The sequence below is a fragment of the Xenorhabdus yunnanensis genome, assembly GCF_028598805.1.
Classification (GTDB): Bacteria; Pseudomonadota; Gammaproteobacteria; order Enterobacterales; family Enterobacteriaceae; genus Xenorhabdus; species Xenorhabdus yunnanensis.
The window spans coordinates 1-57,671 of the sequence record NZ_JAQRFI010000020.1; the positions used below are offsets into that span (position 1 = coordinate 1).

Below are 57,671 nucleotides of genomic sequence, written 5' to 3' on the forward strand. Positions count from 1 at the left end.
TAATCGCCCTCGTAAAACACGAGATTACAAAACACCGAATGAGTTATTTAAAGGAGTACCCACTCATTTACTTCGTTCATTACGGTGTTGCGCTTAATATGTGAATCCAAGTAATTAATTTAATAAATACAACACAGAGAGGGGTAATTAGTTATCCCTGTTAATGGTCGTGTGTTGGTTATCCATATTAATTTAAATAATTCTATTCTACCTTTTGGAGAATCGGGAATGGCTGTTTTTGCAAAGAAAAAAATTGTATTAGGTATTATTGCTGCTATATCGTCCAGCACTGTTTTGGCTGCTAATAATAGTGAAGATAAAATTATTGTCACTACAGCGGCGGGGTTCCAGCAAAAGATTGAAGATGCGCCTGCTTCAATTTCAGTTGTCAGCCGTGAGCAACTGGAAACTAAAGCCTACCGTGATGTAACGGATGCATTGAAAGATGTGCCGGGCGTGGTTGTTACTGGTGGTGGTAGTAGTAGTGATATTAGTATTCGTGGTATGGCTTCAAAATATACCATGATCCTAGTTGATGGTAAGCGTGTTGATACGCGTAACACTCGTCCGAATAGTGATGGTTCGGGAATTGAACAAGGATGGTTACCACCGCTGACTGCAATTGAGCGTATTGAAGTAGTGAGAGGACCTATGTCTTCTCTATATGGTTCTGATGCTATGGGCGGTGTGATTAATGTTATTACGCGTAAGGCTCAGAAAGAATGGCATTTAAGCTTGAGAGCAGATGCTACCCTAACTGAAAGTAAAGATTCTGGTAACAGCTACCAAAATAGTATTTATGCAGCAGGACCAGTCATTGATGGGTTGTTGGGATTGAGGGTGAATGGCTCATATTCGCATCGTAATGAAGATAAGTTTTTAGGAGGATTTAGAGAGCAAGAAATGCGCAACGGCGCAATAGCTTTCTCCTTAACTCCAGATGAGCAAAATGCTTTTACTTTTGAAGCTGGCCGCTATGAACAAGATCGCGATTCAACGATCGGTAAGACTCGTGATTGTCAGCCAAAATCTTGTGACAATGATATAAGTCGTTATAAACGTAATAATTACTCTATTACTCATCATGGTATTTATGATTTTGGCACGACGACCTCTTATATTCAAAGAGATGAGGCTCGTAATCCTGAACGTGATATGACAAATAATGATACGGTATTTAATAATCATACGACGCTTGTATTTGACGACCACACAGTAAGTATTGGCGGCCAATATCGTTATGAGGATTTGCGAGACAATAGCAATAAACTACCTACAGCTAAAGGTGTTAATAAGTTAACTCGCTGGAGTTGGGCGTTAGTCCTAGAAGACGAATGGCAAATGGTTAATGATTTTGCTCTGACTAGCGGAGTTCGGTTAGATAAAGATCAAAATTTCGGAATGCATTGGACACCTCGCCTATATGGAGTATGGCACGCTGATGAGCAATGGACGATTAAGGGAGGGGTTTCTACAGGTTATCGTTCTCCTGATATAAGACAAGTTGCTCCTAACTGGGGACAGACAACAGGTGGGCGGTTTAGCACAGGAATGATCTTAGGGAATTCAGATCTCAAGCCAGAGAAAAGTATCAATGAAGAAATTAGTATTATCTGGAATAATCAAGAAAACTTTAATGTTGGTGTAACTATCTTTAATACTAATTTTAAAGATAAAATCACAGAAATTGGATATTGCGACAAAGGTTGTAAACTGGGTAGTGACGATTATGATTTTATTAACAAACGTATAAATGTTGATAAGGCTAATATTCGAGGTATTGAAACTACCCTGAATTGGGATATTGTTGAAAATTTGTCATTGGCAGCAAACTATACTTATACCAATTCTGAGCAAAAAAGCGGTAAGTTCAAAGGTCAACCATTAAATAAAATGCCAACACATATGGCGAATGCAACCTTGAACTGGCAGCCGTTATCCGAGTTGGATACGTGGACTCGTATTAATTTCCGCAGTAAAACAAAAAATTATCAGTATCGCTCTAGTATGAGAGATGGAACCCCTTCTTATACTTTTGTTGATCTAGGAGTGACTTATAATTTGGCTAAAAACCTACGCTTGTTAGGTGGGGTCTATAACGTTTTTGACAAACGAGTAACTGAAGAAAGCCATGATGCAGTCCTAGATGGTCGCCGTTACAATATCGGCATTAATTATGACTTTTAACTAATATTTCACTTTTTTATTAATATTAGTTGTTATGCATAACATTTAGACATCATATAAAATCATCCCGTCATCAATTTTGTGGTGATGGGATGATTTTTTTGCTATCAAGATACTCATAACTAAATGGCAAATAGTTCTCCTCTGTGCTAAAAAACAACCAAAGGCCAATCAACGGATATGAAGGTGTCAGGCTTGGACACAAACTCAGTAAGAGCTTATTTTATAAGGCTTTATAGTGTTGTAAAAAATAATAAATTTTTAGTGTCGTGGCGCTTGCTATTTCTGGACTTGAAGGGCAAAATGCGTGCACTAAAAATAACTGGTGCGTAAATATGCACCAGTTATTTTTTTTGCTTTGAGTTATTTTTTACAACACCAAGAGGCCGGATTCTGTTCTGGATCGATACTGACCATAAGCAACCATAATTGAAGCTGGGTTGCTGTACTGAGGAATGCAAATATGAAGCAATTATTCTCTTTTGCACTTGTGCCAATTGGCGCTCGTTGCTGCAACGATGACTACGGGGCATGGCCCTCTGTCAGTTCACCATCCTCTGATTCTTCTTTCTTTTCTGTTTATAGACAGATGCGAAGTCTACCCAGTAACTATCGATTAAGTAGTTGTATCAGTACCCAGATCGAAGTTATGGGAGGTTTCGCTCATGTCGCATAATTCAATCTCTCTTGGCACCAGCCAAGCCAGTGCCAGCAACCGCGTTCAATTGAGAAGAACATTGACTCTGTTTCAAGTAGTCATGATGGGTCTTGCGTACATGCAGCCAATGACTATTTTTGATACTTTTGGCATAGTTTCCAAATTGACGGATGGACATGTTGCGACATCTTATGCTATCGCACTGACCGCAATTTTATTTACAGCTTTAAGTTATGGAAAATTAGTAAAACGTTTCCCATCAGCAGGTTCCGCCTACACATACGTACAAAAATCAATGAATCCCCATCTTGGGTTTATGGTAGGTTGGTCGTCTTTACTGGATTATCTGCTTATGCCGATGATCAATATCTTGCTGGCAAAAATTTATCTTCAAGCCATTTTCCCAGACATTGATCCTTGGATCTTTGTGGTTGGTTTGGCAGTATTGATGACAGTGTTCAATCTGAGTGGCATTAATGTTGTAGCAAACCTTAATGGCCTGATTGTGGTTGTGCAAATTGCTGTCATAGTGGCATTTGTCGGTTTCTTAATGTACGGCGTACATAGCGGAGAAGGTGCTGGCACTTTGTTCAGTATGCGACCGTTTACGTCGGAAGAAGCAAAATTGATTCCAATGATAACCGGAGCGACGATACTTTGTTTCTCTTTCCTCGGGTTTGATGGTATTAGTTCTTTATCTGAAGAAACACCTAATGCAGAAAAGGTTATTCCTAAAGCGATTTTCCTGACTGCATTAATTGGTGGTGTTATCTTCATTGCTGTATCTTATTTCTTACAGCTCTATTTCCCTGATATTTCTCGGTTTAAAAACCCTGATGAATCTCAGCCAGAAATTATGCTGTACGTTGCAGGGGCACTATTTCAATCGATTATTTTGGTTTTTTCCTGTGTAACTGTAATGGCTTCTGGTATGGCTGCTCACGCAGGTGTATCCCGTCTGCTCTATGTAATGGGGCGTGATGGTGTATTACCTGAAAAAGTATTTGCTTATGTTCACCCTAAATGGCGTACTCCATCAATCAACGTGATATTAGTTGGCATTATTGCTTTATCCGCAGGTTGGTTGAATCTGGTGACGGCAACGGCTCTGATTAACTTTGGTGCATTGGTTGCATTTACGTTTGTGAACTTATCGGTGATTTCTCAATTCTATATTCGTGAACGTCGCAATAATACATTGAAAGACACCTTGAATTTCTTGATATTACCACTTCTTGGTGCTGCAACAGTGGGTGTCTTGTGGATGAATTTGGAAGTAAACTCTATGGAATTAGGTTTGATTTGGGGAAGCATTGGTCTTCTTTACATGTTTTTCCTGACTCGTAGCTTCCGTCAGCCAATGCCACAGTTTACTGAATCATAGTTAAAAAGTGGTTCAGATTATTGCTAAAAATCAGCAAGTTGAAATTGAAAATGTGGTTTTAAAACAGCACCTTCGGGTGCTGTTTTATTTTTAGTTTTTGCACATCCGTTTGGGGCACAATCAATACTGCCTTCTATGAAGGTGGGTTTTTACTTGAAATGAAAAAAGAGTATAAATCATACAGATATTATCAAAAGACATCATATAATAAACGGTAAATTAGCCATGCCTGATTTCATTAAGAGCTGGTCTGTCTGGCTCTAGTAAGGTAAGAGAATTATTATGAATGATGCTAAAAATCCTCAGAATCAGCGATTAATCACCACTCTCACGAATATTGTTAGTTCTTCTCATATCCTCATTGAACCTAGAAAAACGGAACGTTACCGAAAAGGTTTTCGTTCCGGACAAGGAAATGCCCTTGCGGTTGTATTTCCGGGTTCATTATTGGAACAGTGGAAAGTATTCAAAGCCTGTGTTGAGGCTGACAAAATCATTTTGATGCAGGCAGCCAATACTGGGTTAACGGAGGGATCGACACCGAGTGGCAATGATTATGACCGTGATATCATCATTATCAGTACATTACGAATGGATAAAATTCAGATTATTCAATCAACGAATCAAGTTATTGCATTCCCTGGCAGTACATTGTGGCATTTAGAGAAGGTATTGAAACCATTGGGACGTGAACCACATTCAGTTATTGGTTCGTCCTGTATTGGTGCATCCGTTATTGGTGGGATTTGCAATAACTCAGGGGGTTCTTTGGTTCAGCGGGGACCCGCTTATACTGAAATGGCGCTCTATGGCCGAGTCAATGAAAAAGGAGAAGCTGAACTGATTAACCACTTGGGAATATCGTTGGGTGATCAGCCCGAAGATATTTTGGTTTGTCTGGAAGGGCAACGTTACCGAACTGAAGATATTCAGCATGGTGACAGAAATGCTTCTGATCATGAATATTCACAGCGTGTCCGGGATATAGATGCAAATACGCCATCAAGATTTAATGCTGATGAACGCAGGCTATTTGAAGCCTCGGGTTGTGCGGGGAAATTGGTTGTTTTTGCGGTCCGTCTTGATACTTTTCCAGCAGAGACATCTTCGCAGGTTTTTTATATCGGCACCAACCAACCGAAAGTATTGACAGAATTGCGGCGTCATATTCTATCGAATTTCCAGCACTTACCAGTTGCTGGGGAATACATGCATCGGGATATATTTGATATAGCAGAAATATATGGGAAAGACACCTTCATTATGATTGATAAACTGGGCACAGATAAAATGCCAATGTTTTTCAACCTGAAAGGACGAGTCGATGCCACATTAGGCAAAGTGCCATTTTTGCCATTACATCTGACAGATCGTGTCATGCAGGGGTTGAGCTGTTTATTACCTTCTCATTTACCTACTCGCCTGAAAGAATATCGAAATCGCTTTGAGCATCACTTGATGCTGAAAATGTCAGGTAAAGGTATAAAAGAGGCGAGTGAATGGCTGGAAAGTTATTTCAAGCAAGCTGATGGAGAGTATTTTGTTTGTTCCCCAGAAGAGGGGGCGAAAGCATTCTTACATCGTTTTGCCGCCGCAGGGGCAGCCATTCGTTATCAAGCTGTTCACAATAATGAAGTAGAAGATATTTTGGCATTGGATATCGCTTTGCGCCGTAATGATCGTGAATGGTTTGAAACTTTGCCCGCCGAAATCAATGAAGCGTTAGTTTATCGGCTATATTATGGACATTTTATGTGTCATGTATTCCATCAGGACTATATTGTTAAAAAAGGTACAAATGTCCATGCGTTAAAAACAAAAATGCTGGAGATTTTGAATCAACGAGGTGCGGAATATCCTGCCGAGCATAACGTTGGTCACTTGTATAAAGCTAAACCACAGCTTAAGCGCTTCTATCAACTGACTGATCCAACTAATACTTTAAATCCGGGAATTGGTAAAACTTCCAAGCTGAAAAACTGGAGAGGAGAATATGGTTGCCAAGTTACTGAACATCAAAATGATTAGCTTGCGTTCATGATGGAGCAAAAGAAGAAAAAGACAAAACATCAATGTTGGTCTTTTTTTTCTTTAAACAAATATTCTTTTTATCGTTCAGGTTGCAACTTGAAATCTATTGGGTATATACCCTTCGTCTTTCAAGTTGCCTCTTTGTTGGCTGCGTTCACTCACCCCGGTCACATAGTTATCTATGCTCCCGGGGATTCGCTCCTTTGCCGCCGCGACGCATCTTGAAATCCATTGGGTATAGAACTTATATAGAATTTATCCAGCTATTTGAATTGCATAATCAACCAGTGTTTTTAACTGGCGGCATTTTTCTTCATCAGACTGATATTCAACAAAAAGCCCTTTAATAGCTGCAAGATATTGGCTGATATTTTCCTGTGTTAACGTATCTTGGCGATGACGTAGCCAGCGTTGTTGTTCGTCATGATCCAGTGTTGCTGGATAATTTCTTGCACGATAGCGGAATAATAGTGGCTTAATGCGCGCATCCTGGAACGTTAGATCCAAGGCTGGCAAGTTTTGGGGGGAGGTTTTTCTGATAATTTCCATAGCAGTTTTGTCAGCATCACTGAAAAATCCGCTGTATAGTTTGGTGTCGATATTATCAGATTCCGGAAATTCTTCTGGATGAGAAAACAGTTCAACGACCTTTTCTCTAATTTGTGGGTGGTTGCGCAAAATAGCCAAATTTCGCTCACACTGGTTGCGATCCAGTCCAACTCGCTCTGCATCTTTTGGACGCAAGGTATTTTCAGGCGCAATGATTGGACATTTATTAATATGCACTAGTTTAATTGGCACCGGACTTTGGTCTGGCTGTAATTCATCCCGTCGAGTATACAGGCGCTCACGTAATTCCTCTGCGCTAAGCTCCAGAAGTGGAGAAACATCACCTGCCAGATCGCACATGATAACTGCATTGCGGTTACTTGGATGCCATGCCAAAGGGGCAATCAGACTAATATTGCTGCGTAGAGCTCCGAACATGCCCGATACATGAACCAGAGGTTTCATTTGTGGGATATCAATTTGATTGCTGACTTTCTGTTTATTTCTCAATTGGAAAAAATAATCGAACAGTTTAGGTTGAGCTTTTTTCACCAATTTTGCCATTGCAATAGTGGCATAAACATCGGACATAGCATCATGAGCATGAGTATGCTCAACTCCGTTGGCTTTTGTCAGATGTTCCAGTTTGAAGCTAGGCAATCCATCCTCATTTTCAGGCCAGACAATGCCTTCCGGACGCAGGGCATAGCAGGCACGTAATACATCGAGCAAATCCCAGCGGGAGTTGCCTTTTTGCCAGCTATAGGCATAAGGATCGTAAAAATTACGATAGAAGATATTACGGCTGACCTCGTCATCAAAACGAATATTGTTATAGCCAAGAATACATGTATTGGGTTTGCTGAATGCTTCATGAATTTTCCGGGCAAATTCAGCTTCGTCGACACCTTTTTTCAATGCCAATTGAGGTGTAATTCCTGTGATCATGACAGCTTCAGGATCGGGAAGATAATCGTCAGCGGGAGCACAATACACCACTAAAGGCTCTTCAATGATATTGAAATCACTGTCGGTGCGAACTCCCGCAAATTGTGCAGGACGATCTAGGGCCGGATGCTTACCAAAAGTTTCATAGTCATGAAAGTAGAAACTTTGGTTTTCTTTACTGGTATTCAAGATTGTGTACTCTCCGTTATTGCTAATTTTTATGATTACTAATCAAAGGATTATGCTTCCACCAGTGTCACATTTATCCAATTCTATCGCTAGGTATATCACATGTTATACATGGTAAACTATATTATGACGAATCTGAATTATTGGAAAAGCACTTCCGACACTACAAGAATATGTCGTGTTTCGTGAGTGATCCGGACTATCTGAAAAATTCCTTGAAGTTGTGGGGAAAGGTTTACCAAATTCATTATTTTCAATTTGCCTGCATGCCCAAGATATGAAACCTGAATTCTATGAAAAATTAGGATATCAATTAACAGTATCAAACGCTCAAGGATGTATCATCGTTTCTAAATCTATGCGAAGCAATTCGCATGGCTGCCAAGATTCAAACTTACCATGGCAGTAGTAGCTATTGGATTCCAGATGTGGAGGACAAGATATTTGATTAAGGAATATACCTGGAAAGTAGTTTGTATCAATAAATTGTTGAAACTGACTTGTCTATGTATTGCTTGAAATTGTATTGTGTAGTTAGCACAAGAAATTATCGGTCTGATTAAAAAGGTATGAAAAATGGATAACACAAATAAACCAACATTCCACAATGTACTGGAGTTTGTGCGTATATTTCGTCGCAAAAACAAATTACAGCGCGAAATTGTAGACAATGAGAAAAAGGTTCGAGATAACCAAAAACGTGTACTCCTGCTCGATAATCTGAGCGATTACATAAAGCCGGGAATGTCGGTTGAAGATATTCAAGGAATTATTGCTCACATGCGCAGTGATTATGAAGAGCGTGTTGATGAATATATCATCAAAAATGCTGAGCTATCTAAAGAACGCCGTGAGTTATCTAAAAAACTCAAAGCGATGGATGGTGGAGTCAAATAAGTTTTAGTTATTTAAAATGTCACTGTTCAAAAAGGCGCTTCTTAAAAAATAGTAATTTTAATTTGAACTGGTACTTAACCACGCCATTAGGCGTGGTTGCCTTTTGGTATCAGTAAAACTTAACTCCGGTGAGGCTTGAGTTCTGGATCAACTAAGGCATAAATCTGATAGTAAGTTTGTTCATCTTCAGACAGTTGCGCCAATTGCTTTGCTACATCCTCTCGGCTCACCATGCCATGAATTTCTTCTTGATAAAGTTTGCAATGCCCAGTCCCGGATTGATCCGTAAGGCCACCGGGACGGACAATTGTAAAATCCAGTGTGCTGGTTTGCAGATAACTTTCGGCCAGTGATTTGTGTCTGACAGATTGTCCGAATAATGATTTGGCTCGTGCGGATAATGTCTTCCAACTTTCGCCACATCCAATAGATGTCACTAATAACAAACGTGAAATTTGCGCTTGTTCCAATGCGTCTATTATTGCAATGTTCCCATAGTGATCAGCATCTCCTCCACCAATAGTTGAGAAAACAACAGGATTTTCTCCCGCTTGTGCAATCGTTTTTTCTATGCTTATTCTGTCACAAGCATCGCCGTGTATCACGTTAACTCCTATTGCACTTAATTCCACAGCTTGTTGTGCATTGCGAATTAAAGCGATGACAGGACGGTTTTGTTTTAGTGCAATAGTGACCAAATGGCGTCCAACGCCTTTCCCAGCACCAAAAATTAGCCAAGGTTTCATCGACGGAAAGTTCTCCATAAAATTAACTATTTTAAATGATAATGATAACTATCCAAGTTTATTGGAATCGATGATTGAAAGAAATGAAACTAATTAGTTTTTTACCGTGGGTAGGGTAAAAAAATGGCTCCCTGTGTTGGGAGCCATTTGGTTTTACAATCAATTAAAATATCTAATTATTCGAATAACCGCGGTTTGGACATGGCAGATGCTGCGATATTTGTTGCTGAATGTCCACCTGCACCGCCTTTGCCTGTGAATGGATAAGCCGGACGTTGCCATTCAGTGATAATAACAGGTTTGGTCACCATATCTGGTGCCGGTGCCTTCGTCATTGGGGAATAAGCGTGATGATTTTTTTCCACGATAATCGAAGACTCAACAGCTTTTGCCTCTTCCGTTTTAACTTCCTCTGCCTTGCATATTTCCGTTGTGACAGCTGGTTGTTCTTCATGATGTTCCTGTTCGACTATAGACGTCACAATGATGGAATCTGCCGTGTGACGTATTTCTTCAGAATCATGTGGTACTAGGATATGTGGTTCTGCATCGCCTAAAAATTCTGACTGATATTTTTCATCATGGTTGATGACAGGCTCCACGTTTTTTGGTTCCGAAACTTTAGGTCTTTCTAATTCCGGCTCTACTGGCGTTACGATGGCAGCATCATTAATAGTAGATTTAGTATTGTCATGATCAGTGCCTTCTTGTTGCACTGCAACTTTCTGCTCTGTTACTTCAATCTGTGGCACTACTGCAGTTGATGCTGATTCTGTTATTGAAGGCATCAGAATAACTTTTTCCTGCTGTACAGGAGTGATTTTTTCTTCAACCGTTTCGATAACTACATCAACAGAAGCTGGAATTCCAGATTCAGCAGTGGTCACAGGTGCAACAGGATAACGAACCCACACTTTACCTGATGCCAATTCTGGAGATACTACAGCCATTTTCAATGGTACTGGTGATTGAGTCAGATTACGTTCATCACGATAGCGGCGGCGACGTTGACCACTGACACGTAAGTGGCGTGGGGAACGACGGGAACGACGCGGCATTGTGTTGTCTTGTTGATCATTGTTTTGTGGCGCAACGGCTTGTGATGCTGAGTTTTGTGAATCTGCATCTTGTGCAACCGTATTTTGTGACATTTCAGGTTGGTTAGCGGCTTCAGCATTTGAGTCAATAACGGTTGGCCCAGGCGCTTTTGTCTCTTTGTTGCTGTTTGCTGATACAGCTTCCGGTATCACTACTGGTAAGGCAGCAACATTAGTTTCTTGTTTCACTTCGTCAGTGATACGTACTTTTTGCTCAAGCTGACGGCGTTGACGGCGAGGCATAACTGGTTGACGCTCTTCAACTTCTTCTTCGACGATGTCGGATTGATTTGTTGTCTGCTGAGCTTTCTCTTCCAATTGTTGCTGACGTTTTTCTTCCTGGCGACGACGCTGACGTTCAGCTCGTTGTTCACGGCGTTGTTGCTGCTGTGCTTCACGAGCTTCATTATCTACCACTGTGCTATCTTGAACATTATTTTTCTGCTGGGCATTACGGCCCTTGCGTTGCTCATCACGCTCACGGTTATTGCGCACATCATTTTCGTTACGTTCGCGACGTTGATTCTGACGGCGTGGGTTGCGACGTTCTGATGAACGGCGATTATCATTACCAGAAGATTTTTTGCTATTTTCTTGGGTCTGTTTTTCTTCTTCACCACTGAACATCTTTTTCAGGGCACTTAAGAATCGACTGAACAAGCCGGGTTTTTCAGTTTGTTTCTGATTATTGACTACCGCTTTTTTCTCTTTTGTTTTTGCTTTTTCTACTGCCGATGATGCAGTTGTCTCTACGGGCAGATCAAAAGTTGAAATAGCAGGTTGCTCTGGACGTTTGCGTTCATGCTGACCATCATCCTGAACATTTGTCATTTCAGCTTCATGCAGTTGTGGAAGCAAATAGCTCAAAGTTGAAATTTCTTCGCCTTTACGTACACGTAAAACAGAGAAATGCGGGGTTTGCATTTGATCGTTTGGAACAATGATAACGCCAACACCGCCTTGACGATGTTCAATGGCACTGACTGCCTTACGTTTTTCATTCAGTAAGTAGGAAGCAATTTGCACAGGAACAATTGCGTGAACCTGATGCGTATTTTCTTTCAGCGCTTCTTCTTCAATTAAGCGAAGAATAGAGAGAGACAGTGATTCGTTATCTCGAATAGTTCCGGTACCGCTACAACGAGGGCAGACATGGTGGCTGGATTCACCAAGAGATGGACTTAAGCGTTGGCGTGACATCTCCAATAATCCAAAGCGGGAAATTCGGCCGATTTGAATGCGGGCGCGATCTTGGCGTACAGAATCACGCAGTCGGTTTTCAACCTCACGTTGATGGCGCACCGGGGTCATGTCAATGAAATCGATAACAATAAGGCCACCGAGGTCACGCAGACGTAATTGACGTGCAATTTCATCAGCGGCTTCCAAGTTGGTATTAAATGCTGTTTCTTCGATATCACCACCGCGGGTTGAACGGGATGAGTTGATATCGATAGATATCAAGGCTTCAGTAGTATCGATGACTACAGAACCGCCGGAAGGCAGCCGAACTTCACGCTGGAAGGCAGATTCGATTTGCGATTCGATTTGATAATGACTGAACAGTGGGACTTCACCACTGTACAGTTTAATTTTACTGGCAAAATCAGGACGTCCCAATGCTGTGATGTGCTGGCGTGCTAAGTCAAGAATTTTAGGGTTGTCAATCAAGATTTCCCCAATGTCTGGACGCAGATAATCACGGAATGCGCGCACGATAACATTACTTTCCTGATGGATCAGGAATGGAGCAGGATGGTTGTCTGCGGCTTTTTTGATTGCTTCCCAATGTTTCAGACGGAAGTTCAAGTCCCCCTGTAAAGCTTCGGCAGATTTGCCTACACCTGCGGTACGAACAATAAGCCCCATGCCTTCTGGAACTTCAAGAGAAGAAAGCGCTTCTTTTAATTCGATGCGATCATCTCCCTCAATGCGGCGAGAAATTCCGCCCGCTCTTGGGTTATTCGGCATCAGAACTAGATAGCTACCGGCCAAACTGATAAAGGTTGTTAAAGCGGCGCCTTTATTACCTCGTTCTTCTTTATCAACTTGGACGATGACTTCCTGACCTTCTTTGAGGAGATCCTTAATGTTAGGGCGACCATGGGAATGATAATTACTTGGGAAATATTCGCGAGCAATTTCTTTTATGGGCAGGAAACCATGACGTTCCGCACCGTAATCAACAAAAGCGGCTTCCAGGCTAGGTTCAATTCGAGTAATTTTACCTTTATATATATTTGCCTTTTTCTGCTCGTGTCCTGGGCTTTCAATATCTAAATCATAAAGACGTTGCCCGTCAACAAGGGCAACGCGCAACTCTTCCTGCTGGGTTGCGTTGATTAACATTCTTTTCATTCTAACTTACTCATTATTTTACATTAATATAGAGCTGCGGATAAAAGAAGGAGAACTACTGGTTACCGATGACCTCGTGTCTTTTACAAATCCGCCAGCCTCACGGCTATCGTTTGTATAGAGGCGCCTATTTGTCGATGAGTCTGAATTTCATTTAAACACAGTACTCTATTGGGATGCTGCAATAGCATAGGTACAAATTTTTCCCAATCCAGTAAGCTGCCACCCACAGCCCATAAATTGCTTGATCAAACATTACGTCTTATGCATTTGCTGCGTTTTTGTTCGATCAAACAGATAACAAACAATTTTAATCCTGTCATTCATAGTTTAGTAAACTATGGCGAGAAAGCATTATTCCATTGCTATTGGGGTGATAGCAAGGTGACTTTGTCGCTTTGCGGGTTTTTTATTAGGAAATAGTGATAACTTGTTAATCTTTAGTCTTTATCCTAAGACACTTGAAATAATGAAGTAGAAAAAATGGATATTATTTAGGCATATTTAAAAATGAGTGGCGCTCTGTTTGTTGGATTATTAGAATCTTGTCCATGAAAACAAATAATCAAATTGTACAATTTGTCACGATTGATGACGATGAGGCTGGTCAGCGAGTTGATAACTTTTTGCTGGCCCGTTTAAAAGGTGTACCTAAGAGCATGATCTATCGGATCTTGCGTAAAGGTGAAGTTCGAGTCAACAAAGGAAGAATCAAGCCTGAATATAAATTGACAGCAGGTGATGTCATCAGGATCCCACCGGTTAGAGTAGCAGAAAGGCAAGAACCCCCTGTATCTGCCAAGCTGGATAAGGTTGCAGCTCTGGCAGAGTGTATCTTGTATGAAGATGACCATATTTTAGTCTTAAACAAACCATCGGGGACAGCAGTGCATGGGGGGAGCGGCCTGAGTTTTGGCGTGATAGAAGGGTTACGGGCTCTGCGTCCTGAAGCGCGTTTCCTTGAACTGGTACATCGGTTAGATCGCGATACATCGGGCATTCTGTTGATTGCGAAGAAGCGTTCTGCATTGCGGGCATTGCATGAGCAATTACGCTTGAAGCAGATGCAGAAAGACTATCTGGCGCTAGTGTGTGGGCAATGGCAGTCCCATTGTAAATTAGTAGAAGCACCTTTGTTGAAAAATATCCTGCAAAGCGGGGAAAGGGTGGTTAAAGTCAGTAAAGAAGGCAAACCGTCTGAAACACGTTTCAAAGTTGAAGAACGATATGAGTTTGCAACATTGGTACGAGCGAGTCCAGTAACGGGACGAACCCATCAGATCCGCGTACACACTTTACATGCCGGTCATCCCATTGCGTTTGATGATCGTTATGGTGATAGAGCATTTGATGCACAGCTTACAGAAACCGGACTTAACCGATTGTTCTTGCATGCCAGCTCATTAAAATTCACCCATCCATCCACGGGAGAAACGCTGCGTTTCGAAGCACCAATGGATGATAGGTTGCGGAAGTGTTTAAGAATACTGCGACACAATAATCACTGAGAACATGCCGTCAGTGGGTTTATCCCCTGACGGATAAGCATTTCTGTTAAAGTTATTAGTGGTAAACCTATAAGTGTATTCGGATCTTTACCATCAAGTTTATCAAATAACGTAATTCCTAAACCTTCACTTTTGAAACTACCAGCACAATTGAAGGGACTTTCTTTGTTTAAATAATGGATAATTTCTGTTTCTGTAAGCTCTCTGAAATAGACATGGAATAGCTCACAACGAGTATCAATACTCCCTGTTTTGCTATTGAATAATGTTATGCCGGTATAAAAAGTGACACATTTTCCACTGGCTTTTTTCAGCTGTAAGAAAGCATTCTCAAAATTATGTGGCTTGCCTGTAATTTTATCATCCAAAACACAAACTTGATCTGACGCTATAATCAGATGGCTAGAATATTCCCACTGCAATGCACTGGCTTTTGCATGTGACAGCCGCATTACCAATTGTTTTGGGCTTTCATTTTCCATTGGGCTTTCATCAATATTGGGGGAAGCACAAGTAAAAGGTAACCCCAATTTTTTCAATAATAGGCGTCGATATACAGAAGTTGACGATAAAACAATCGGAAGCATCATTTTTCCATAAAATACGTAGAGAAATATTCGTAGGCATTTTAAACTATACGCCGCTTAATAAGCGAATATTTAACGGAAAGGCGCAGATGTGTGGCCTTTTTCTTTGACTATGTCTCATTACAAAGATAATATGCGCGCCTTATGCAAAAGGTAAAATTACCCCTGACCATCGATGCGCTTCGAACAGCCCAGAAGAGATTGGACTACCATGGTAGTTATTCTGCTGGGCAAGTATCTCGTATTGCGGGATCCGTGGTCAGTGTGGATAGTGATGTAGATAACTCATTATCATTTGAAATTGATAATCAGCGTCTGGCAGTTGTAAAAGGGCATTCCGATGTGGATGTTACGCTTGCCTGTCAGCGTTGTGGCAGTAATTTCAGTCATCATGTTCACACAACGTATTGTTTTAGCCCGATCGTCAATGATGAGCAGGCTGAGGCATTACCGGAAGAATATGAGCCAATATGCGTTAACGAATTTGGCGAAATAGATTTGCTGGCAATGATTGAAGATGAAATAATTCTATCTCTGCCGGTAGTTCCGGTACATGATTCTGAACACTGTGAAGTGTCCGACGCGGATATGGTGTTTGGTGAACTTCCTCCTGAAGCGGAAAAGCCAAACCCATTTGCCGTATTAGCCAGTTTAAAGAAAAGTACTTAAGGAGTAAGGTCAATGGCCGTACAACAGAATAAACCAACTCGTTCTAAACGTGGTATGCGTCGTTCTCATGACGCACTGACTGCAACACATGTCTCTGTAGACAAAACTTCTGGTGAAACTCACCTGCGCCATCACGTGACTGCTGATGGCTATTACCGTGGCCGCAAGGTAATCAACAAGTAATTCAGCTAATTATTAGCAAGTTGATATCTTGGCTAATCTAACCTTAGCGTTAGATGCTATGGGCGGGGACTTTGGTCCTCGTGTTACGGTGCCTGCTGCATTGCAGGCACTGGCATCTAATCCACAACTGAAGCTATTGTTGGTCGGTAATCCCGAAACCATCTCTCCTTTGCTTGCAAATCAAAATGCTGAGCAGCTCAGCCGCTTGCAAATTGTCCCTGCGGAACATGTCGTTTCCAACGATGCAAGGCCATCTCAGGCTATTCGTTCCAGTCATGGTACTTCAATGCGTATAGCATTAAATTTAGTCAAGTCGGGAGAAGCACAGGCTTGTGTCAGTGCAGGGAATACAGGCGCCTTGATGGGATTGGCCAAATTGATGCTGAAATCCATTGAAGGAATTGAGCGGCCTGCATTGATGACAGTGATTCCTAACCTAAAACAGCAGAAGACTGTTGTATTGGATTTAGGCGCTAATATTAATTGTAATAGCAGTATGTTAGTTCAGTTTGCGATTATGGGCGTCGTAATGGCAGAGCATGTTGCTGGTGTGGATAATCCACGCGTTGCATTACTCAATATTGGGGAAGAGGAATCCAAAGGGCTGGATAATATCCGCGAAGCCGCTATAACCTTGCGCAATGCCCCTGCAATTAATTACATTGGGTATGTGGAAGGAAATGAGTTACTGACGGGAAAAACGGATGTGCTTGTATGTGACGGCTTCGCAGGTAATGTTACGCTGAAGACGATGGAAGGTGCGATCAGAATAATTCTATCTCTGATAAAGTCACCGGATGGTCAGCAGAAAAAATCATCTTGGTTGATGAAACAATTCAAGATGAAGATTTTTAAAAAATGGTTGCTAAGACAAGTAACTAAACGGTTTGGCCATCTAAACCCTGACCAGTATAACGGAGCAACGTTACTAGGCTTGCGTGGCATCGTCATCAAAAGTCACGGAGCTGCCAATGAACGTGCTTTTAAGGCTGCTATTGATCAAGCTATTCAAGCTATAGAGAAGCAGGTTCCTGACAGAATCGCTGCCCGGCTGGATGCAGTATTACCCAAGAGTGAATAAGCATAAATGTATACAAAGATCTTAGGTACGGGCAGTTATTTGCCTGCTCAGGTGCGTACTAACGCAGATTTAGAAAAAATGGTAGATACGTCTGACGAGTGGATTGTGTCTCGGACAGGCATTCGTGAACGCCGTATTGCAGCTGAAGATGAAAATGTTGCAATTTTAGGGTTCAAAGCCGCTGAAAAGGCCATTGAAATGGCTGGCATCGATAAGGCACAAATTGACTTAATCGTTGTCGCAACAACAAGCTCAACGCACGCCTTCCCAAGTGCGGCTTGCCAAATTCAACAGTTGCTGGGAATTCAAGGAATTGCGGCTTTTGATGTTGCAGCAGCATGTGCTGGCTTTACTTACGCGCTGAGCGTCGTAGATAAATTTATTAAAACTGGTGCTGCTAAACATGCATTGGTAATTGGTTCTGACATTATTTCAAGACTTGTAGATCCTAAAGATCGCAGTACGGTTATTCTTTTCGGAGATGCGGCAGGAGCAATGGTAGTAGGAGCTTCAGAGGAACCAGGCATCTTATCCACTCATCTTCATGCTGATGGTCGTTATGGTGATTTGCTGTCATTGCCTCATCAAAGTCGAGTAGAGCGTGATACACCAAAATACGTGACTATGGCTGGTAATGAAGTCTTTAAAGTTGCCGTTCGCGAATTAGCTAATATTGTTGATGAAACATTAGAAGCCAACAATTTGGCTCACTCCCAGCTTGATTGGCTGGTACCTCATCAGGCGAATTTGCGTATCATTTCGGCAACGGCCAAGAAATTAGATATGACAATGGATAAAGTGGTCGTGACTCTGGATCGATATGGCAATACCTCGGCAGCATCTGTTCCGACAGCATTCGATGAAGCGGTACGTGATGGAAGAATCCAGCGCGGCCAACTTGTTTTACTTGAAGCATTCGGCGGTGGCTTTACCTGGGGCTCAGCGCTAGTACGTTTTTAATTCAACAGGAAAATAAACATGTCTGATTTTGCAATGGTGTTTCCCGGTCAAGGTTCTCAATCTCTGGGTATGTTGGCAGATTTATCTTCAGAGTTTCCACTGGTTGAACAGACGTTCGCAGAGGCTTCTGCGGTTTTGGGATATGATTTATGGACATTAGTTCAGCAAGGGCCTGCAGAAGAACTGAACAAAACTTGGAAAACTCAACCTGCGTTGCTGGCCGCTTCAGTGGCGATTTGGCGAGTATGGCAGGAGAAAGGTGGTAAGTTGCCTTCCATGATGGCAGGTCATAGTCTTGGCGAATATTCTGCGCTGGTCTGTGCTGGTGTGATTGAATTCCAGCAAGCAATTAAACTCGTTGAATTGCGTGGGAAGCTGATGCAGGAAGCCGTGCCAGAAGGGCAAGGGGCAATGTATGCCATTATCGGTTTAGATAATGAGTCTATTGCAAAGGCATGTGAAGAATCAGCACAAGGTCAGGTTGTTTCACCTGTTAATTTCAATTCACCTGGGCAGGTTGTTATCGCAGGTGAAAAAGATGCTGTAGAACGTGCGGGAGCAGCATGTAAGGCTGTGGGTGCAAAACGCGCGTTGCCGTTATCTGTTAGTGTGCCTTCGCATTGTGCACTTATGAAATCCGCAGCCGAGCAACTGGCAGCTGCACTGCAAGAAGTTGTGTTTAACCAGCCACAATTCCCTGTCGTGAATAACGTCGATGTAAAAGTAGAAAAAACTGCTGATGCTATTCGAGACGCCTTGGTTCGTCAGTTGTATAATCCTGTACGTTGGGCAGAATCAGTTGAATATATTGCTGAGCAAGGCGTTGAACAATTGTTGGAAATCGGGCCAGGTAAGGTACTTACTGGGTTAACGAAACGTATTGTTGATACTTTAAGTGCTATAGCAGTAAATGATGTATCATCACTCACAGTTGCTCTGAACAAATGACTGAGGAAAACATGAGCTTTGATGGAAAAATTGCACTGGTCACTGGCGCTAGCCGTGGTATAGGTCGCGCGATTGCAGAATTATTGGTTGAGCGTGGTGCATGCGTTGTTGGCACTGCAACCAGTGAGAAGGGAGCGGAAGCAATCAGTGCTTTCCTTGGTGATAAAGGCAAAGGTTTTGTACTGAATGTCACAGATTCTGAATCCATTGAGAATGCACTATCGAATATTCGTGCGGAATTTGGTGAAATAGACATTTTAATTAATAATGCAGGCATCACTCGTGATAACTTGTTGATGCGCATGAAAGATGATGAGTGGCAAGATATTATTGACACTAATCTTTCTTCGATTTTTCGTCTGTCAAAAGCAGTAATGCGCTCCATGATGAAAAAACGTTATGGACGTATTATTTCCATTGGCTCTGTTGTTGGAACAATGGGAAATGCAGGGCAGGCGAATTACACGGCAGCGAAAGCAGGAGTTATTGGTTTTAGTAAATCACTGGCTCGTGAAGTCGCTTCTCGTGGCATCACTGTAAACGTTGTTGCACCTGGTTTTATTGAAACTGATATGACCAGAGCGTTGACAGATGAGCAACGTGCAGGTATTTCTGCTGGAATTCCTGCTAATCGTCTCGGTGATGCAAAGGAAATTGCCAGTGCTGTAGCGTTTCTTGCTTCTGACGAGGCCGCTTACATCACAGGTGAGACATTACATGTCAATGGTGGCATGTATATGATCTAAAAAATGAGCGAACCCTCTGTTTTTGATGTATTTTTTGTACAGAAAACACAGATTGTGGTTCGACCAGCCGGGATTTGGTTGCATCTTTTCCTGTATTTTATAAACTACGAAAACCATCGCAGAAGCGAGTTTTGATAGGAAATTTAATAGTATGAGCACTATCGACGAACGCGTTAAGAAAATCATCGTTGAACAACTGGGTGTTAAAGAGGAAGAAGTTGTGAACACAGCTTCATTTGTTGATGACTTGGGCGCTGATTCTCTTGACACAGTTGAACTGGTAATGGCTCTGGAAGAAGAGTTCGATATCGAGATCCCAGACGAAGAAGCTGAAAAAATCACTACAGTTCAGGCTGCTATTGACTACGTTGAAAACGCAGGTTAACAAGCACACATACCTAGGCGGTCGTTCGACCGCCTATGTTTTTCGTCCTAAATTTTTTCCCTCCCTGGAGGATAACTGTGTCTAAGCGTCGAGTAGTCGTGACCGGACTAGGCATGTTATCTCCTGTCGGCAATACAGTAGAGTCTTCTTGGAACGCTGTTTGTGCAGGACAGAGTGGTATCGGCCTTATCGAACATTTTGACACCGCTAACCATGCAACTAAGTTTGCAGGTGTGGTGAAGAATTTTAATCATGAAGATTTTAATATTTCGCGCAAAGAAGCACGGAAGATGGATCTCTTCATTCAGTATGGTATTGCTGCGGGCAAACAAGCTTTTGAAGATGCAGGAATCGAAGTAACAGAAGCCAATGCTAGTCGCTTTGGTGCGGCTATTGGTTCTGGTATTGGTGGTTTGGGTCTGATTGAAGAAAATCACGGTACATTGTTATCGGCAGGGCCTCGCAAGGTCAGCCCATTCTTTGTACCTTCAACCATCATCAATATGGTGGCAGGCCATTTGAGTATCCTGTATGGTCTTCGTGGTCCGAGTATTTCCATTGCAACTGCTTGCACTTCTGGCGTACATAATATTGGTCATGCGGCTCGTATCATTGCTTACAATGATGCTGACATTATGCTGGCAGGTGGCGCAGAAAAAGCTAGCACAGAATTTGGTGTTGCCGGATTTGGTGCGGCACGTGCATTGTCAACCCGTAATGATGATCCTCAAGGCGCAAGCCGTCCTTGGGATAAAGATCGTGATGGTTTTGTTCTGGGCGATGGCGCAGGTGTTGTCGTTCTTGAAGAATATGAACATGCGAAAAAACGTGGTGCAAAAATCTATGCTGAAGTTGTTGGCTTTGGCATGAGCAGCGATGCTTACCACATGACATCACCTCCTGAAGATGGAGCGGGTGCTGCTTTAGCAATGCAAAACGCTCTGAAAGATGCGGGAGTTTCACCAGAGCAGGTGGGTTACATCAATGCTCATGGTACTTCAACATCAGTTGGTGATATTGCAGAAGCGCGTGCAGTGGAGTCTGTTTTTGGTGAAGGCACTAAGGTATTGGTGAGTTCAACTAAATCAATGACAGGCCACTTATTGGGTGCTGCAGGCGCTGTTGAATCTATTTTTACTATTCTTGCTCTGCGTGATCAGATTGTTCCTCCAACCATTAACTTGGAGAATCAGGATGAGAACTGTCACTTGGATTTAGTTCCAGATGAAGCGCGTAAAGTTGAAGGAATGGAATACGCATTGTGTAACTCTTTTGGTTTCGGTGGCACCAATGGGTCATTGATTTTCCGCAAGATCTAAAATCACTTTGTGTTTATAAAAAGCCTCAACGTTTGTTGAGGTTTTTTTATATCTGTTTTCTATAGTTGTTTTTTATGATGGTTTTTGTGAATTATCTTTATGAACTGTTTTTATGAAATGTCTTTGTATGGTTTTTTGCACTGTAGAGACACCTATACTATTATAACGCCCCTTACTAGATGAGGTTATCACGCTTTTTATCAAAAATAAGAAATTAAAATGACGTATTGGATTAATGGTAATCAGTGCGATCACTTACCTGTTAATGATCGTGCGGTACAATTTGGTGATGGCTGTTTTACCACAATAAGAGTTGAGCAAGGATTACCAGCCTTGTTACCTTTGCACATAAAACGGTTGCAGAAAGGCGTTGAAAAACTATTTATGCCAGCACTGGATTGGTTTCAGCTTGAGACCCATATTAAACAGGTTGTAAAAGGGTGTGAATCAGGTGTTTTGAAAGTCATTCTTTCCAGAGGTATGGGAGGTCGTGGCTACAGTTTTAATGACACGATTGAGCCTACACAGATCCTGTCTTTGAGTTCATATCCTGAACGATATATTGCTCAGCGCCAAAAAGGTGCTTCATTAGTTCTTAGTCCTATTCCAATGGGAATTAATCCTTATCTGGCTGGCATTAAACACTTAAATCGTTTGGAACAGGTTTTAATCAAGCAGTTCATTGAACAATCCAAAGCAGATGAAGCTTTGGTACTTGATAGTGATGGCTTATTGGTTGAATGCTGTACTGCCAATATTTTCTGGCGAAAAGGAAAAAATGTTTATACTCCTAATATTAGCCAGTGTGGTGTGGAGGGCGTCATGAGGCAAAAGATAATCGAATTGTTGGCAGAAAGTGATTATAACTTATTATGTGTCATGCGTTATCCTGAAGCTTTGGCTCATGCGGATGAGGTGCTTATCTGTAATTCCTTAATGCCGGTGGTTCCAGTAGACCGAATTCAAGCGCATAAAAATCAACCTGCGTGGAAATATCAATCAAGAGAGTTGCATGAGTATTTATTACCTGAGTGCTTAAGACCTTAGCTATTTAGTACTCATAATTTTAGTACTCATCATTGAAGCACAGATAAAAGTGATTACCGAATGAAACTAAAAAAGCGCATTTTCATTCTGCCCGGATTGATTTTTGCGATCGCTGTGATCGTATTCTTTTCTTTCATGAAGAAAATACAAAACTTTGCTGCTCAGGATATTAATCTCAGTCAAGAGATGATATTTACTGTGCCAGCGGGAACTGGGCGCACTGGCATGGAAGCTTTATTGACCCAGCATAATCTTATTGAAGATAATCATTTACTGCCATGGTTATTTCGATTTAAGCCGGAGCTGGCGAAGTTTAAGGCCGGAACTTACCGCTTGCAAAAAGGTATGTCCTTAAGAGATGTTTTGCAACTGTTTGTCAGTGGTAAAGAAACGCAATTTTCCATTCGTTTTGTTGAAGGCAGTCGTCTTTCTGACTGGTCAAAAATATTGCAGAATGCACCATACTTAAAGCATGAAATAGAAAGTAAAACACCGCAAGAACTGCTTGATGCTTTGGGTATAAAAGGGGGGGAATCACTGGAAGGCTGGTTTTATCCTGATACCTATATGTATACAGCAGGCACGAGTGATGTGGAATTACTCAAACGAGCCTATAACAAAATGAAAATGGTAGTAGGGCAGGAATGGGAAAACAGAGAAAAGAATCTGCCATATAAAAGCGCTTATGAAATGCTGATCATGGCCTCTATCATTGAAAAAGAGACTGCAATTGAATCTGAGCGCACCAAAGTTGCTTCTGTATTCGTGAATCGTCTACGGTTAAAGATGAGATTACAAACTGATCCGACGGTGATTTATGGATTGGGAGATAAATATACGGGTACAATTTTTCGCAGTAATATCAATACCTTGACGCCGTACAATACTTATATGATTGATGGATTACCACCAACTCCCATCGCCATGCCAGGTCTGGCTTCAATTAAGGCAGCGGCACATCCTGCTGTCACGGAATACTTATATTTTGTTGCGAATGGCGATGGTGGCCACACATTCACCACCAATCTAATAGAACATAATAAGGCAGTAGGTCTTTATCGCCAAAGGTTAAAGCAGGATAAATGAACAGTAAATTTATTGTAATTGAAGGACTCGAAGGTGCGGGGAAAACAACCGCAATCCAAACAGTGGTTGAAACCTTGAAACAGTATGGTATTTCTGATTTGACTCTTACCCGTGAACCGGGTGGGACACCATTAGCAGAGAAATTGCGCGAGCTGATTAAACAAGGTGTTGAGGGAGAATCACTGACAGATAAGGCAGAAGTATTGATGTTATATGCTGCCAGAGTTCAATTGGTGGAAAATATTATCAAACCAGCTTTATTACAGGGAACTTGGGTTGTTGGTGATCGCCATGATCTTTCTTCTCAGGCTTATCAAGGGGGAGGCCGGGGTATTGATCAACATTTGATGGAATCATTACGCGAAGCTGCGCTGGGTGATTTTTATCCAGATTTAACCCTCTATCTTGATTTACCTCCGGAAGTAGGCTTACAACGTGCTTGTGCGCGTGGTGAATTGGATCGCATTGAAAAAGAATCCTTAGATTTTTTTCACCGTACCCGTATAAGGTACCTCGAACTTGTGGCAAAAGATGACAGTATCAAAACGATTGATGCAGCTCAGCCACTGGAAAAAGTGCAGGATAATATTCGTAATACCTTACTAAATTGGTTAGAAGAACAGGAAACACAGGCATGAATTGGTATCCGTGGCTCAATCATGCATACCGGCAGTTAGTTGAATTTCATCAACAGGGACGTGGGCATCATGCTATTTTGCTCCATGCCCATGCTGGAACGGGTGCCGGTGCATTGTTGTATGGCTTGAGTCGCTGGTTAATGTGTCAGAATAAACAGGGTATTAAAAGCTGTGGCAAATGCCACGGCTGCCATTTAATGTTGGCGGAAACCCACTCTGATTGGCATGTTCTTGCTCCTGAAAAAGGAAAAAATATTGTTGGAGTAGATGCTGTGCGTCAGCTCAGCGAGAGGCTCTATGAATATTCTCAGCAAGGAGGGGCGAAAATTGCTTGGATCCCATCCGCAGAATCCCTGACTGATGCTGCTTCTAACGCCTTGTTGAAAACATTGGAAGAACCGCCTCAAGACACATATTTCCTATTACAGTGTCAGAATCCTATAAATTTGCTGGCAACATTACGTAGCCGCTGCTTTTACTATTTTATTCCAGTACCTGAACCTTCGACAGGGCTTTATTGGCTACAAAATCAGCTTCCGGCTATATCCTCTCTGGATGCACAAACAGCATTAAAGCTTTCTCAAGGAGCGCCATTGGCAGCGCAGCAATTGCTTCAGACTGAAAAATGGCAACAAAGAAATTCGCTTTGTCAGGCAATTGAACAGGCACTATATAAATGTGATACCCTGTCACTTTTACCATTGCTGAATCGTGATGATGTGCAGCAATCTTTGCATTGGTTGATCAGCTTATTATCCGATGCAGTGAAATGGCGGCAGCAGGCACAGAATTACTGTGTTAACCAAGATCAGCAAGCTTTGATTCATTATCTTGCTTCTTCTCAAAGTGTGGAAACACTATTAAATACAGTTGATGATTGGGTACATTGCCGTCATCAATTATTATCTGTAGTGGGCGTCAATCGGGAATTGTTGCTAACGGAACAATTACTCAATTGGGAAAGACAGTTTTGTCCCGTACAGTAACTTATTTAGATATGAGCATATTATGTTTTTAGTTGATTCGCATTGTCATCTCGATTGCCTTGATTATGAAATACTACACAAAAGTGTAGATGATGTTGTGGCTAAAGCCGCAGAGCGGGATGTGAAATATATGTTGGCAGTGGCAACGACGTTGTCTGGTTTCCAGCAAATGAAGGGTTTAATTGGTAAACGAGAAAACGTAGCGTATTCCTGTGGTATCCATCCATTGAATTTGGATGAAGGTTACGATTTCGAAGAACTTGCCCGGTTAGCTGCGGATGAAGATGTTGTCGCAATGGGGGAAACGGGTCTGGATTATTATTATCAGAAAGAAAATGCTGAACTCCAGAGAACTTCATTTCGTGAACATATCCGTATAGGCCGCAAATTAAATAAGCCGATTATTGTACATACCCGTGAAGCAAGAGACGATACATTGATGGTACTGCGGGAAGAAAAAGTACAAGAATGTGGTGGTGTACTGCACTGTTTCACGGAAGATAAAGAAACGGCAAGGGCTTTGTTGGATTTGGGTTTTTATATCTCTTTTTCTGGCATTGTTACTTTCCGTAATGCTGAGCAGATCCGAGAAGCGGCAAAATTCGTGCCACTTGATCGCATTCTGGTAGAAACTGACTCACCTTATTTGGCGCCTGTCCCTCATCGTGGCAAACAGAATCAGCCTGCTTATGTACGTGATGTTGCTGAATATATGGCAGTATTGAAAGGTGTCAGTATTGATGAATTGGCTACGGTGACGACAAGAAATTTTTGTGAACTGTTTCATATTGATATTAAAGAAAACTAAACCAGCCATGACACATTGTGTTTTTAAGTATCAGTATTTGGGTTTAGGGTTTAACATTTAGATTCAGTACCCGCCTTTAATAATTGTTCATCTTTCATGATAATAAAGGAGAAGTGAGATGGCAGAAGAAACTATTTTCAGTAGAATCATTCGTCGAGAAATTCCTGCAGATATTATTTATCAGGATGATTTAGTAACAGCATTCCGTGATATTTCCCCTCAGGCACCAACACATATTCTGATCATACCTAATATATTGATCCCAACGGTTAATGATGTTACCGCTGATCATGAACTTGCTTTGGGGCGTCTATTTACCGTAGCGGCGAAAATAGCAAAAGAGGAAGGTATTGCAGAAGATGGTTACCGCTTGATTATGAACTGTAATCGTCATTCAGGGCAGGAAGTTTTCCATATTCATATGCATTTGGTTGGTGGTCGTCTATTAGGACCGCTATTAGCAAAATAATAAGCTGACAGAATAATCTAATTGACGAGTATCGGTACAAGGTAGCGATGTAATTAGGGTAGATTAATGAAAAGAATTCTCTTTGTGATGTTATCAGCAATGTTGCTGGCGAGCTGTGTATTGCCAGTAACACAGCAGCCTGCTCCTATTACACCGACGGAGCCAGATAAAAAACCGGAACCATCGGTAGAGCCATCAGAAAAGGTTTCCCAACCCCCTAAGATTCAGACTATTAATTGGAATAATATTGTTCAGCCATTAGTTGATCAGATGGTTAGTGCTAATGGTTTGGAAGCGGGGAAATTACTGCTTGTTGATTCTGTCAAGAACAACACTAATGGCTCATTGCGAATTCTGAAAGCCACAGATGCGATCACAGATGCAATCAGTAACAAACAGGTTTTTCAGATTGTACCGAAGTCCCGAGTCCATGTGGCTAGATTGGCACTGGGATTGTCATCGGAAGATAGCTTGGGGTTGCGCAGTAAGTCTATTGGATTGGCACGTTATTTAAATGCCGATTATGTTCTCTATTCCTTTGTCTCTAACAATCATAGTCAGCGTAACCTGGAAATGCAGTTAATGCTGGTTAAAACTGGCGAGATACTCTGGTCAGGTCGTGGCGACGTTAATTAATGATCACTCTTTGTTATGGTCATTCTTTGTTAAAAGTGTTGTGGCAGTTATGGCCTGATATTCCGGCAGAATCGTGGGAAATTAGGCCATTAACGGGCCTGACGCAGGCAAGTTACTATATTGCAAATAGTCTTATTACAAATGGAGTGCGTCAGATGGTTGGACGCACCCAAACACCGCATAGTGAGACGCTTGGTGTAGATCGTCAACGAGAAAACCAGATCTTACGTCGGTTATCTTCTACAGGTGTTGCGCCTAAAGTGGTGGCTATGCACGGAACCTGGTTATTGCTTGAATGGCTTACTGGAACACAAATAGAACCAGATACATTGGGGCAGCCAGTTTTGCAGCAATCATTGGCTCAAACACTTGCTATTCTTCATAGTAATTCTCCATTGGGTTATCCGCTTCAATTAAAAAAACAAATTGCATTCCAGTGGCAGCAGATTGACAGAAAACGCCTATCTCCTCGTTGGTTGCGTTTACATAAATTTTTTATGGCAACCAAAATGCCTGCCGCTTTAAAGATAGCCCCAGCTCATATGGATGTTCACTCTGATAATCTATTAATGACCGAAGAAGGGTTAAAATTGATTGATTGGGAGTATGCTGCGGATGTCGATATCGGTTTTTCATTGGCTGTATTGTTTACGGGAAATCAATGGGATGAGATGCAGCAACAAACTTTTTTGGATTATTACTGTACCCAAGCATCAGGATATTCAAATCCCCAATTATTGCAGCAACAAATTAAGCGATGGGAGCCGTGGGTCAGCTATATGATGCTGATGTGGTATGAAGTGCGCTGGCAGCAGACAAAAGAACAACAATTTTTATTGCTGGCGTATCCTTTGCGCCAAGCTTTTAAACTGTCGTAATGAATTTAAACCAGCATTGTGCGCTGGTGGAACAAATTTTCAATTCAATAAAGAGAAGTGAGGAATGCTATGGGGCCAGTAATGTTAGATGTTGTTGGCTATGAATTGGATAGCGAAGAACGCGAAATTCTACAGAATCCATTAGTGGGCGGTTTAATTTTATTTACCCGCAATTTCCACGATACAAAGCAATTACGTGAATTAGTTCATCAAATTCGCGCGGCCTCCCGCCATCGTCTGGTAGTTGCGGTTGATCAGGAAGGAGGGCGTGTTCAGCGTTTTCATAAGGGCTTTACGCGTCTACCTGCGGCACAATCTTTTGCTTGTGTACATGACATGCAAATGGGGGCACATCTGGCAGAAGAATCTGGCTGGTTGATGGCATCAGAAATGATCGCAATGGATATTGATATCAGTTTTGCGCCAGTATTGGATTTGGGGCATAAATGTACAGCAATTGGTGAACGCTCATTTCACGAAAAGCCTGAACCAGCAATGGTAATGGCAGAAAAATTTATCAAAGGTATGCATTCTGCGGGAATGAAGTCGACAGGGAAACATTTTCCGGGACATGGGGCAGTGACAGCAGACTCCCATAAAGAAACGCCAAGGGATAACCGCTTAATGGATGCCATTAACTGCCATGATATGTTGATTTTCCGTGATTTCATTCAACGTAAATTACTGGATGCCATTATGCCTGCTCATGTTATTTATCCTCAGATAGATCACCGTCCTGCAAGTGGTTCACCATATTGGTTGAAATCTATACTCCGCGAGCAATTGGGATTTGAAGGTGTCATTTTTTCTGATGATTTGTCCATGGGAGGCGCGGCGGTGATGGGCAGTTATGCCGAACGGGCTAAGGCATCATTGAATGCGGGTTGTGACATGATTTTGGTGTGCAACAATCGAGAAGGAGCAGTCAGTGTGTTGGATAACCTTCCGATGATTGACTCGCCTAAAGTCAAACGATTATATCATCAAGGCAAACAATTTAGCTTGGAAGAATTACAGAAATCTGAACGTTGGCAAAAGGCTAATCAGGCATTACATGGTTTGTGTGAAAAATGGCTAAGATGTGAATAATTATTCGATTTTGTAAATTTTTCTCAATAAAACAGGAATGGGATCACCGTTGGTGTTTCTATTCCTTTTTCGCAATTTTCCCCAACTTTCTCCCAATACTTTCCCCTTCAATATTTTCTTAACAGTCTGGTTTGATATACTCAAAAAATTGCATTCACATAACATTAACATTTACAACGTTAATTATTCATAAACCTGATTTATATCCAATTAATTGAAAATCAGTGTGTAATTTTTGTGATTGATGTCTAATTAATCAAAAGAATTTGATTGGCGTTATTTTTGGTATGACCAACTGACCTGCCATGATATTCTGAAGATATTTGCAGTATGAAATTTGTTTAGCCTGATGTTATTTAAGGACGTTATTCAAGATTTTTTACTCAAAAGAACGAGTTTAGCACCTTACATAACATTAGTTGTATTTTCAGTGGGGTAGTCATGACAACGCCAAAGACAAGAATTGTCATTATTGGTGGGGGCGCTGGTGGTTTAGAACTGGCAACGCGTTTGGGACATAAATTAGGGCGTAAGGAAAAAGCCGAAATTACTTTGGTAGATCGCAACAACAGCCATCTATGGAAACCATTATTACATGAAGTAGCAACAGGTTCCCTTGATGATGGTGTTGATGCATTGAGTTATTTGGCTCATGCAAGTAATCATTATTTCAATTTCCAGCTAGGTACACTCACGAATATCAATCGTGAGGAGAAAAAAATTACTCTGGCAGAAATCCGTGATGAAGGCAGTGATTTGTTGGTACCAGAGCGTGAGCTGGCTTACGACATTCTTGTCATGGCACTGGGCAGCCAGTCTAATGATTTTGGTACGGCTGGTGTGAAGGAAAACTGTATTTTCCTTGATAACCCACAACAGGCACATCGTTTCCACAATGAGATGTTAAACTTGTTCCTGAAATATTCTGCAAATCAATGTGCAGAAGAAAAAGTGAATATCGCAATTGTTGGTGGTGGTGCGACTGGCGTAGAGCTTTCTGCGGAACTATATAATGCGGTTAAGCAATTTAACAGCTATGGCTTTGAAAGCCTGAATTCAGATGCCTTGAATGTGACTTTGGTTGAAGCGGGAGAGCGGATCCTGCCTGCATTGCCAACACGAATTTCCAGTGCGGCCCATCAAGAATTGACTAAACTGGGTGTTAAGGTATTAACCAAGACTATGGTGACCCGTGCTGATGAGCATGGGTTGAATACAAAAGATGGTGAGCAGATTAAAGCTTCTCTGATGGTTTGGGCTGCGGGAATTAAGGCACCTGACTTTATGAAAGATATTGGTGGACTGGAAACAAACCGTATCAATCAATTAGTTGTGAAGCCGACTTTGCAAACCACACTGGATGAGCGTATTTTTGCCATTGGGGATTGTGCATCATGCCCGAAAAAAGAGGGTGGTTTTGTTCCTCCTCGTGCCCAGTCGGCTCACCAGATGGCAAGCCGTTGCTATGACAATATTTTGGCATTGTTGAATGAAAAACCATTGAAAGAGTATGTTTACAAAGATCATGGCTCATTGGTTTCATTATCTAAGTTCAGTACTGTTGGTAGCCTGATGGGGAACTTGATGCGTGGTTCAATGATGGTTGAAGGCCGTATTGCCCGTATTGTTTATATCTCTTTGTATCGTATGCATCAGGTAGCTTTACATGGATATATTAAAACAGGCTTGATGATGTTGGTTGGAGGAATTAATCGCGTGATTCGTCCACGACTGAAATTGCACTAATCAGCTAGAAAATGGCTCGTCTTAAAGTAATTAATTGAGATGAGCCATTTATCTCTCTATTATATTAATTGTTATACATATCATAATTATTCTTCCCTAAACTTATCTAAATCATTTATTATGATGAGTGAGACTACATTTAGATTAAATACAGATTTAGCTTTAGTTAACTTATTATTGTTATATGTGATAAATTATTAAATAATGAGCTGTAATTATATTGATCTAGTATCCAAGATATGCTTAATTGACTTAGCTATGCATACCTAATTAGTCGATAACTTAATAAGTTATCAGTAGATTTAGTTAATCGTTGCAATAAGGTGAGTTTTAGTCAGATTACTGTAGTATCAGAATTTTTCCCAGTCTGTAGTATTAGAGATATTAAAAATGGTATGTATCTTTTATTTTTTGTATTTTCGCTAAGTTGGCTGTATTTGTTCATTTTTTATTTGCTATTTTTGCTTTGGATTATATGGAAACAGAAGCGGTGGGGCTTGAATGTACATTTTTATGTGGCAACTTGCATGTGGACAAATGACTCATGATTTTATTATATTAATGGAATAGGATTTTTCTCAAATAATGAATTTGGCGCATTTTTAGCTACCTTCAAATATTTGGAAAATATTTTTCCAATCAAATTGTGTGGAAAATTCTTAATATATCAAGGTGCTATGTGGTTAAACGAAATAAAAGACTGTACATAATGGGTTCTATAATTACTATTGTTGCCATCATTGGGGCAACCGCAACGTTTTGTTTTGAATCTCCACGTCCTAGCGTTGCGCAAGTATTATCTTCGAATCCTATCAAATCAACGGTTGTTGTTCGTCAATCCTATTGTCATATTTCAGTGTTTCCCATCCCTGCTACAGTAAACGATATTTCAGGTAATAGTTCGATTGAATATGAATATCGTATTTTAACTCTTCTTGATCATTTGAAAGTAAAGAGGGAATATCCTGCTTTAACCCATTCAGTATTAAAAAATTGCACAGAATTTAGTTTTAAGAAACCACGTGTTGTCGCGTATGACGTAAATTATGTCATTGGAGAGGTGCCAGGGAAAGTCAGGATAGAATACAAACCTGATGATACTATCCCTTTAAATGAGAAAGGCCAGTTAATTCTGAAATCATATTCACAATAATGATCTTCTTTTGCCTCTTAGCAGTATGTGGAGCAAAAAGTAGCATGTTTTCGCTGCAAGTTAAATTAGGAGAAATTTTATTCACCATGATGGTTAACGATTTTTGCAGACGGGAAGTCAGCGTTTATGGGGGTTGTACCCATTCCCTCGAAAAGTTCACTTGCTTTTAATCATTGCATTATCATAGATATCTGAAATTTCAGCATTCGGGAGAAGCGGAATACGTTTTATAGAGTGTATGCACCAGAATCCCAGATTTTTCAGTTCCCAGATATAGTCATAATGAAAGCATGGGGATTCGATTATTTTCAGAAACCCCATTGAGAATGGCTGTCAGCTAAAAAGGTTAAAAACAGCAATACCAAAACTACCAAGGCCGACTAATAGAACCATCAAATTAGAAAAAGAACGATAGGGTCGTAGTGGTTCAACCAAGTACGTTGATAGAGACGGTAAAATAAACAAAATAAGCGCAATCATAGGCCCAGTGATGCCTGCGATAACGTTCAGAGTATTCGGATTCCAGATAGTAATCATTAAAGTAAGGAAAAAAATAATAGCCATGCCGATCAACTTATCACGCACTTTATTTTCTTTATGATGGAGAATTTTACTCTCCAATGCTCCGACTAATCCTCTGACTCCCTCCAATGCCCCAAAGTAAGTTCCTAAGAATGATTTTGTCATAGCAATGATAGCAACAGGGGTTGCCGTTATTGCTATCCAATACAAGCCCTCTTTCTGCGCGATCGCGCTGAGAATGGTAATATTGTTGTCTTTGGTTGCCTGTATTTCCTGAGGTGATAACGTTAAAACACAACTAAATACAAAGAACAAAATGACTATGCAGATTAGCGCATAAGTGGGTTTTACAATCTGTTTAATGTGGTATTCCGCATCTGTTGTATAGGCTCGTTTACAGTAGTTAGAAAAAGTAGACATGATTGGGGTGTGGCTGAAAGAGAATACCATAACTGGCATTAGTAACCAAAGTGCTCTCATTGAATCCAGATCAGTATGAATATTACTGATAAGATGTTTAATGTTTGCACTATCCCATTGAAATACAAGCGTTACAGATAATGTCAGCAGGTAAAGAATGAGTGGAAGCACTAACACGCCCATGAATTTCAGTGTGATTTTTTTACCCAATAAGAAAATTAGGTGTAACCCTAGAACTACCATAAACGCTGTCAGTGTTCGTGGAAACTGAATCTGCCAAAATTGCTGCAATAAAATGTTAACGGAGTTGGTGATAGATATTGCATAAACAAAAATAATAAGCAGGAAAGTTAGTGCGTAAAAAAAGTTTATGATACGAGCTATCCTGATCCCGTAATATTGTTTGGTTGCACTGAGTAATGTGGGAGAATGGGAATTGCTGGTAATGATATAACGTGCAAGACCTAGGTGAGGGTAATAGGTAAATGGGAATGCTATCAATAGCATAACCAACATAGCAAGTGGTCCGGATAGTCCTAATTGTATAGGGAGAAACAGGGTTCCTGCACCTACTGCCGTTCCGAATAGTGCATAAAACCAAATATTGTATTCATGAATCCATTTTTGTTCCGTCTTCAAGTACGTCTCCTACTAAGTTTATAGTTTTTCATGTTTTCCTAAACCAGGATAAAGATAAATCTTTTCAGGAAAAACAGTGTGCCAACCACCGCCACTCTCCAGTACATGAAGGTATTGCGTTGCCGCGTCATTCAGTCGTTGTGTACGTTCTCTGAGTTGCCTTAGCTCTTCATCGCGAGTCTGACAGCCGGCGACAATCAGTGCCTTTGTCGTATTCTGGATTTCTTCCGCGATGCGTTCCGGGCGCTGTGCACGTTCAAGATGCTGGTTGCAGGTATTCTGCCAGTTCTCACGAAGCTGCATCAGACGTGCTTTACGGGTTTCAATGGTCAGTCCGGAATAGGTTTCCTGACAGCCCCCGTGTTTGGGCTTTTTGGGGTTATAACGTCGGAAATACTGTTCAGAGTCACTGCGAATAGCATCATTGATGCGGACAGAAAACATCAGGTGACAGTGTGGCTGATCCCCTCCATCTGCGGAGATGGAAACGTGAATAAATTAAGGCTTCAAACCCCATTAAGCGCGCCTTCTGCATTATTGCACTTTTCGGAAGAATAACCCATTATCAGCAATACTGGAAGTTATGTCATAATTATCACCAAAGTTAAGTTGTAGATTAAATAAAAAAGGTTGCACTATTTTGCGTGCTGTTCGCATGAACATGACGTTATATACTGACAAACTGTATTGGCAAAATAGTGCAACCGCGACATCACTTTTTAAACCCTATCAGGCATCGCTTTTATGTTGATCGAAATTTTCTAATAATTGCTGAATAAAAGATAAACGGGCGACTCTCTCGGTTAAGTCTGTAATAAATTTCAATTTAGATGACCCATCCAATCGGTAAACATTGGGCTGCATTTGTAACAAGCCGATCAGATAATTCGGATCGACTTTATTGTTACTGCTAAATTCAATGAAACCGCCTTTTTCATGTGCTTCAATGCGTTTGATACCGAGTTGTTGAGCGATCAGGCGAATGGACGCTGACTGCAACAGTTGGCGTCCCGGATCGGGCAGAAGACCAAATCGATCAATAAGTTCGACTTTCAGTTCATCCAATTCGGCATTATCTTGTGCGTTAGCGATGCGCTTATAGAAAGACAAGCGTATGTTGACATCCGGAATATAATCATCAGGTAAGAGCACTGGCATACGCAATTCGATCTCAGTCTGATTATTAGTGAGATCTTCCAGTGAAGGCTCTCGCCCATTCTTGAGGGCATCAACGGCTCTTTCCAATAATTCCATATAGAGAGTGAACCCGATGCTGGTCATCTGTCCACTTTGGTCTTCCCCCAGTAATTCGCCGGCTCCCCTTATTTCCAAATCGTGAGTAGCCAGCGCAAAACCAGCTCCTAAATCTTCGAGAGATGCAATGGCTTCCAGACGTTTTTGTGCATCGCCAGTCATGGCTTTTGGATGTGGTGTCAGCAAATAAGCATAAGCCTGATGATGGGAACGTCCGACACGTCCTCGCAATTGGTGTAACTGAGCTAAACCAAAATGATCCGCACGTTCAATGATGATGGTATTGGCACTGGGAATATCAATCCCTGTTTCAATAATAGTGGTACACACCAGCACATTAAAACGTTGGTGATGGAAATCCGTCATAACGCGTTCCAAATCACGCTCACGCATTTGCCCATGCCCTACAACGATTCTGGCTTCAGGAACCAATTCTTCCAGTCGAGCTTTTGCCTTTTCAATGTTTTCAACATCGTTATACAGATAGTAAACTTGCCCACCACGCAAAATTTCGCGCAGGATAGATTCACGTACCACGAGGCTATCATATTCGCGCACAAAAGTTTTTACCGCCAAACGACGGGCAGGGGGAGTGGCGATAATGGATAGATCGCGCATGCCACTCATTGCCATATTGAGTGTACGGGGAATTGGCGTTGCGGTAAGTGTCAGCACGTCGACATCTGCCCGAATAGCTTTAATGCGTTCTTTATGGCGAACCCCGAAGCGATGTTCTTCATCAACGATTAACAAACCGAGATCTTTCCAGCACAGATCACTTTGTAGAAGTTTATGGGTGCCAATAATGATATCCACTTTTCCTTCCGCAGCCATATCAATGACCTGCTGTTGTTCTTTTGCACTACGAAAGCGTGACATAACTTCGATGTGTACAGGCCAATTAGCAAAGCGATCGCGGAAATTATCATAATGCTGCTGTGCCAATAAGGTTGTTGGCACAAGAACTGCGACTTGTTTATTGTTGATGATGGACAGGAATGCAGCGCGCATTGCTACTTCTGTTTTCCCGAAACCGACATCGCCACATACCAGCCGATCCATGGCAATGGGTTGACACATATTATCAAACACCGCGTTGATGGTCTGTTCTTGATCAGGCGTTGTATCAAACGGAAAACTTTGGCAGAACAGTTGGTATTGTTCACTATCTTGCTTGAAGGCAAAACCCGGTTTAACGGCGCGTTGTGCGTAAACATCCAATAATTCGGCGGCAACATCACGTACTTTTTCGGCTGCTTTCTGGCGAGCTTTGTTCCATGCCTCTCCACCCAGCTTATGCAGCGGAGCACTTTCTTCTGCACCACCAGCATAACGGCTTATGAGATGAAGAGAGGAAACTGGCACATACAGTTTGTCTTCTCCTGCATAGATAAGGATAAGATACTCTGCCTTGATACCACCTGCTTCCAGCGTTGTCAGCCCCTGATAACGCCCAACACCATGTTCAAGGTGTACGACAGGTTGACCGTGTCGTAGCTCTGCGAGATTGCGGATTAGCGTATCGGTATTGATAGTGCGCCGATTATCCTGGCGGCGACGGCTGACCCGCACTCCAAGCATGTCACTTTCACAAATAAGCGCGAGTTTATTGTCCTCATCAATAAAACCGTGCTCTGATGCCCCAATAATTAAGAAATGACCGGGTTTATCAGCATCTGTTAGTTGGCTTATTTTTATTGGGTTAATTTTGATTCGTGATAACAATTCTTGTACAGATTCACGACGTCCCTCACTTTCCACTGAGAATACAATCTTACCGTTAAACTGCTCCATAAAATGGCGTAATTTATCCAAAGGAGCTTTTTGCTGTGCAGAAACCGATAGATCAGGCAAAATTTGGTAAGCGAAATTGGTATTTCCTGCTTTTTGGGGGAGTGCTTCGTTATTAACTTGAACACGAGGCCAGTTTTTTAATTCTGAGAATAGATTATTGACTGGCAACCAGATCCGCTCAGGAGAAAGTAGCGGGCGCATGGGATCAACTCCACGACTTTCAAATCGCAGTTTTGTATCCTGCCAAAACCGCTCCGCAGCACTGATGAAATCCTGCGTGATTAGCAGCGTATTTTCGGGCAGATAATCAAAGAGAGTAGGCAAGGGTTGTTTAAAGAATAACGGTTGCCAATATTCTATGCCGGCTGGTAACACTTTTTTACTGACTTGCTGATAAATATGTTCAGCATCACGACGGACTTCAAACTGTTCACGCCATTGGCTGCGAAATAGTTCAATCGCATCTTGGTCAGTGGGGAATTCATGGGCAGGCAATAAACTGATTTTTTCCACTTCTGCCAGCGTTCGTTGGGTATCTACATCAAAGGTACGCAGGCTATCGATCTCATCATCAAAAAAATCAATTCGATAAGGATATTCACTGCCCATAGGAAATAGATCAAACAAAGCTCCACGCGTTGCAAACTCACCATGTTCAAGCACCTGTTCAACACTGCGATAACCGGCGTGTTCTAATTCTGCACGCAATTTACCACGGGAAAGGTGTTGTCCTTTGTGCATGACCAAAGCGTGCTTCTTGAGATACTCATGTGGGCAGACTCGTTGCATCAATGTATTGACAGGGAGGATTAACGCTCCTTTCGTCATAAATGGTAAGTGATACAGCGTGGATAGGCGGTTGGAGATGATTTCTTGATGGGGAGAGAAACTATCATAGGGTAAGGTTTCCCAATCTGACATCAAATTTATCTGTGCGGGAGTGAATTGTTGGATTTCATCACGCAATCGAAGGGCATTCTGCATGTCTTTTGTCACCAGCAGTATTGGCCCTGAGTGACGTTCAATGATTGCGGCGCATTCAACAGCACAGGCAGCACCGGTCAAATGGCCTAATTGGCGGATATCACCGCGACGTTCAGGAAGTTGATAACGATATTTTGCTGACATAAGTGTTTGACGTGTTCTCTAAGATTCAGTTCATTCCCAACACACTTTTGACCCAGTAGCCTTGTAAAAAATAAGCCGGCAGGTTGAGGGAAAGTAAAAAAACAGAACCGGGATGTGCATGGCTCCATAAAGTACAACTATCCTTTATTATCCTCCTACACTTTGCTTTGGCAACAGGAGAGTAGCAAATTTCATACAATATGTTAGGTTGATAATTGTTCGCTTTCTATGATAAGGATTTAAGAAACTGTAAAACGAAACAATAAGTAGATCAATTTTCTGAATATTCTGAAAACTTAAACCATGTTCTAAACCCTGACTTAACACCCCCTAAGATATTGCCAATATGATTGACTATCTCATGAAAGATTTGGTGACGAAGAACAACAAGGGAGATAAAAAAACCTCCGTTTTGGTATCTGTTAAGTGTATTATTTCCGTTTTTCTACTTGGATTAGTGCGGTAGTTAAGGATGAAATGATTACTTTTTTGCATCTTTTAGTACAATTCATATATTGTCCATTAAATTCAATGGCTATTTGTTCGTGTTTTTTTGATTTGGGGAAAACATTTTATAAAATAAATGATGCAAAATACACTCGCTAGCATATTACCTAATATCATAAATTTTATGATATTAGCTATCGGATTTTCATCAATGGTAAAGAAAAATGACATTGGAATTCCGATGAATACCAATGATAATCTGAATAGTGGAGGAAGTTGTGACATGCCATATACTAGCAATGTTGAAATGAATGTTTGAGCTATGCCATCAAACGCAACTACACCTATCGATAAGACAAAAAATTGAGTCAGCATTTTATTTTCATTACCTAAATAAACATAAGGCAATAGTGGTGTAATCAGGTAGAATAACAACGAGAATGATGTAATATACAACATGGATTTTTTAATATTAATAATGGTAATGCTTTCAATATTTTCATTGTTTTTTGATAATGAAATGGTTAGTGATATTGCCATTCCAACAAAAATAACAGAAATAGTATTCATAAAGTTTAAAGCCAAACCAAAAAATGCTGAATATTCGGATTTCATATTATTTGTAATATACATAACTAAAATAGATAATCCCCCAGTAAAACAGAGGCTAGTTATTGCAGCGCTTCGTCCTAAAATGAATATTTCTTTGTTTAATCCAGGTATTTTTTTGGGGGATAATTTTATTTTTTGTTTCAGTAGTAAATTAACTACAGGGAATAATATCAATATCCGGATAAAACAGATTGATAATGAAACGGCTATCGCGCTGTTATTCATCCAGTTAATAAGAGCATAGTTCAAGATCACGTTTGCAACTGAACTATATAGAGTAATAATAAGAATTTTTCTTTCTAACTTAATGGTTTCTAGTATGTTTGCAAAGCCAATGTAAATGCATAAAGGGAAAATGCTAATACTAAAAATAAGGTAAACATTAAGTATATCAATATGATTATGAAAAACAGGGGTTATTATCAAACTGATGATAACAAGACAGGTAGCGAGATAGATTGAGTACCTAAAGACACCTTGAATGTATTTTTTCTTTTCTTGGTGTGATTTTCCAACTACTATATTTATCCCAATACTTAACATTATTGATAAAATGACAAATACTTGGCTAAGTTGTGCCGCAACAGAGAAGTTTTTTACGTATTCATTTCCTTGATGCCCTAACATAATCATATCGCACAGAGGCAATGATAACGCGATAAAACGGGTTGATGATATGATTAGTGCTCTTGAAATAAAGCCGTTTTTCATTTTTTATTCCCTAATTGTTTTTGAATTTCATCTTCTTCATCTAATTCAAAAAAAAAGAAATAATGTTGACCAATAATATAATCACATTCATCTATTTCTATATAAAAAACCTCACGAAATTGATCTGCCTGAGTCGATTTTTTAGCACAAAACAATTTATTTTTCATTTCGTTATATAAAATTGAGATAATTTTTTTTCTGATTTATTCATATATGTCCATTGTTAGCAAGATAAGAACAACAACTCTTCCTTTATTTTTGTTCCTACAGATAAATTGATTTTATTTAAGTATTTTACTAGAGAAACTCCTATGCGCCAGTCTGTGTGTTCATCATTTTCATAACACCATGAAATAAATTCATAATAAAAATTATTATCATCAATTTTTAACGAATGGATAATGTTAGGAGATGCACTTTTAATCAAATATCTAGAAGCATCAATAACTAAATCTCGATATTGTATCTCCAGTAAACTCATGGAATATTTTTTTGCGGGATTAATAACAGATTTGTAAAATATTTCACGCATGAGAATACCTGCTGACCATTTGTATGTCTTGGGACCAATCAGATACATTGAAATTATCATCACGCTCTACAGAGATTGTTTCAATATTGTTGGATTGAATTATTTTTTCTAGGAATATTTCAGATTCTGAATTAATGCAGGTACTGTGGGTATCTATAAAAAAACTTTCAGTTGTGCAAGGTTCAAAACCTGCAATATGATAATGTTGAGAGTTAGATAGTAAGGGAAGCCAATTTTCTTTTAATTCATTGCCATTTTTTTCTGCAACTACAGCGTTTGAAATATCAAAAAGTAATTGGCATCCGGTTTTATTCATTAGCTGTTGATAGAAAACTGACTGTGAGTATGTTTGGTAAAGTACAGATGGATAATTTTCTATCAGCAATGAAGCACCCAGCATTGATTGCCATAATGTTATTCTCTCACTCACCCAATCAAAATCACGTTCATAATTGATTTCTAGCATCTGTGGCGTAGCTTTATCTTCTATGAAGAAGATGCCAATATGATCAGAAAAATAGAGAGGATTTAATGCTTTTGCCAATTTATTGATCAACCTTTCTACCATATTAAGATGAATTTCTGATCGATGTAAAAATTGTGAGTTCATAATGTGAAATGCACAGGCTCTGCCATTCAATATTCTTAATATTGAATCAGGATCTGTGTTAAGAAAGTTATCAACCAAAATCTCAATGAAATTCACTTCATTGCTTTTTAATAATTATATTAAAACAGGAAGTTCTCGTTGACCAGACCAATTAACGCCTACTTTCATATTTGTAATTCCTCAATGAATTCGGAAAATGAATGAATAATATATTTTGACTTTTTAGTAATGATAGTGTCCATTTCATCTTCTGAGAGAGAAATTCGGTAGCCTTTCTTTTCTATGTAAGAAAACCAATAATCAAATAATTTACATTCATTGATTTTAAGGCTAGCTAATATTTCATTGAGATTTTCAATTTCATTCTTTATGATTTTTTTTAGATAGTTCTTTGCATACTCTATAGGAGTGGTTTTTTTATGGGTTTTTTGATTAAACTGATGCATCATTTTTTCGTAGGCCGAAAATCCTAGTTCCATGAGATGGACATTTTTAATTTGTTACTTTCAAATGCAGGGTTAAAACTACAAGCTAATTTCATCATCTCACTAACTCCTTATAAAATCCTCTCTATGTTAAACATAGAGAGGATTTACTCTCTATTTATTATAATTACCACAAGTAGATTCTTTATCTTTTACTTTAACAACAATTTTGATTGTATTTTTCATAGTCAATCTCTCCTGAGCTGATTGATAATAATTTTAAACGCATAGTTTGTATACCCTTTGCCTTTCAAATTGCCTCTTTGTTGGCTGCGCTCACTCACCCCAGTCAGCGTTGTTATGAACATAGAGTTATCTATATGCCCCCCAAGGATTCGCTGATTCGCTCCCTTACCGCCGCGACGCACCTTGAAATTCATTGGGTATATTCGAATATAACCATAAACTCATCAACAAAAACACAACAGATTATAAATTATCAATTTTATTTTTTTTGTTTGAATTTTTTTAATATTTCTGACTTTGCTTAATTAGTATAATTTATTCATTGTCTCTTTTATTTATTTTTCTATTTTACTCTTTTGTTTAAAATAACTTGTTATAGAATATAATAAAAATTATATTTCATATCCTCTTTGAGTAAATAATGATCTTTAATGTTTTCAAAAAAGTTACAAAAATTTATTTGTTATTAAAAATTAATCAAATATATCTGATATGATGTTCATGAGGTTTTTTTCGCTGTGGTTATCGGATCACGGCTATTTTCCCATGATCCGATTTCAGTTGGGTGATGCTCAGCGAAAATGACTCGTGAATATGGGGTCATCTCAGAAAACGGATCGCAAAGTACTATAAGGGCTTCCCCGGTTTGTTTTTTTCTGAGCGGTTCATCATTGAAGTCAAGGGATAAGACTGCGGTACTATAAACGGTCATGATGAATCATCTATTGATTCTGATTCTTATGAAAGACGAGCATGAGATTCTCGTTCGCTAAACGGATATCAATATCCAGTACGATTTACAGATATTCCTCATGGGGTATAACCCTTTAACATCAACGTTTGCAGTCAGAAAAGATAGTTTTTTATATGAATCCTCCAATAGTTGCGATGGGCATAATGATTCCCCTGTCATATTTTGGTTACTCCCCATGATGGCACGGAAAACTAATATAGTAACCAAATCAAGGGAAAGTCTCTTTCATTTGTTAAGGCCATTAATCCAACTCTACCAGCGTATGCGCATCTTTGTGCACCGTTTTTTCTACTCTTGCAATCTCTGATTCATAAATCAAAAATCTGGATTGCAGATCCTTCAGCTCTGCCGATTTCTCCTCTGAGGTTAGGAAAGAGTATCGAATGCTATTAAATACTGCTTTTTTGATATCTGTATATGATGGTTTGTAGTTTGTGGCAAAATTTACAAATTCATGAGTTAAGTCAATACGAGAAACGCCCGGGTCATCGCTTGATATCACGAAAGGGACTCCATAACGTTGATACAGTTTTATCGGATGTTCGTTTCCTTTGACACCAAGAATGAAGTCATTACTAGTCAGGTTAATTTCGACAGGAATTTCCTTTTCTTTCAGTAACTGGAGTAATTCCAGTGCGTTCACTTCCTTGGGAATATCAACGCCGTGGCCTATCCGATTTGCCCCTGCGATCTCTACAGCGTATCGAATGTGATTTTCCAGCCTCTCTGGCGGAACCATTCCGTTAGCTAACTCACCCGCATGCAGAGATAAATGAACATTGGGGAAAAGTTCTTTTAGATATTTGAACATCAGCATGTGTAACTTATAGTCACGAATTGAGATGTAACTGTTTTCTGGTCCAACAATATTTACACCGACAATTTTTTTGCTGGCATGCGCCGCTGAGAATGCGGAATATAAACTTGAGAATACAGTGGCGCGTGGTGCACCACGAAAGGCATAGGATTGGAGCCGAATACGAAATTCATCATCGTCCATCCCTGAGATAGCTGCTTCTTCAGTTTGGATATAATCAGATATTCCTTTCGTAACAAGTGGATCATTAGCCATGAATTCCGCATAGGGCGTTAGCGCTGAGAAAACGATATTTTCATCGGCATCTGGATCTAACTCATCAAGCGCTTTAGCAAGATCTGGGTATTCAAAAGAAGGTGCCTTTTTTAACATTATTTCCAGATACTGAACATTTTCATGTTTAGCCCGAATTTTTAATTTATCAAGCCCTGCTGCTAAGTTCTGATTTGATAACTGGCTGAAATAACTAAAGGTGTCAAAAAATTGCTGGTCCGGAGCTTCCTCAGTGTGATAATAATTATGGAAATCACTGTCTGACCATGCCTCCAACAATTTTCGGTAGAAAACATTGTTTGTGATGACTTCATTCTTATCGAGACAGGATTGCTGATTTTCCCATGGGAGCTGATTCTTTGGACGCATTTCTATTCGATAAGCTTCGATTTTAAGTTTCAGGTCAGACCGATCATAAATGCAATATCCTTTATCGCCAACCCAATCAAGATAGGTCTCTGCGTATATTGCGCCAGAATAGTGAATATGGATATCTGCGCCTTTAGGCATCATTTTCATTGCCATAGTTAGCTCTGCAATATCCGGATCATTGGTTTCAAGCAGATTACTGAAGAAGCGTGCAGTTGCTGTTTCATTTTCCTTGGCTAAATCGCCAGCATTGGCTAGACAAGGAAATAACATCAATAAAATGATTATAATGATTGAGGCATTCATAACTTTTTCCTAGTTTCGATATTTGTGAATGCTTTATAGATGCCAGTTACCGGAATAATTGGTACTTGCAGTGAAGTGTTCGGTAATTTTTTGTAGCGTTTTTTATAGTCATTTTGAGTTTCTCCTCATGTTACGTTTTAAATTGTTTATTATTGATACCGATGTCATACATCATGCCTTTACCAATGACCTATTCAATATCAAAATACATAAACAATAATTAATAATTAAATTACTAATTAATGAATGATGAATAAACAACAATACGATAGGATTTGAAAGGGGAGTAAGCAAAAATCGGTAAAACGGTGATAGTATGTAGCCAGCAGTGAAGTCAACTAAGATAGATTTTAGTTTATACATAACTTACGTTCATAAATAGAAATAGAAGATGGAATTTTTCATTAATCTATTGTTTCTAAATAAACTTCTTTGATACGGCGGATTTCATGTTCCAATCTGTCTCATTATTTATAGGATTGCGCTATATGCGCGGGCGAGCGGTCGATAAATTTAGCCGTTTTGTTTCATGGCTGTCAGCTATCGGTATTACGCTGGGAGTGGCAGCATTGATTACAGTATTGTCAGTGATGAACGGCTTCGAACGTTCATTGGAAAGTAGCATCTTAGGTTTTATGCCACAGGCTATCATTACGTCGGAAAAAGGCTTTATTAACCCGGTTGAGTATCCGAGTAGTCAGCTTGCGGGTCTAAAAGGTGTTAATCGCATTACCTCCATCGTGCAAGGGGATGTGGTATTACAGAGCCCTCACAATGTTGGCGTTGGCGTTATGTTGGGTATTAATCAGGATGAATATGCGCCATTGGCAAAACATCTTGTCAATGTTGATCGAAGCCAGCTACAACCTGGACATTATTTTGTCATTCTGGGAGAAAAATTGGCGGTAAAATTGGGGGTAAAACGTGGTGATCAGATCCGCATCATCGTGCCGAGTGCCAGCCAGTTAACGCCGATGGGCAGAATTCCCAGCCAGCGTTTATTCACCGTAGCGGGCACATTTTTTGCCAACAGTGAAGTCGATGGCACGGGAATGCTAGTTAATCAACAGGATGCAGCCAGATTGTTACGCTATCCCGTTGGCAATATTACAGGCTGGCGTTTATACCTCGATCAACCGCTATCAGTTGATAAATTAAGCCAGCAGTCTCTTCCTGAAGGGCTGGTATGGAAAGATTGGCGCGAACGCAAAGGAGAGTTCTTTCAGGCAGTTCGCATGGAAAAAAATATGATGGGGTTACTGCTGAGCCTGATTATTGCCGTAGCTGCTTTTAACATTATTACTTCCCTCTCTTTGCTGGTGATGGAAAAACAGGGCGAAGTTGCTATTTTGCAGACGCAAGGGCTGACTCGCCGTCAGGTAATGACAATCTTTATGATCCAAGGTGCGGGAGCAGGCATCATCGGTGCTTTACTGGGGACAGGATTGGGCGTGCTGCTTTCCAGCCAGCTAAATAATTTCATGCCGATTATCGGCCTGCTGGCGGAGGGCATTCAATTACCTGTTGCGATTGATACCATGCAAGTGATGATGATCGCTATCAGTGCCATGCTGATCTCTTTAATATCGACTTTATACCCTTCCTGGCGCGCGGCTGCCATCCAACCTGCTGAGGCTTTACGTTATGAGTAATCACCCTTTATTGCTGTGTCATCACCTGTGTAAAAAATATCAGGAAGGAAAAGTTTCTACAGAGGTGTTGAAGAATGTCACTTTTTCCATGCAACAAAGAGAAATAATGGCAATTGTCGGCAGTTCAGGTTCTGGTAAAAGTACGCTTTTGCATTTGCTTGGTGGTTTGGATTCACCGACGACAGGTGAAGTCTTTTTCAAGGGACAATCACTTAACCAAATGTCTTCGTCTGCGCGAGCAGAACTACGTAACAGAGAAATTGGTTTTATTTATCAGTTTCATCATTTATTACCTGATTTTACTGCGTTGGAAAATGTTGCGATGCCACTTTTGATTGGGGGTCAAAAACGCCACGCCCAACAAAAAGCGCTGGATATGCTGGCAGCAGTTGGGTTGGAAAATCGGGCACATCATCGGCCATCTGAATTGTCAGGGGGAGAACGTCAACGTGTCGCGATTGCGCGGGCACTGGTAAATGAACCTTCATTGGTATTGGCGGATGAACCAACTGGTAACCTTGACCAGCGGAATGCAGACAGTGTATTTGAACTTTTGCAAGAATTGAATCAACAGCAAGGTACAGCATTTCTAGTTGTAACCCATGATCTGAAATTAGCCAGACAACTGGCACGTCAGGTAGAAATGCGTGATGGATATTTACAGGATGAATTAACCCTAACGAGGGAGATGTAATGGTAAATCTCCCTCTTGCATTATTTACCGCGTTACGCTTTAGCCGAGGTCGTCGTCGTTCAGGCATGGTTTCTCTGATCTCTGTTATTTCGATGCTGGGCATCATGCTGGGTGTTGCGGTGCTGATTATTGGCCTGAGTGCCATGAACGGTTTTGAACGGGAACTGAAAAACCGGGTGCTTTCCGTCGTTCCACATGGGCAAATTTACGCTGTGGAGCAGCCTTTTCAGGATTGGCAAACTGCACTTAAACGGGTAAAACAGACACTGGGTATTGCAGGAGCTTCCCCCTATGTTGAGTTTACTGGCCTGATGGAGCGTGGAGAAAAACTCAAAGCTGTACAGGTGCGTGGTGTAGATCTGGATACCGAGACGAATGTTAGTACCTTACCTCAGTTTGTGCGTAATGAGGCTTGGAAAACGTTTAGGGCAGATAAACATCAGGTGATTTTGGGACAAGGTTTGGCCAATTCATTGCACGTGAAACAAGGTGACTGGCTGACTGTCATGATTCCCAATAATGACCCTAGCCTGAAACTCTTGCAGCCTAAACGCATCCGTTTACAAGTTGCGGGTATTTTCCAGCTCAGTGGGATGTTGGATCACAGTTTGGCCCTTGTTCCCTTGTCCGATGCCCAGAACTATCTGGATTACGGTGATGCAATCACAGGTATTGCTATCAAAGCGGATAATGTTTTTGCAGCAGAGAAACGTGTATGGGACGCTGGCAATGCCACGGGGAAATATGTGTATATCAGCACATGGGTAAAAGATTACGGTTATATGTATAACGATATCCAGATGATACGTGGCATTATGTATCTGGCTATGGTTCTGGTTATTGGTGTTGCTTGCTTTAATATTATTTCAACGCTGATTATGGCAGTGAAGGATAAAAGCAGCGACATCGCTATCTTACGCACGCTGGGTGCCAAAGATAAGCATATCAGGAGGATTTTTTTATGGTATGGATTACTGACAGGCATGATAGGCAGCATAATTGGTGTAGTTGTCGGGGTTTTTATATCATTAAATCTAACGACTATCATTAAAGGGTTAGAAAAGCTGCTTGGACACCAACTTCTCTCAGGAGATATCTATTTTATCGATTTTTTGCCATCAGAATTACATTTTATTGATGTTGTTTATGTTCTGTTTACAGCATTGGTATTAAGCTTATTGGCTAGTTGGTATCCTGCCCGTCGGGCCAGTAAACTTGATCCAGCACGAATTCTGAGTGGTCAATAGGGTGTCAAAGTATCAAAGCGTATTTAAGCGCGCTATGGTATAGCGGGTTCTTTATCAGCGCAGTAAGTTTTATCGATTCAGGCTATTACGGCGTCAGCGATTACATAGACAAAACTTTTACAGGGATATCCGATTGGCAAATAAAATAGAAAAACCTTATGTGGTGGTGCTGACGGGAGCAGGAATTTCTGCTGAGTCAGGCATTCGAACATTTCGTTCTTCCGATGGTCTATGGGAAGAGCATCGCGTCGAAGATGTTGCGACTCCTGAAGGTTTCCTGCGTGATCCTGAAATTGTGCAGACATTTTACAATGCGCGTCGAGGGCAGCTCCGACAACCGGAAATCCAACCCAATGCTGCACATGATGCTCTGGTGGAACTCGAGCATCAGCTTGGTGACCGTTTTCTGTTGGTGACACAGAATATTGATGATCTGCATGAGCGAGCAGGAAGTCATCGTGTTCTGCACATGCATGGTGAATTGCTGAAAGTTCGGTGTTGTCAGTCTGGACAGGTGATTGAGTGGACAACGGAGCTAACCATAGAAGATCGTTGCCATTGTTGCCAATTCCCTTCACCCCTGCGTCCTCATATAGTGTGGTTTGGGGAAATGCCATTAGGCATGGAGCAGATTTATTCTGCTTTAGCTGATGCCGATATTTTTATTGCTATCGGAACATCGGGCCACGTTTATCCCGCTGCTGGTTTTGTGCATGAAGCTAAATTGTCTGGAGCACATACTGTTGAGTTGAATCTTGAACCCAGCCAAGTCGAAAATTTATTCGATGAAAAGCATTATGGTCATGCCAGTCAAATTGTCCCTCAATATGTTGAATCCTTAATTCAGCAGATGAAGGTAGATAAAAGCTGATTTGACTCAATAATTACTCTATCCATCTTCTTCATAATGAATCCACATGATTTAGGGGGAGAAAATGGATAGATTATTAGATCGTTTTTTAAAATATATTGCATTTAATACCCAATCAAAACCATCCGCTAAAACTATTCCCAGTAGTGACGGTCAATTGGATCTTGCCAAGGCGTTATATGAGGAACTGATCCAACTTGGCTTTTCTGATACTACGTTCAATGAACGGGGATGTGTTATGGCAACATTGCCATCAAATATTGTGAAACCAGTTCCAATCATTGGTTTTATTGCACACCTCGATACCTCCCCAGATTTTCCTGGTAAGCATGTTAATCCTCAAATTGTGGAAAACTACCGTGGTGGCGATATTGCATTAGGTATGGGAGATGAAGTGTTGTCGCCAGTCATGTTTCCTGTATTACATAGTTTGTTGGGAAAAACATTAATTACAACTGATGGGAAAACACTGCTAGGTGCTGACGGTAAAGCTGGGATCGCCGAAATCATTACCGCTATGGTACGTTTAAAACAGAAAAATATTCCACATGGTGATATTCGGATTGCATTCACGCCGGATGAAGAAATTGGCAGGGGGGCGCATTATTTTGATATAGAGGCTTTTGGTGCAGAATGGGCCTATACCATTGATGGCGGTGGTGTAGGAGAATTGGAATTTGAAAATTTCAATGCTGCATCAGTGACAATTAAGATTGTGGGCAACATGGTTCATCCGGGAAGTGCCAAGGGAGTAATGGTTAATGCGTTGGCACTTGCAATGAGAATTCATCACGCTTTGCCTCCCGAAGAAACGCCTGAACAGACGGAAGGCCATGAAGGTTTTTATCATTTGCAGAGTATGAAAGGCACCGTCGAGCGCGCAGAGATGCACTACATCATCCGAGATTTTGACAGTGCTAATTTTGAAAAGCGCAAAAAGAACATCTTTGCTATTGCGGAAAATGTAGGAAAAGGATTGCATCCAGACTGCTATATTGAATTGGCGATTGATGACAATTATTACAACATGTGTAGCGAGGTGCGGAAATATCCACATGTTATTGCCATTGCTAAGCAAGCGATGCTGGATTGTAATATTGAGCCTGTAATCCAGCCGATTCGTGGTGGTACTGATGGCGCACAGTTATCTTATCGTGGCTTACCTTGTCCGAATATTTTTACAGGCGGATATAATTATCACAGTAAGCACGAATTTATATCACTGGAAGGCATGGAGCAGGCAGTTGACGTTATTATGCGGATTGCTGAACTGATGGCAAGTCACGAAAACAATGTGTTTACTGAGTAATTGCAAAGGTATATTTAATATTTTAAATCAATAGGTTATGATTTATATTGCAGCGTGTTTTATTAAATATCGGTACTATCAATATTAATCCTAATTTGATATTAATTCCGACAGGGAAAAACAAAGGGACAATTTTGCCCCTTTGTTCAGATTAATCATTAAAATACCAATAACCACTATTGACCAAAGCAGTAAGCAGGCTGACAAATCGAACATCATTAATAGCATCACCCAGAAGCTCAGCATTGACTTTATCATATTGGCAAAGAGCATCAGCGGCATGGATATGAGGAGTATCCATCAATTCTCCATTGACGAAACATTGATCGCCAACACGCAGGACGCGCAAGCCACTCAATCGATTTAATTCTTCGCCTTGTTTCAGCAAATCATAAATTTCGTCGCTTTCATAAGGTGGTTCAGGTGGTGCCAGATCCAGCTCATGGCGCGATTGAGAGACGAATTCACCAAACCAGGTTTGGAAAGTTTCTGGTTGTTCCAACAGCTCACGCATCATTGAACGCAGTGTATCCAGCTCGTTTGTTTGGAGCAGAGCCGGGTTATCACGGAATGTCAGTTCAGGATCACTGTAGCGCTGACTTCCTAGTTCGTTTGCCAGAATATAATCAGCAAACCCACTGAATAATTCACGGGCATTGGGGGCACGGAATCCCACTGAATAGTTCAGTGAATCTTCAATAGCATAGCCTTCATGTGGGAAACCCGGTGGAATATAGAGTATATCCCCCGGTAGCATCTCTTCATCAATAATTGCCTCAAAGGGATCAACCTGTAATAAATCAGGATGAGGGCAATATTGTTTCATGGGAGTTTTTTCACCTACACGCCAGCGTCTACGGCCTTGTCCTTGAATGATAAAAACATCATATTGGTCAAGATGGGGGCCAACACCGCCGCCGGATACCGAGAAAGAGATCATCAAGTCATCCATACGCCAATCAGAAAGTACGCGGAATGGTTTCATGAGTGCAGAAGAGGGGAGATGCCAATGGTCAACCGCTTGTACAAGCAAAGACCAGTCTTTTTCGCCTAAATGGTCGTAGGTTTCAAATGGTCCATGGGAAACTTCCCAGCGTCCATTTTTCTGACTAACCAAACGGCTATCGATTTCATTTTCCATCGCCAATCCCGCCAGTTCATCGGCAGAAAGGGGATCAATAAACTGATGGAAACCCTGTTTAATCAGCAATGGTCGTTTTTGCCAATGATTTTGCAAAAACGCCTGCCAGTCCAGATTCAGCTGATAATCCATGGTGACATCCTGAAGTGAGAAGTGAATTTCCGCTATTATAACGAATAGTCAATGACGATATCAGCTTTGGTTGAAATATTTCGAGATTGAGCTAGCGATCATCTAATCATTATTGTTTTTATTATTGTTTTGTAACCGAAATATTGCGCTCACCCTCGTGCCACCAAGTGGACTGTCATCAATGTTGATCTCACCTTCATATTTCTCGATGGTTTCAGAGGCCATAGACAAACCGAGACCTTGGCCTGATCGTAATGTATCCGCTCGTAAACCACGTTGAAAAATCATTTCTCGCTTATCAGGGGGAACAGCCAATCCATCATTATCGACAACAATAGTGACTGAGTTGTCCCCCATTGTGGCGGTGATTTTGACAAGTTTCTCGCAATACTTACAAGCATTATCCAGAATGTTTCCCATTATTTGCCAAAGATCGTCTCTTACTCCCAGCCATGTCACTTCAGGGGAGACATCTAGCGTAATTAAGATGCCTTTATGGGCATATATCTTTTTTAGACCACTTACTAGTTCATTCAGGAATGTTGGGATTGAAACAATTTTCTTCAGAAAAAAACTATTGTCATTGTGCAGATTTGCTCTGTGCAGATAGTAGCTAATTTGTCGAGATATCAGACCAATTTGTTCAAGCATAATGGGTTCGATTTGTTCAATGTGCAGCTTTTGAGAAGAATGTAGAGAGTGTAAGCTTGTTTGCAGTACTGCTAACGATGTTTTCAGGCTATGTGCTAAATCTGAGAGTGTTGTTTTAAATTTTGCATAACGTTCACGTTCACTGGATAGTAAGGTGTTTAAATTTCTGACCAGCGATTTTAATTCAATAGGAGGATTATCGTCCAGTTTATCCATTTTTCCCTTTTCTAGTGAATTGACCTGTTTAATTAAAGACTTAATTGGTCTAAGGCTCCAGTCAGCAGCAAGCCAGATTAATGGAATGACCAGAAATAAGTTAGCTATTAAAACATATCCAAACCATTTCCATATTTTTTCTGATGCTTGTATATCTTGTGGGAGCGCATCAATGATAACAATAGCCATTTTAGGCAGTTTGTTAGTGGCAGGATAAATACTTACGGCAACAAAGTAGGTTAATGATACATGTTTATCATTTTTTGTCTTAGCTTTATATAAACAGTTCTCTTTTCCGTTATCGTTCGCTTTTAGTTCAAATGTATAAAACCCATTTTTTTGCAGCCAACCAGTTTTAATCCCATTTTCCAATTCAGGCACATTATTTTCGCGCCAAAGAAGATTCCCTTTATTATCATAGATTAGTGCTAACGAGTTGCAATTCATGGTATAGCCTTTGGGAACAATAATTTCTAGTTTGCTGTTTTTCCACTTAGCTAATGTATAAAGTAAATTACTTTGGCTACGAAGTATGGCATAGCTCGTTTTATCAAAATGAACTAAGTATCCGGCAATAGCAACAATTCCATATGATAGCGTCAGTGCTAGAATAATAACTGCCGTAGCCATGAGAAACCTAGTTCTTAAAGATATATATTTTTTAGAGAACTTAGGCATTATGAGATTTCACATCAAAGATATACCCTTGACCACGAATAGTGAAAATTATTTCTTTGGGCCATTTACTCAATATCTTTTTCCTTAGACGTCCCATTAATACATCAATTGTATGACTTCCTCGTGGCTCATCTTGATCTTTTGTATATAGTTCACGCATTATCATCTCTTTGCTGACAACTCTGCCATTATTGCGCATTAAGGTTTCGACAATAGTAAATTCAAAGGAGGTCAACTTGATATTGATATCATTGACAGAAAACTCTCTTTTAAAAAGATCAAGTGAAAATGGTGAAATTTTAATCAATTGTGATGTCAAGCCACTCTTGCGTCGCATTAAGGCCTGTATGCGAGCATTAAGTTCTTTATGATGAATGGGTTTAATAACATAATCATCTGCACCGGCATTTAGCACATCGATTTTTTCTTGCAAGGTGTCACTAACAGTGACAATAAGAATAGGTAAATTAATTTGCTTACTGCGCCAGCGTTGTAACATGCTAAGCCCATTTTCTCCCGGGAGTCCCAAATCAACGATAGCAAGATCAGGGTGAAATTCTTTAAGATAATAATCTGCTTCTTCTGTATCCTTTGCACTATTAACGGCATATCCCATACGCCGTAATTCTTCGGTATAATAATGGCGCAGAGGATAATTATCTTCAACAATTAATATTCGCATAATGACTCCTTAAGCCAGTCAGTAAAGCTTGTAAAATAAATTGAAAATGTTTTATTAATGAATTTTTCTAATAAATAAAAATGTGAACATGTTTTATAGTTAGATAAGTGTATGATTGTTTATATATTTCACAACATCAATTGTGGATATGTTTATTTGATAACAAATGGTTTTGTTTTAATATGCAAGTGAATTTATAATCTTTCTGTTATAGTAAGATAAGTATATGGCAATTTATATTTTTGGCAAAATTAATGGTTGTTTGATTGAAAACAAATGGTTGCGTTGTAACACCTAAATAAATTTATAATCTATTTGTTATCGTAAATCAAGCGTATAAAAATTATATTTTTTTGGTTCTATTAATGATGGATTCCATTAAAAACAAGTGGTTGTATTTAAGTATATAAATAAATTCATAATCCATTTATAATTTATTTAAATTTATATATCTAATAGATTTTAGGTTTTAGCATGATGGCGAGGTTGTTAATCTCTAAGAGCATAGCTAAATTTTACTGTTTATAATTACGATATTTATAACTATGTAGTTGGAGTGAGTGTAGTTGATAAATAAGCCAATTGAAAAACCAAGAGGATATTTTGGCTCAAAAAACTGGGGTTAACATAGGGACTGCACATGGGCAGGATAAAACCCACCCATTTACATGAATAAACAGAAATTATTTTAATTGGTCAACCAGCGAAGTAGCGTATCCAATGTAGTTTGCTGGTGTCATAGATTTGAGGCGTTCTTTTTCCGCTTCTGGAAGTTCAAGACCATCAATGAACGCTTTCATACCTTCAGAATCAACACGTTTACCGCGAGTCAGTTCTTTCAGTTTTTCATACGGTTTTTCAATGCCATAACGGCGCATGACGGTCTGGATAGGTTCTGCTAATACTTCCCAATTGTTATCCAGTTCATCCAGTAAGTGCTGCTCATTGACTTCTAGCTTATTTAACCCTTTCATAGTGGATTGATAAGCAATCAATGCATATCCCAGTCCAACACCCAGATTGCGCAGTACAGTTGAATCCGTTAGGTCACGTTGCCAGCGAGAAACAGGAAGTTTACTGGCAAGATGCCCCATAACCGCATTTGCCAATCCCAGATTTCCTTCTGAGTTTTCAAAGTCAATCGGATTGACTTTATGTGGCATGGTAGAAGAACCAATTTCACCAGCAACAGTTTTTTGTTTGAAATGGCTCAAGGCAATATAGCCCCAGATATCGCGATCAAAATCGATCAGGATGGTATTGAAACGTGCCACACAGTCAAACAATTCTGCAATGTAATCATGAGGTTCAATCTGAGTAGTATACGGATTCCACTGAATACCCAATGAGGTTACAAATGATTCACTGAATTGGTGCCAGTCAATTTGAGGGTAGGCTGACAAGTGCGCATTATAGTTACCAACAGCGCCGTTAATTTTACCCAGAATTTCTACCTGCCCAAGCTGACGGAATTGGCGTTCCATGCGATAGGCTACGTTAGCAAATTCCTTGCCGACAGTGGAAGGTGTGGCTGGTTGACCATGGGTACGTGACAGCAGTGGCAGATCGCGATAATCATGTGCCATACGTGTGATGATATCGATTAATTGGCGCCATTGAGGCAGCAAAACTTCCTCACGGGCTGTTTTAAGCATCAGCGCATGTGACAGATTGTTGATATCTTCTGATGTGCAGGCAAAGTGAATAAACTCTGCAACTTGATGCAGGGCAGGGATATGTGCAACTTTTTCTTTCAGAAAATATTCAACAGCTTTAACGTCATGATTGGTTGTGCGCTCAATTTCTTTGATGCGCATTGCATCCTGTTCATTGAAATTTGCAATTATTTCATCAAGGTAAGCGTTTGCCTCTGCATCAAAAGCAGGAACTTCTTTGATTTCTGTTGTTGCGGCCAGTTTTTGCAGCCAACGTACTTCGACCTGCACTCGAAATTTTAGTAAGCCGAACTCACTAAAAATAGCGCGCAGGGCGCTGACTTTATCGCCGTAACGACCATCAATTGGAGAAACAGCGGTCAGTGAGGATAATTCCATTGGTAGCAACTCCCGGATTTTATTTAACAATTTATGTTTAACAGCTTTGGTTTAACAGTTTTTAGCTAATAGTTTGTATCTAACAATTAGCAAGAATATCTTTTGCCTGTTGGATCAAACGTTGACGAGAAAACATGATTTGCAAGCGGCTACCGCCAACTTGTTGCCATAAGACAGCGCTGCGGATACCTGCCAGCAACGCAGATCTGACTTTTGCCTGAATTAGCGTATTACGTAATACGTCAGGTGAACCCGTTACTTGAATGCGTGGCCCTAGTGGGCTGATAACATCAACATAAATTCCTGCCAAGGCGTTGAGTATTCCCTCTGACATAGCTTCAAAATAAGCTTGCTGACGCTCTAATTGCTCAATGCGATTTGCCAATTCATTGGCGGCAGATTGATTTTTATTCAGACGGCGTTCCAGCGCCACCAAACTCAGCATATAGCGGGTAAGATCGGCAGAAACTCCACTATGTGAACCGTTGAACATACCCAACATGGCATTAAGGCCAATACGCAGATTGCAGGCATGATTGCCAAAGACATCCAGTGTGGATGTTGGATTCATGTTCAAGATACTGTTGATCATGATCTCAAAAGCATCGGGATCACACTGGCCTTCGTGGGCAAGTTTTTGTACCAGGTGGCCTGACTGGCAGATACCTGCCAGAGCCAGTGTAATGTCGTAATAATTTTTAGCCACAATTACTCCTGTATACGTTGTTCGATCACACCACCACCGAGACAGATTTCACCTTGGTAAAACACGGCGGATTGACCCGGGGTGACAGCGGCAACAGGGTTATCAAAACGTACTTCAATTCTATCTTCGCTCATAGGAACAATAGTGCAGGGGATATCATGCTGACGGTAGCGTGTTTTTACTACACAACGTATTTCTGCCTTCAATGGTTGGCGATCAACCCAATGAAGTTGCTGTGCAATCAAACCGATAGACATCAGGCGAGGATGTTCATGGCCTTGGGCAACAATCAGTATGTTGTTTTCGACATCTTTATCAACAACATACCATGGTTCTTCATTGCCATCTTTCATTCCCCCGATCCCCAGTCCTTTGCGCTGACCGAGTGTATGGTACATCAAGCCCATATGTTGGCCGATAATTTGTCCATCCACTGTCATAATTGGGCCCGGTTGGGCGGGTAAATAGCGTCCAAGAAAATCACGGAACTTACGCTCACCAATAAAGCAGATACCGGTCGAATCTTTTTTCTTTGCTGTGATTAGGCCAATCTCTTCGGCAATGCGGCGTACTTCGGGCTTTTCCAATTCACCGACTGGAAACAGGCTTTTGGCAATTTGCTGATGGCTTAAAGTATATAAGAAATAACTTTGATCTTTATTGCTATCCAGACCACGAAGTAATTGACTGATGCCGTCCATATCCCGACGGCGGACATAATGCCCGGTTGCGATATAATCAGCCCCTAAATCCTCTGCGGCAAACTCTAGAAATGCTTTGAATTTGATTTCTTTATTGCAAAGAATGTCCGGATTTGGAGTCCTGCCTGCTTTGTATTCAGCAAGAAAATGTTCGAAGACATTATCCCAATACTCGGCTGCAAAATTGATGGTATGCAGTTCTATGCCCAGTTTGTCACAAACTGCTTGGGCATCGGCAAGATCGGTGGCAGCCGAGCAATACTCTTCACTATCGTCTTCTTCCCAGTTTTTCATGAACAGGCCAGTTACCTGGTAGCCCTGCTGTTGCAGAAGATAGGCGGAAACGGATGAATCAACACCGCCGGACATTCCGACAATGACTTTTTTCTGGCTGTTATCTGACATGGATATATCTCACTGCGGAAAAAAACAAACGCGATACTTTAGCACGTTGGCATTTAAGGTGCATCAAACGTCTCATGCTCTTTTTTATCCAACGATTGTTTATTACGATCATTTGATGAATGGTAAACCATAACAATCCAATATCGATAGTGGATACACTTTGCGTTCCAAGTAGCAGAGAATACTTTCGGCGACTAGAGGGGAACGTAGTTGTGGGCTATTAAGGATTTCTTCTGCACTTAACCAGTGACAGCAATGGATATCGTTATCTTGCGGATTTGTGCCCATGATTTTCTCCATTTCAACCAAGAATAAAAAACGGATAAATGGCGTTCTATCAGGTGCAACCCATTGGTGCAACTTTAAAAATGCTTGTGGTTGCGCACGAATTCCTGTTTCTTCCCATAATTCTCGTTCAGCGGCTTCTAATAATGTTTCATCAGCTTCAAGATGCCCAGCTGGTTGATTCCAAAAAGGTTTATCGTTGATCAACTCTTCGACAACCAGAAATTTATTTTCTGCATGAACAATACAAGCAACAGTAACATGTGGACTAAACAAAATTAATGTCTCTCCATTCTCCGGGGGATAATGAGTCTAATTGTATAGATCCCATACTGAAACGGATTAGGCGCAATGTAGGATAACCCACATGAGCGGTCATTCTACGTACTTGTCGGTTGCGGCCTTCATATAGCGTAATTTTA

52 protein-coding genes and 1 pseudogene (1 of these 53 running past the window's edge) are annotated in these 57,671 nt (G+C 40.6%); 30 read left to right on the forward strand and 23 right to left on the reverse strand.

The features are described 5' to 3' along the window. The first annotated feature begins 228 nt into the window (after positions 1 to 228). The 4 genes from PSI23_RS10045 to dld all read left to right on the forward strand — a co-directional run bounded on the left by PSI23_RS10045 (position 229) and on the right by dld (position 6,257). Positions 229 to 2,187 (forward strand): ligand-gated channel protein, encoded by a 1,959-nt coding sequence (locus tag PSI23_RS10045; RefSeq protein WP_273554951.1) that lies wholly within the window; start codon positions 229 to 231, stop codon positions 2,185 to 2,187. Between the two features lie 463 nt (positions 2,188 to 2,650). Then, on the forward strand, positions 2,651 to 2,863 hold the full coding sequence (locus tag PSI23_RS10050) for a hypothetical protein (RefSeq protein ID WP_273554952.1): 213 nt from the start codon (positions 2,651 to 2,653) through the stop codon (positions 2,861 to 2,863). Next, positions 2,853 to 4,229 (forward strand): APC family permease, encoded by a 1,377-nt coding sequence (locus tag PSI23_RS10055; RefSeq protein WP_273554953.1) that lies wholly within the window; start codon positions 2,853 to 2,855, stop codon positions 4,227 to 4,229. Before PSI23_RS10050 ends, PSI23_RS10055 begins: the two co-directional genes overlap by 11 nt. Positions 4,230 to 4,511: 282 nt before the next feature. Further along, entirely contained in the window at positions 4,512 to 6,257 is a 1,746-nt protein-coding gene (dld, locus tag PSI23_RS10060; RefSeq protein WP_273554954.1) for a D-lactate dehydrogenase, read from the forward strand. 258 nt (positions 6,258 to 6,515) lie between these two features. On the opposite strand, the gene sbcB is transcribed toward dld, so the two are convergent. Beyond that, positions 6,516 to 7,946, reverse strand: a complete 1,431-nt coding sequence (sbcB, locus tag PSI23_RS10065; protein ID WP_273554955.1) for an exodeoxyribonuclease I — start codon at positions 7,944 to 7,946, stop codon at positions 6,516 to 6,518. A 576-nt stretch (positions 7,947 to 8,522) separates the two neighbouring features. On the opposite strand from sbcB, the gene tmaR reads away from it, so the two are divergent. Then, a complete protein-coding gene (tmaR, locus tag PSI23_RS10070; RefSeq protein WP_069316200.1) occupies positions 8,523 to 8,843 on the forward strand; it encodes a PTS system regulator TmaR in 321 nt (106 codons plus the stop codon). Positions 8,844 to 8,962: 119 nt separating this feature from the next. Here the strand turns inward: tmaR and PSI23_RS10075 are convergent, their stop codons facing one another. Then, positions 8,963 to 9,589, reverse strand: coding sequence for an SDR family oxidoreductase (locus tag PSI23_RS10075; protein ID WP_273554956.1), 627 nt, complete (start codon positions 9,587 to 9,589; stop codon positions 8,963 to 8,965). 176 nt (positions 9,590 to 9,765) lie between these two features. Beyond that, entirely contained in the window at positions 9,766 to 13,044 is a 3,279-nt protein-coding gene (gene rne / locus PSI23_RS10080) for a ribonuclease E (protein WP_273554957.1), read from the reverse strand. A 551-nt stretch (positions 13,045 to 13,595) separates the two neighbouring features. Here rne and rluC point away from each other — a divergent pair. Beyond that, on the forward strand, positions 13,596 to 14,552 hold the full coding sequence (rluC, locus tag PSI23_RS10085) for a 23S rRNA pseudouridine(955/2504/2580) synthase RluC (RefSeq protein ID WP_273554958.1): 957 nt from the start codon (positions 13,596 to 13,598) through the stop codon (positions 14,550 to 14,552). On the opposite strand, the gene PSI23_RS10090 is transcribed toward rluC, so the two are convergent. Then, entirely contained in the window at positions 14,546 to 15,139 is a 594-nt protein-coding gene (locus PSI23_RS10090; RefSeq protein WP_273555018.1) for a Maf family protein, read from the reverse strand. The two genes, rluC and PSI23_RS10090, sit on opposite strands and share 7 nt — an antisense overlap. Positions 15,140 to 15,283: 144 nt before the next feature. On the opposite strand from PSI23_RS10090, the gene yceD reads away from it, so the two are divergent. From yceD to umoD, 19 genes are all read left to right on the forward strand, one after another. Then, positions 15,284 to 15,808, forward strand: a complete 525-nt coding sequence (gene yceD, locus PSI23_RS10095; RefSeq protein WP_273554959.1) for a 23S rRNA accumulation protein YceD — start codon at positions 15,284 to 15,286, stop codon at positions 15,806 to 15,808. 12 nt (positions 15,809 to 15,820) lie between these two features. Next, positions 15,821 to 15,991 carry a 50S ribosomal protein L32 gene (gene rpmF, locus PSI23_RS10100; RefSeq protein ID WP_004247080.1) on the forward strand — a complete coding sequence of 57 codons (171 nt, stop codon included), beginning with the start codon at positions 15,821 to 15,823 and terminating at the stop codon, positions 15,989 to 15,991. 28 nt (positions 15,992 to 16,019) lie between these two features. Then, complete coding sequence (gene plsX, locus PSI23_RS10105; protein ID WP_273554960.1) at positions 16,020 to 17,072, forward strand: phosphate acyltransferase PlsX; 1,053 nt, start codon at positions 16,020 to 16,022, stop codon at positions 17,070 to 17,072. Between the two features lie 6 nt (positions 17,073 to 17,078). Further along, positions 17,079 to 18,032: a beta-ketoacyl-ACP synthase III gene (locus tag PSI23_RS10110; RefSeq protein WP_273554961.1), complete on the forward strand. Its 954-nt coding sequence runs from the start codon at positions 17,079 to 17,081 to the stop codon at positions 18,030 to 18,032. Between the two features lie 18 nt (positions 18,033 to 18,050). Continuing rightward, on the forward strand, positions 18,051 to 18,980 hold the full coding sequence (gene fabD, locus PSI23_RS10115; RefSeq protein ID WP_273554962.1) for an ACP S-malonyltransferase: 930 nt from the start codon (positions 18,051 to 18,053) through the stop codon (positions 18,978 to 18,980). Between the two features lie 11 nt (positions 18,981 to 18,991). Further along, positions 18,992 to 19,726, forward strand: a complete 735-nt coding sequence (fabG, locus tag PSI23_RS10120; RefSeq protein WP_273554963.1) for a 3-oxoacyl-ACP reductase FabG — start codon at positions 18,992 to 18,994, stop codon at positions 19,724 to 19,726. A 151-nt stretch (positions 19,727 to 19,877) separates the two neighbouring features. After that, positions 19,878 to 20,111 (forward strand): acyl carrier protein, encoded by a 234-nt coding sequence (acpP, locus tag PSI23_RS10125; RefSeq protein WP_092519643.1) that lies wholly within the window; start codon positions 19,878 to 19,880, stop codon positions 20,109 to 20,111. A 77-nt stretch (positions 20,112 to 20,188) separates the two neighbouring features. After that, positions 20,189 to 21,430 (forward strand): beta-ketoacyl-ACP synthase II, encoded by a 1,242-nt coding sequence (fabF, locus tag PSI23_RS10130; RefSeq protein WP_273554964.1) that lies wholly within the window; start codon positions 20,189 to 20,191, stop codon positions 21,428 to 21,430. Between the two features lie 219 nt (positions 21,431 to 21,649). Next, on the forward strand, positions 21,650 to 22,477 hold the full coding sequence (pabC, locus tag PSI23_RS10135) for an aminodeoxychorismate lyase (protein ID WP_273554965.1): 828 nt from the start codon (positions 21,650 to 21,652) through the stop codon (positions 22,475 to 22,477). 60 nt (positions 22,478 to 22,537) lie between these two features. Further along, positions 22,538 to 23,563: an endolytic transglycosylase MltG gene (gene mltG, locus PSI23_RS10140; RefSeq protein WP_273554966.1), complete on the forward strand. Its 1,026-nt coding sequence runs from the start codon at positions 22,538 to 22,540 to the stop codon at positions 23,561 to 23,563. Continuing rightward, a complete protein-coding gene (tmk, locus tag PSI23_RS10145) occupies positions 23,560 to 24,201 on the forward strand; it encodes a dTMP kinase (RefSeq protein ID WP_273554967.1) in 642 nt (213 codons plus the stop codon). Before mltG ends, tmk begins: the two co-directional genes overlap by 4 nt. Further along, on the forward strand, positions 24,198 to 25,187 hold the full coding sequence (gene holB / locus PSI23_RS10150) for a DNA polymerase III subunit delta' (protein WP_273554968.1): 990 nt from the start codon (positions 24,198 to 24,200) through the stop codon (positions 25,185 to 25,187). Before tmk ends, holB begins: the two co-directional genes overlap by 4 nt. Positions 25,188 to 25,209: 22 nt before the next feature. Next, the gene (locus tag PSI23_RS10155; protein ID WP_273554969.1) at positions 25,210 to 25,995 is read left to right on the forward strand and encodes a metal-dependent hydrolase; all 786 of its coding nucleotides are present in this window, start codon (positions 25,210 to 25,212) and stop codon (positions 25,993 to 25,995) included. Positions 25,996 to 26,113: 118 nt separating this feature from the next. After that, positions 26,114 to 26,464, forward strand: a complete 351-nt coding sequence (gene hinT, locus PSI23_RS10160) for a purine nucleoside phosphoramidase (protein ID WP_273554970.1) — start codon at positions 26,114 to 26,116, stop codon at positions 26,462 to 26,464. A 66-nt stretch (positions 26,465 to 26,530) separates the two neighbouring features. Continuing rightward, the gene (lpoB, locus tag PSI23_RS10165) at positions 26,531 to 27,100 is read left to right on the forward strand and encodes a penicillin-binding protein activator LpoB (RefSeq protein ID WP_273554971.1); all 570 of its coding nucleotides are present in this window, start codon (positions 26,531 to 26,533) and stop codon (positions 27,098 to 27,100) included. Next, the gene (locus PSI23_RS10170; RefSeq protein ID WP_273554972.1) at positions 27,100 to 27,978 is read left to right on the forward strand and encodes a phosphotransferase; all 879 of its coding nucleotides are present in this window, start codon (positions 27,100 to 27,102) and stop codon (positions 27,976 to 27,978) included. Before lpoB ends, PSI23_RS10170 begins: the two co-directional genes overlap by 1 nt. A gap of 69 nt (positions 27,979 to 28,047) precedes the next feature. Continuing rightward, positions 28,048 to 29,067, forward strand: a complete 1,020-nt coding sequence (nagZ, locus tag PSI23_RS10175; protein WP_273554973.1) for a beta-N-acetylhexosaminidase — start codon at positions 28,048 to 28,050, stop codon at positions 29,065 to 29,067. Between the two features lie 441 nt (positions 29,068 to 29,508). Beyond that, the gene (locus PSI23_RS10180; protein WP_273554974.1) at positions 29,509 to 30,813 is read left to right on the forward strand and encodes an NAD(P)/FAD-dependent oxidoreductase; all 1,305 of its coding nucleotides are present in this window, start codon (positions 29,509 to 29,511) and stop codon (positions 30,811 to 30,813) included. Between the two features lie 679 nt (positions 30,814 to 31,492). Next, positions 31,493 to 31,966: a UmoD family flagellar biogenesis regulator gene (umoD, locus tag PSI23_RS10185; protein WP_273554975.1), complete on the forward strand. Its 474-nt coding sequence runs from the start codon at positions 31,493 to 31,495 to the stop codon at positions 31,964 to 31,966. 333 nt (positions 31,967 to 32,299) lie between these two features. Here the strand turns inward: umoD and PSI23_RS10190 are convergent, their stop codons facing one another. The 11 genes from PSI23_RS10190 to PSI23_RS10235 form a co-directional block, all read right to left on the reverse strand. After that, complete coding sequence (locus PSI23_RS10190) at positions 32,300 to 33,547, reverse strand: amino acid permease (RefSeq protein WP_273554976.1); 1,248 nt, start codon at positions 33,545 to 33,547, stop codon at positions 32,300 to 32,302. Between the two features lie 18 nt (positions 33,548 to 33,565). Further along, positions 33,566 to 34,042, reverse strand: a complete 477-nt coding sequence (locus PSI23_RS10195) for a MobA/MobL family protein (RefSeq protein WP_309145412.1) — start codon at positions 34,040 to 34,042, stop codon at positions 33,566 to 33,568. Between the two features lie 234 nt (positions 34,043 to 34,276). Continuing rightward, positions 34,277 to 37,723 (reverse strand): transcription-repair coupling factor, encoded by a 3,447-nt coding sequence (gene mfd, locus PSI23_RS10200; protein WP_273554977.1) that lies wholly within the window; start codon positions 37,721 to 37,723, stop codon positions 34,277 to 34,279. A gap of 528 nt (positions 37,724 to 38,251) precedes the next feature. After that, on the reverse strand, positions 38,252 to 39,493 hold the full coding sequence (locus PSI23_RS10205; RefSeq protein ID WP_273554978.1) for an MATE family efflux transporter: 1,242 nt from the start codon (positions 39,491 to 39,493) through the stop codon (positions 38,252 to 38,254). Further along, positions 39,490 to 39,660 carry a hypothetical protein gene (locus PSI23_RS10210; RefSeq protein WP_273554979.1) on the reverse strand — a complete coding sequence of 57 codons (171 nt, stop codon included), beginning with the start codon at positions 39,658 to 39,660 and terminating at the stop codon, positions 39,490 to 39,492. Before PSI23_RS10210 ends, PSI23_RS10205 begins: the two co-directional genes overlap by 4 nt. A gap of 56 nt (positions 39,661 to 39,716) precedes the next feature. Further along, positions 39,717 to 40,025: a hypothetical protein gene (locus tag PSI23_RS10215; RefSeq protein WP_273554980.1), complete on the reverse strand. Its 309-nt coding sequence runs from the start codon at positions 40,023 to 40,025 to the stop codon at positions 39,717 to 39,719. Continuing rightward, a complete protein-coding gene (locus tag PSI23_RS10220) occupies positions 40,018 to 40,731 on the reverse strand; it encodes a multinuclear nonheme iron-dependent oxidase (RefSeq protein WP_273554981.1) in 714 nt (237 codons plus the stop codon). Before PSI23_RS10220 ends, PSI23_RS10215 begins: the two co-directional genes overlap by 8 nt. 68 nt (positions 40,732 to 40,799) lie before the next feature. Further along, complete coding sequence (locus PSI23_RS10225) at positions 40,800 to 41,114, reverse strand: hypothetical protein (protein ID WP_273554982.1); 315 nt, start codon at positions 41,112 to 41,114, stop codon at positions 40,800 to 40,802. Between the two features lie 120 nt (positions 41,115 to 41,234). After that, positions 41,235 to 41,306 (reverse strand): methanobactin-like peptide MovA, encoded by a 72-nt coding sequence (gene movA, locus PSI23_RS23465; RefSeq protein ID WP_444876154.1) that lies wholly within the window; start codon positions 41,304 to 41,306, stop codon positions 41,235 to 41,237. A gap of 499 nt (positions 41,307 to 41,805) precedes the next feature. Next, the gene (locus PSI23_RS10230; RefSeq protein WP_273554983.1) at positions 41,806 to 42,018 is read right to left on the reverse strand and encodes a hypothetical protein; all 213 of its coding nucleotides are present in this window, start codon (positions 42,016 to 42,018) and stop codon (positions 41,806 to 41,808) included. Between the two features lie 283 nt (positions 42,019 to 42,301). Next, on the reverse strand, positions 42,302 to 43,825 hold the full coding sequence (locus PSI23_RS10235) for an amidohydrolase family protein (RefSeq protein WP_273554984.1): 1,524 nt from the start codon (positions 43,823 to 43,825) through the stop codon (positions 42,302 to 42,304). A 449-nt stretch (positions 43,826 to 44,274) separates the two neighbouring features. Between PSI23_RS10235 and lolC the strand changes: the two genes are divergently transcribed. From lolC to pepT, 5 genes and pseudogenes are all read left to right on the forward strand, one after another. Beyond that, positions 44,275 to 45,477 (forward strand): lipoprotein-releasing ABC transporter permease subunit LolC, encoded by a 1,203-nt coding sequence (gene lolC / locus PSI23_RS10240; protein WP_273554985.1) that lies wholly within the window; start codon positions 44,275 to 44,277, stop codon positions 45,475 to 45,477. Beyond that, entirely contained in the window at positions 45,470 to 46,171 is a 702-nt protein-coding gene (gene lolD, locus PSI23_RS10245) for a lipoprotein-releasing ABC transporter ATP-binding protein LolD (protein ID WP_273554986.1), read from the forward strand. Before lolC ends, lolD begins: the two co-directional genes overlap by 8 nt. Then, on the forward strand, positions 46,171 to 47,418 hold the full coding sequence (lolE, locus tag PSI23_RS10250; RefSeq protein ID WP_273554987.1) for a lipoprotein-releasing ABC transporter permease subunit LolE: 1,248 nt from the start codon (positions 46,171 to 46,173) through the stop codon (positions 47,416 to 47,418). Before lolD ends, lolE begins: the two co-directional genes overlap by 1 nt. Before the next feature lie 43 nt (positions 47,419 to 47,461). Further along, a pseudogene (cobB, locus tag PSI23_RS10255) lies at positions 47,462 to 48,289 on the forward strand (Sir2 family NAD+-dependent deacetylase); the annotation flags it as partial. 64 nt (positions 48,290 to 48,353) lie between these two features. Further along, positions 48,354 to 49,598 carry a peptidase T gene (gene pepT / locus PSI23_RS10260; RefSeq protein WP_273554988.1) on the forward strand — a complete coding sequence of 415 codons (1,245 nt, stop codon included), beginning with the start codon at positions 48,354 to 48,356 and terminating at the stop codon, positions 49,596 to 49,598. A 151-nt stretch (positions 49,599 to 49,749) separates the two neighbouring features. Here the strand turns inward: pepT and PSI23_RS10265 are convergent, their stop codons facing one another. The 8 genes from PSI23_RS10265 to rluE form a co-directional block, all read right to left on the reverse strand. After that, entirely contained in the window at positions 49,750 to 50,871 is a 1,122-nt protein-coding gene (locus PSI23_RS10265) for a ribosomal protein uL16 3-hydroxylase (RefSeq protein ID WP_273554989.1), read from the reverse strand. A 102-nt stretch (positions 50,872 to 50,973) separates the two neighbouring features. Next, positions 50,974 to 52,416 carry a two-component system sensor histidine kinase PhoQ gene (gene phoQ, locus PSI23_RS10270; RefSeq protein WP_273554990.1) on the reverse strand — a complete coding sequence of 481 codons (1,443 nt, stop codon included), beginning with the start codon at positions 52,414 to 52,416 and terminating at the stop codon, positions 50,974 to 50,976. After that, a complete protein-coding gene (locus PSI23_RS10275) occupies positions 52,409 to 53,098 on the reverse strand; it encodes a response regulator (RefSeq protein ID WP_273554991.1) in 690 nt (229 codons plus the stop codon). The genes phoQ and PSI23_RS10275 overlap by 8 nt, the downstream gene beginning before the upstream one ends. Before the next feature lie 683 nt (positions 53,099 to 53,781). Continuing rightward, positions 53,782 to 55,152: an adenylosuccinate lyase gene (purB, locus tag PSI23_RS10280; RefSeq protein ID WP_273554992.1), complete on the reverse strand. Its 1,371-nt coding sequence runs from the start codon at positions 55,150 to 55,152 to the stop codon at positions 53,782 to 53,784. Positions 55,153 to 55,231: 79 nt separating this feature from the next. Further along, complete coding sequence (gene hflD / locus PSI23_RS10285) at positions 55,232 to 55,858, reverse strand: high frequency lysogenization protein HflD (protein WP_273554993.1); 627 nt, start codon at positions 55,856 to 55,858, stop codon at positions 55,232 to 55,234. A 2-nt stretch (positions 55,859 to 55,860) separates the two neighbouring features. Then, positions 55,861 to 56,964, reverse strand: coding sequence for a tRNA 2-thiouridine(34) synthase MnmA (gene mnmA / locus PSI23_RS10290; protein ID WP_273554994.1), 1,104 nt, complete (start codon positions 56,962 to 56,964; stop codon positions 55,861 to 55,863). Positions 56,965 to 57,072: 108 nt separating this feature from the next. Then, positions 57,073 to 57,525, reverse strand: a complete 453-nt coding sequence (locus PSI23_RS10295; RefSeq protein ID WP_273554995.1) for an NUDIX domain-containing protein — start codon at positions 57,523 to 57,525, stop codon at positions 57,073 to 57,075. Beyond that, positions 57,518 to 57,671, reverse strand: the final stretch of a protein-coding gene (gene rluE, locus PSI23_RS10300) for a 23S rRNA pseudouridine(2457) synthase RluE (RefSeq protein WP_273554996.1). It continues 476 nt past the right edge of the window; 154 of the gene's 630 nt are visible here — the last part of the coding sequence; its start codon lies beyond the right edge, outside the window — the gene reads right to left on this strand; its stop codon occupies positions 57,518 to 57,520. The genes PSI23_RS10295 and rluE overlap by 8 nt, the downstream gene beginning before the upstream one ends.

Bases quoted from the DNA above. Each gene is read 5' to 3' on its own strand.
- fabD (WP_273554962.1), top strand. From the start codon at position 18,051: ATGTCTGATTTTGCAATGGTGTTTCCCGGTCAAGGTTCTCAATCTCTG.
- PSI23_RS10225 (WP_273554982.1), bottom strand. From the start codon at position 41,114: ATGGAACTAGGATTTTCGGCCTACGAAAAAATGATGCATCAGTTTAAT.
- PSI23_RS10275 (WP_273554991.1), bottom strand. From the start codon at position 53,098: ATGCGAATATTAATTGTTGAAGATAATTATCCTCTGCGCCATTATTAT.
- lolC (WP_273554985.1), top strand. From the start codon at position 44,275: ATGTTCCAATCTGTCTCATTATTTATAGGATTGCGCTATATGCGCGGG.
- PSI23_RS10265 (WP_273554989.1), bottom strand. From the start codon at position 50,871: ATGGATTATCAGCTGAATCTGGACTGGCAGGCGTTTTTGCAAAATCAT.
- lolE (WP_273554987.1), top strand. From the start codon at position 46,171: ATGGTAAATCTCCCTCTTGCATTATTTACCGCGTTACGCTTTAGCCGA.
- yceD (WP_273554959.1), top strand. From the start codon at position 15,284: ATGCAAAAGGTAAAATTACCCCTGACCATCGATGCGCTTCGAACAGCC.
- rne (WP_273554957.1), bottom strand. From the start codon at position 13,044: ATGAAAAGAATGTTAATCAACGCAACCCAGCAGGAAGAGTTGCGCGTT.
- mfd (WP_273554977.1), bottom strand. From the start codon at position 37,723: ATGTCAGCAAAATATCGTTATCAACTTCCTGAACGTCGCGGTGATATC.
- PSI23_RS10235 (WP_273554984.1), bottom strand. From the start codon at position 43,825: ATGAATGCCTCAATCATTATAATCATTTTATTGATGTTATTTCCTTGT.
- pabC (WP_273554965.1), top strand. From the start codon at position 21,650: ATGACGTATTGGATTAATGGTAATCAGTGCGATCACTTACCTGTTAAT.
- PSI23_RS10205 (WP_273554978.1), bottom strand. From the start codon at position 39,493: ATGAAAAACGGCTTTATTTCAAGAGCACTAATCATATCATCAACCCGT.
- PSI23_RS10170 (WP_273554972.1), top strand. From the start codon at position 27,100: ATGATCACTCTTTGTTATGGTCATTCTTTGTTAAAAGTGTTGTGGCAG.
- PSI23_RS10155 (WP_273554969.1), top strand. From the start codon at position 25,210: ATGTTTTTAGTTGATTCGCATTGTCATCTCGATTGCCTTGATTATGAA.
- phoQ (WP_273554990.1), bottom strand. From the start codon at position 52,416: ATGCCTAAGTTCTCTAAAAAATATATATCTTTAAGAACTAGGTTTCTC.
- PSI23_RS10215 (WP_273554980.1), bottom strand. From the start codon at position 40,025: ATGCGTGAAATATTTTACAAATCTGTTATTAATCCCGCAAAAAAATAT.
- holB (WP_273554968.1), top strand. From the start codon at position 24,198: ATGAATTGGTATCCGTGGCTCAATCATGCATACCGGCAGTTAGTTGAA.
- tmk (WP_273554967.1), top strand. From the start codon at position 23,560: ATGAACAGTAAATTTATTGTAATTGAAGGACTCGAAGGTGCGGGGAAA.
- nagZ (WP_273554973.1), top strand. From the start codon at position 28,048: ATGGGGCCAGTAATGTTAGATGTTGTTGGCTATGAATTGGATAGCGAA.
- PSI23_RS10050 (WP_273554952.1), top strand. From the start codon at position 2,651: ATGAAGCAATTATTCTCTTTTGCACTTGTGCCAATTGGCGCTCGTTGC.
- dld (WP_273554954.1), top strand. From the start codon at position 4,512: ATGAATGATGCTAAAAATCCTCAGAATCAGCGATTAATCACCACTCTC.
- lpoB (WP_273554971.1), top strand. From the start codon at position 26,531: ATGAAAAGAATTCTCTTTGTGATGTTATCAGCAATGTTGCTGGCGAGC.
- PSI23_RS10075 (WP_273554956.1), bottom strand. From the start codon at position 9,589: ATGAAACCTTGGCTAATTTTTGGTGCTGGGAAAGGCGTTGGACGCCAT.
- PSI23_RS10055 (WP_273554953.1), top strand. From the start codon at position 2,853: ATGTCGCATAATTCAATCTCTCTTGGCACCAGCCAAGCCAGTGCCAGC.
- lolD (WP_273554986.1), top strand. From the start codon at position 45,470: ATGAGTAATCACCCTTTATTGCTGTGTCATCACCTGTGTAAAAAATAT.
- fabG (WP_273554963.1), top strand. From the start codon at position 18,992: ATGAGCTTTGATGGAAAAATTGCACTGGTCACTGGCGCTAGCCGTGGT.
- hinT (WP_273554970.1), top strand. From the start codon at position 26,114: ATGGCAGAAGAAACTATTTTCAGTAGAATCATTCGTCGAGAAATTCCT.
- PSI23_RS10230 (WP_273554983.1), bottom strand. From the start codon at position 42,018: ATGACCGTTTATAGTACCGCAGTCTTATCCCTTGACTTCAATGATGAA.
- PSI23_RS10110 (WP_273554961.1), top strand. From the start codon at position 17,079: ATGTATACAAAGATCTTAGGTACGGGCAGTTATTTGCCTGCTCAGGTG.
- acpP (WP_092519643.1), top strand. From the start codon at position 19,878: ATGAGCACTATCGACGAACGCGTTAAGAAAATCATCGTTGAACAACTG.
- mltG (WP_273554966.1), top strand. From the start codon at position 22,538: ATGAAACTAAAAAAGCGCATTTTCATTCTGCCCGGATTGATTTTTGCG.
- rpmF (WP_004247080.1), top strand. From the start codon at position 15,821: ATGGCCGTACAACAGAATAAACCAACTCGTTCTAAACGTGGTATGCGT.
- PSI23_RS10180 (WP_273554974.1), top strand. From the start codon at position 29,509: ATGACAACGCCAAAGACAAGAATTGTCATTATTGGTGGGGGCGCTGGT.
- tmaR (WP_069316200.1), top strand. From the start codon at position 8,523: ATGGATAACACAAATAAACCAACATTCCACAATGTACTGGAGTTTGTG.
- PSI23_RS10045 (WP_273554951.1), top strand. From the start codon at position 229: ATGGCTGTTTTTGCAAAGAAAAAAATTGTATTAGGTATTATTGCTGCT.
- mnmA (WP_273554994.1), bottom strand. From the start codon at position 56,964: ATGTCAGATAACAGCCAGAAAAAAGTCATTGTCGGAATGTCCGGCGGT.
- PSI23_RS10090 (WP_273555018.1), bottom strand. From the start codon at position 15,139: ATGCTTCCGATTGTTTTATCGTCAACTTCTGTATATCGACGCCTATTA.
- pepT (WP_273554988.1), top strand. From the start codon at position 48,354: ATGGATAGATTATTAGATCGTTTTTTAAAATATATTGCATTTAATACC.
- rluC (WP_273554958.1), top strand. From the start codon at position 13,596: ATGAAAACAAATAATCAAATTGTACAATTTGTCACGATTGATGACGAT.
- purB (WP_273554992.1), bottom strand. From the start codon at position 55,152: ATGGAATTATCCTCACTGACCGCTGTTTCTCCAATTGATGGTCGTTAC.
- PSI23_RS10210 (WP_273554979.1), bottom strand. From the start codon at position 39,660: ATGAAAAATAAATTGTTTTGTGCTAAAAAATCGACTCAGGCAGATCAA.